The sequence below is a fragment of the Hymenobacter properus genome (genome assembly GCF_015694735.1).
Taxonomy (GTDB): Bacteria; Bacteroidota; Bacteroidia; order Cytophagales; family Hymenobacteraceae; genus Hymenobacter; species Hymenobacter properus.
Genome location: NZ_JADQDP010000005.1, coordinates 114,220 through 171,890, shown reverse-complemented (window position 1 = coordinate 171,890; position 57,671 = coordinate 114,220). Strand labels below are relative to the sequence as shown.

General features: G+C 60.6%; 45 protein-coding genes and 3 tRNA genes (2 of these 48 only partly in view). 25 read left to right on the top strand and 23 right to left on the bottom strand.

The window, feature by feature from the left end:
- Positions 1 to 195, top strand: partial view of a ribosome small subunit-dependent GTPase A gene (rsgA, locus tag I2I01_RS20420; protein ID WP_196288369.1) — the end only. It extends 765 nt beyond the left edge of the window; the window shows 195 of its 960 coding nt (coding positions 766–960); its start codon lies off the left edge, out of view; its stop codon occupies positions 193 to 195.
- Between the two features lie 221 nt (positions 196 to 416).
- Here rsgA and I2I01_RS20415 read toward each other — a convergent pair whose 3' ends face one another.
- The gene (locus I2I01_RS20415; RefSeq protein ID WP_196288368.1) at positions 417 to 1,052 is read right to left on the bottom strand and encodes a fasciclin domain-containing protein; all 636 of its coding nucleotides are present in this window, start codon (positions 1,050 to 1,052) and stop codon (positions 417 to 419) included.
- A gap of 172 nt (positions 1,053 to 1,224) precedes the next feature.
- Here I2I01_RS20415 and I2I01_RS20410 point away from each other — a divergent pair, with 172 nt between their 5' ends.
- Positions 1,225 to 1,683 carry a peptidylprolyl isomerase gene (locus tag I2I01_RS20410; RefSeq protein ID WP_196288367.1) on the top strand — a complete coding sequence of 153 codons (459 nt, stop codon included), beginning with the start codon at positions 1,225 to 1,227 and terminating at the stop codon, positions 1,681 to 1,683.
- Positions 1,684 to 1,814: 131 nt separating this feature from the next.
- Here the strand turns inward: I2I01_RS20410 and I2I01_RS20405 are convergent, their stop codons facing one another.
- Together I2I01_RS20405 and I2I01_RS20400 are read right to left on the bottom strand one after the other, a co-directional pair.
- On the bottom strand, positions 1,815 to 2,396 hold the full coding sequence (locus I2I01_RS20405) for a DUF3109 family protein (RefSeq protein ID WP_196288366.1): 582 nt from the start codon (positions 2,394 to 2,396) through the stop codon (positions 1,815 to 1,817).
- Between the two features lie 57 nt (positions 2,397 to 2,453).
- Positions 2,454 to 2,753 carry a hypothetical protein gene (locus I2I01_RS20400; protein ID WP_196288365.1) on the bottom strand — a complete coding sequence of 100 codons (300 nt, stop codon included), beginning with the start codon at positions 2,751 to 2,753 and terminating at the stop codon, positions 2,454 to 2,456.
- A gap of 126 nt (positions 2,754 to 2,879) precedes the next feature.
- On the opposite strand from I2I01_RS20400, the gene I2I01_RS20395 reads away from it, so the two are divergent.
- The 5 genes from I2I01_RS20395 (at position 2,880) to I2I01_RS20375 (ending at position 9,563) form a co-directional block, all read left to right on the top strand.
- Positions 2,880 to 5,129 carry an ATP-dependent helicase gene (locus tag I2I01_RS20395; protein ID WP_196288364.1) on the top strand — a complete coding sequence of 750 codons (2,250 nt, stop codon included), beginning with the start codon at positions 2,880 to 2,882 and terminating at the stop codon, positions 5,127 to 5,129.
- A gap of 242 nt (positions 5,130 to 5,371) precedes the next feature.
- Complete coding sequence (locus I2I01_RS20390; RefSeq protein ID WP_196288363.1) at positions 5,372 to 6,079, top strand: DUF4290 domain-containing protein; 708 nt, start codon at positions 5,372 to 5,374, stop codon at positions 6,077 to 6,079.
- 145 nt (positions 6,080 to 6,224) lie between these two features.
- A complete protein-coding gene (gene murA, locus I2I01_RS20385; protein WP_196288362.1) occupies positions 6,225 to 7,529 on the top strand; it encodes a UDP-N-acetylglucosamine 1-carboxyvinyltransferase in 1,305 nt (434 codons plus the stop codon).
- Positions 7,530 to 7,680: 151 nt separating this feature from the next.
- Complete coding sequence (locus tag I2I01_RS20380) at positions 7,681 to 8,553, top strand: DUF4349 domain-containing protein (protein ID WP_196288361.1); 873 nt, start codon at positions 7,681 to 7,683, stop codon at positions 8,551 to 8,553.
- A 233-nt stretch (positions 8,554 to 8,786) separates the two neighbouring features.
- Complete coding sequence (locus I2I01_RS20375; RefSeq protein WP_196288360.1) at positions 8,787 to 9,563, top strand: DUF4349 domain-containing protein; 777 nt, start codon at positions 8,787 to 8,789, stop codon at positions 9,561 to 9,563.
- Positions 9,564 to 9,654: 91 nt separating this feature from the next.
- Here the strand turns inward: I2I01_RS20375 and I2I01_RS20370 are convergent, their stop codons facing one another.
- From I2I01_RS20370 to I2I01_RS20340, 7 genes are all read right to left on the bottom strand, one after another.
- Positions 9,655 to 9,993 (bottom strand): phage holin family protein, encoded by a 339-nt coding sequence (locus I2I01_RS20370; RefSeq protein WP_196288359.1) that lies wholly within the window; start codon positions 9,991 to 9,993, stop codon positions 9,655 to 9,657.
- Between the two features lie 29 nt (positions 9,994 to 10,022).
- The gene (locus I2I01_RS20365) at positions 10,023 to 11,120 is read right to left on the bottom strand and encodes an agmatinase family protein (protein ID WP_196288358.1); all 1,098 of its coding nucleotides are present in this window, start codon (positions 11,118 to 11,120) and stop codon (positions 10,023 to 10,025) included.
- Positions 11,121 to 11,275: 155 nt separating this feature from the next.
- On the bottom strand, positions 11,276 to 11,908 hold the full coding sequence (locus I2I01_RS20360; protein WP_211538070.1) for a chemotaxis protein CheC: 633 nt from the start codon (positions 11,906 to 11,908) through the stop codon (positions 11,276 to 11,278).
- Between the two features lie 55 nt (positions 11,909 to 11,963).
- On the bottom strand, positions 11,964 to 13,604 hold the full coding sequence (locus I2I01_RS20355) for a chemotaxis protein CheA (RefSeq protein WP_196288357.1): 1,641 nt from the start codon (positions 13,602 to 13,604) through the stop codon (positions 11,964 to 11,966).
- A 105-nt stretch (positions 13,605 to 13,709) separates the two neighbouring features.
- Positions 13,710 to 14,111 (bottom strand): response regulator, encoded by a 402-nt coding sequence (locus I2I01_RS20350; protein WP_211538069.1) that lies wholly within the window; start codon positions 14,109 to 14,111, stop codon positions 13,710 to 13,712.
- A 62-nt stretch (positions 14,112 to 14,173) separates the two neighbouring features.
- On the bottom strand, positions 14,174 to 14,701 hold the full coding sequence (locus I2I01_RS20345) for a chemotaxis protein CheW (protein WP_196288356.1): 528 nt from the start codon (positions 14,699 to 14,701) through the stop codon (positions 14,174 to 14,176).
- Positions 14,702 to 14,739: 38 nt separating this feature from the next.
- Positions 14,740 to 19,161, bottom strand: coding sequence for a methyl-accepting chemotaxis protein (locus I2I01_RS20340; protein WP_211538068.1), 4,422 nt, complete (start codon positions 19,159 to 19,161; stop codon positions 14,740 to 14,742).
- Between the two features lie 279 nt (positions 19,162 to 19,440).
- Between I2I01_RS20340 and topA the strand changes: the two genes are divergently transcribed.
- Both topA and I2I01_RS20330 read left to right on the top strand, forming a co-directional pair.
- Positions 19,441 to 21,948 (top strand): type I DNA topoisomerase, encoded by a 2,508-nt coding sequence (gene topA, locus I2I01_RS20335; protein ID WP_196288355.1) that lies wholly within the window; start codon positions 19,441 to 19,443, stop codon positions 21,946 to 21,948.
- A gap of 61 nt (positions 21,949 to 22,009) precedes the next feature.
- Positions 22,010 to 22,873, top strand: coding sequence for a DUF4846 domain-containing protein (locus I2I01_RS20330; RefSeq protein ID WP_196288354.1), 864 nt, complete (start codon positions 22,010 to 22,012; stop codon positions 22,871 to 22,873).
- A gap of 44 nt (positions 22,874 to 22,917) precedes the next feature.
- On the opposite strand, the gene I2I01_RS20325 is transcribed toward I2I01_RS20330, so the two are convergent.
- Positions 22,918 to 23,574, bottom strand: a complete 657-nt coding sequence (locus I2I01_RS20325; protein WP_196288353.1) for an HAD family hydrolase — start codon at positions 23,572 to 23,574, stop codon at positions 22,918 to 22,920.
- A gap of 166 nt (positions 23,575 to 23,740) precedes the next feature.
- Between I2I01_RS20325 and I2I01_RS20320 the strand changes: the two genes are divergently transcribed.
- The 6 genes from I2I01_RS20320 to I2I01_RS20295 all read left to right on the top strand — a co-directional run bounded on the left by I2I01_RS20320 (position 23,741) and on the right by I2I01_RS20295 (position 28,482).
- A complete protein-coding gene (locus tag I2I01_RS20320; RefSeq protein WP_196288352.1) occupies positions 23,741 to 24,457 on the top strand; it encodes a pirin family protein in 717 nt (238 codons plus the stop codon).
- Between the two features lie 180 nt (positions 24,458 to 24,637).
- On the top strand, positions 24,638 to 25,222 hold the full coding sequence (locus I2I01_RS20315; protein WP_196288351.1) for a nitroreductase family protein: 585 nt from the start codon (positions 24,638 to 24,640) through the stop codon (positions 25,220 to 25,222).
- Positions 25,219 to 25,929 carry a pirin family protein gene (locus I2I01_RS20310; protein ID WP_196288350.1) on the top strand — a complete coding sequence of 237 codons (711 nt, stop codon included), beginning with the start codon at positions 25,219 to 25,221 and terminating at the stop codon, positions 25,927 to 25,929. Before I2I01_RS20315 ends, I2I01_RS20310 begins: the two co-directional genes overlap by 4 nt.
- 206 nt (positions 25,930 to 26,135) lie before the next feature.
- Complete coding sequence (locus I2I01_RS20305) at positions 26,136 to 26,552, top strand: pyridoxamine 5'-phosphate oxidase family protein (RefSeq protein ID WP_196288349.1); 417 nt, start codon at positions 26,136 to 26,138, stop codon at positions 26,550 to 26,552.
- A gap of 182 nt (positions 26,553 to 26,734) precedes the next feature.
- Positions 26,735 to 27,634 carry an oxidoreductase gene (locus tag I2I01_RS20300; RefSeq protein ID WP_196288348.1) on the top strand — a complete coding sequence of 300 codons (900 nt, stop codon included), beginning with the start codon at positions 26,735 to 26,737 and terminating at the stop codon, positions 27,632 to 27,634.
- Positions 27,635 to 27,657: 23 nt separating this feature from the next.
- Entirely contained in the window at positions 27,658 to 28,482 is an 825-nt protein-coding gene (locus I2I01_RS20295; protein WP_211538067.1) for a helix-turn-helix domain-containing protein, read from the top strand.
- 110 nt (positions 28,483 to 28,592) lie between these two features.
- Here I2I01_RS20295 and I2I01_RS20290 read toward each other — a convergent pair whose 3' ends face one another.
- The gene (locus tag I2I01_RS20290; protein ID WP_196288347.1) at positions 28,593 to 28,973 is read right to left on the bottom strand and encodes an SPW repeat domain-containing protein; all 381 of its coding nucleotides are present in this window, start codon (positions 28,971 to 28,973) and stop codon (positions 28,593 to 28,595) included.
- A gap of 244 nt (positions 28,974 to 29,217) precedes the next feature.
- On the opposite strand from I2I01_RS20290, the gene I2I01_RS20285 reads away from it, so the two are divergent.
- The 4 genes from I2I01_RS20285 (at position 29,218) to I2I01_RS20270 (ending at position 35,618) form a co-directional block, all read left to right on the top strand.
- The gene (locus I2I01_RS20285; RefSeq protein WP_196288346.1) at positions 29,218 to 29,907 is read left to right on the top strand and encodes an SIR2 family NAD-dependent protein deacylase; all 690 of its coding nucleotides are present in this window, start codon (positions 29,218 to 29,220) and stop codon (positions 29,905 to 29,907) included.
- Positions 29,908 to 30,178: 271 nt separating this feature from the next.
- Positions 30,179 to 30,733 carry a metal-dependent hydrolase gene (locus tag I2I01_RS20280; RefSeq protein ID WP_196288345.1) on the top strand — a complete coding sequence of 185 codons (555 nt, stop codon included), beginning with the start codon at positions 30,179 to 30,181 and terminating at the stop codon, positions 30,731 to 30,733.
- Positions 30,734 to 30,798: 65 nt separating this feature from the next.
- Complete coding sequence (locus tag I2I01_RS20275) at positions 30,799 to 34,524, top strand: ShlB/FhaC/HecB family protein (protein ID WP_196288344.1); 3,726 nt, start codon at positions 30,799 to 30,801, stop codon at positions 34,522 to 34,524.
- A gap of 104 nt (positions 34,525 to 34,628) precedes the next feature.
- On the top strand, positions 34,629 to 35,618 hold the full coding sequence (locus I2I01_RS20270; protein ID WP_196288343.1) for a Ppx/GppA phosphatase family protein: 990 nt from the start codon (positions 34,629 to 34,631) through the stop codon (positions 35,616 to 35,618).
- Positions 35,619 to 35,749: 131 nt separating this feature from the next.
- Here I2I01_RS20270 and ppk1 read toward each other — a convergent pair whose 3' ends face one another.
- The 11 genes from ppk1 to I2I01_RS20215 all read right to left on the bottom strand — a co-directional run bounded on the left by ppk1 (position 35,750) and on the right by I2I01_RS20215 (position 47,680).
- Entirely contained in the window at positions 35,750 to 38,104 is a 2,355-nt protein-coding gene (gene ppk1 / locus I2I01_RS20265) for a polyphosphate kinase 1 (protein ID WP_211538066.1), read from the bottom strand.
- 126 nt (positions 38,105 to 38,230) lie between these two features.
- Positions 38,231 to 39,451: a sensor histidine kinase gene (locus I2I01_RS20260; RefSeq protein ID WP_196288342.1), complete on the bottom strand. Its 1,221-nt coding sequence runs from the start codon at positions 39,449 to 39,451 to the stop codon at positions 38,231 to 38,233.
- 11 nt (positions 39,452 to 39,462) lie between these two features.
- Complete coding sequence (locus I2I01_RS20255) at positions 39,463 to 39,909, bottom strand: response regulator (RefSeq protein ID WP_211538065.1); 447 nt, start codon at positions 39,907 to 39,909, stop codon at positions 39,463 to 39,465.
- A gap of 2 nt (positions 39,910 to 39,911) precedes the next feature.
- The gene (locus I2I01_RS20250) at positions 39,912 to 42,227 is read right to left on the bottom strand and encodes an ATP-binding protein (protein WP_196288341.1); all 2,316 of its coding nucleotides are present in this window, start codon (positions 42,225 to 42,227) and stop codon (positions 39,912 to 39,914) included.
- Positions 42,209 to 42,805 carry a biliverdin-producing heme oxygenase gene (locus I2I01_RS20245; RefSeq protein WP_196288340.1) on the bottom strand — a complete coding sequence of 199 codons (597 nt, stop codon included), beginning with the start codon at positions 42,803 to 42,805 and terminating at the stop codon, positions 42,209 to 42,211. Before I2I01_RS20245 ends, I2I01_RS20250 begins: the two co-directional genes overlap by 19 nt.
- Before the next feature lie 84 nt (positions 42,806 to 42,889).
- Positions 42,890 to 43,300, bottom strand: a complete 411-nt coding sequence (locus tag I2I01_RS20240; RefSeq protein WP_196288339.1) for a RidA family protein — start codon at positions 43,298 to 43,300, stop codon at positions 42,890 to 42,892.
- A gap of 104 nt (positions 43,301 to 43,404) precedes the next feature.
- Entirely contained in the window at positions 43,405 to 45,399 is a 1,995-nt protein-coding gene (gene gyrB, locus I2I01_RS20235) for a DNA topoisomerase (ATP-hydrolyzing) subunit B (protein ID WP_196288338.1), read from the bottom strand.
- Between the two features lie 228 nt (positions 45,400 to 45,627).
- Complete coding sequence (locus tag I2I01_RS20230) at positions 45,628 to 47,061, bottom strand: T9SS type A sorting domain-containing protein (RefSeq protein WP_196288337.1); 1,434 nt, start codon at positions 47,059 to 47,061, stop codon at positions 45,628 to 45,630.
- A 282-nt stretch (positions 47,062 to 47,343) separates the two neighbouring features.
- Positions 47,344 to 47,417: transfer RNA gene (locus I2I01_RS20225), tRNA-Arg, on the bottom strand.
- A 22-nt stretch (positions 47,418 to 47,439) separates the two neighbouring features.
- A tRNA-Pro gene (locus I2I01_RS20220) sits at positions 47,440 to 47,513 on the bottom strand.
- A gap of 76 nt (positions 47,514 to 47,589) precedes the next feature.
- Positions 47,590 to 47,680 (bottom strand) — tRNA-Ser (locus I2I01_RS20215).
- A gap of 158 nt (positions 47,681 to 47,838) precedes the next feature.
- On the opposite strand from I2I01_RS20215, the gene I2I01_RS20210 reads away from it, so the two are divergent.
- The 6 genes from I2I01_RS20210 to I2I01_RS20185 form a co-directional block, all read left to right on the top strand.
- Positions 47,839 to 48,810: a VWA domain-containing protein gene (locus tag I2I01_RS20210; RefSeq protein WP_196288336.1), complete on the top strand. Its 972-nt coding sequence runs from the start codon at positions 47,839 to 47,841 to the stop codon at positions 48,808 to 48,810.
- Positions 48,807 to 49,817 carry a hypothetical protein gene (locus I2I01_RS20205; protein ID WP_196288335.1) on the top strand — a complete coding sequence of 337 codons (1,011 nt, stop codon included), beginning with the start codon at positions 48,807 to 48,809 and terminating at the stop codon, positions 49,815 to 49,817. Before I2I01_RS20210 ends, I2I01_RS20205 begins: the two co-directional genes overlap by 4 nt.
- Positions 49,818 to 49,956: 139 nt before the next feature.
- Positions 49,957 to 51,138 (top strand): acetyl-CoA C-acyltransferase, encoded by a 1,182-nt coding sequence (locus I2I01_RS20200; protein ID WP_196288334.1) that lies wholly within the window; start codon positions 49,957 to 49,959, stop codon positions 51,136 to 51,138.
- A 245-nt stretch (positions 51,139 to 51,383) separates the two neighbouring features.
- Positions 51,384 to 52,832: a toxin-antitoxin system YwqK family antitoxin gene (locus tag I2I01_RS20195; protein ID WP_196288333.1), complete on the top strand. Its 1,449-nt coding sequence runs from the start codon at positions 51,384 to 51,386 to the stop codon at positions 52,830 to 52,832.
- 459 nt (positions 52,833 to 53,291) lie between these two features.
- Positions 53,292 to 55,820, top strand: a complete 2,529-nt coding sequence (locus I2I01_RS20190) for a TonB-dependent receptor domain-containing protein (RefSeq protein ID WP_196288332.1) — start codon at positions 53,292 to 53,294, stop codon at positions 55,818 to 55,820.
- A 450-nt stretch (positions 55,821 to 56,270) separates the two neighbouring features.
- Positions 56,271 to 57,671, top strand: the 5' portion of a protein-coding gene (locus I2I01_RS20185; protein WP_196288331.1) for a M28 family peptidase. 540 nt of this gene lie beyond the right edge of the window; 1,401 of the gene's 1,941 nt are visible here — the first part of the coding sequence; its start codon is at positions 56,271 to 56,273; its stop codon lies beyond the right edge, outside the window.

Genomic DNA, 57,671 nt, shown 5'->3' with positions numbered 1-57,671 from the left:
GACCTGCCACCCGCCGAGCTAGCTGGCTACTTCCCTGAGTTCCGCGCCCTGCTGGGCCAGTGCCGCTACCACAACTGCCAGCACACCCGCGAACCCGGCTGCGCCGTGCGCGAAGCCGTGGACCAAGGCCGTATTGCTCTCCCGCGCTACGACAGCTACCTCAGCATGCTCGCCGGCGAAGACAACCGGCACTAGCGCCTATGCTCCGTCTGTCATGGCGAGCGTAGCGCGGCAAACGAAGTTCAGCGAAGCTAATCCCTCCTCTCATCAGCGACCAGCCCTGGGTCGTGATAACGCCTTTTTTGTAAACAGAAAGCCCCGGCACCATTGTGGTACCGGGGCTTTGTCACAGTAGAAGGTTAGTCGCTGAGAAAAGCACGGATTGCTTCGGCTGCGGCTTCGCAATGACAAACGCCTTACTTCGCCAGGGGCAGCACCACGCCGTCGATGACATGCGTCACGCCGTTGCTGGAAATCACGTCGGCAATTTGCACGGTGGCGGGCGCGTCCTTGCCGTTGCTCACCATCACCTTGCCGTCTTTCACGGCAATGTGCAGCTTCTCGCCGTTCACGGTGGTCAGTTCCTGGCCGTCGCGCAGGTCGGCGGCCACCAGGCGGCCGGGGATGACGTGGTAAGTGAGCACCCCTTTCAGGTTAGCCTTGCTGGCTTCGTCCATCAGGCCAGCCAGAGCGCCCTTGGGCAGTTTGTCGAAGGCGGCATTGGTGGGCGCGAAGACGGTGAAGGGGCCGGCGCCGCTCAGGGTTTCGACCAGGCCGGCCTGCTTCACGGCTGCCACGAGCGTACTCACGCTTTTGGCGGCCGAGGCGTTTTCTACGATGTTCTTATCGGCCGTCATGGCTACACCGTCCACCATCACACCACCGGGCTTGGCCATTCGGGCCGAATCGCCGGCCGCGGCCGCAATAGAGTCGGCCGGGTTTACCGTGCTGGTGGTTTCGGTTTCGGTGGTGGCGGGCTTGTCGTTGCCGCAGCTAGCCATCAGAAACGAAGTAGTCAGCGCGGCCAGAAGCGGAGCGAAATGTCTTTTCATTGAAAAACGATTGTGTGAAAGAGGTAAGAAGAGTATGTGCTAATGTAGCGCCTGGCGTTACGCAGGAATGCCCCCGCAAGGTTATTCCGAAGCTGGCCGGCTTGCTTACCTTCGCGCCCTCTAATGTCCGGCACTTGCCGTATTGGTGGTTAAATCAATTAAGTTTTAAGACATGAAAACCGCAGAAATCCACACCAAGAAAGGCGTGATGAAGGTTGAGTTCTACGAGCAGGACGCTCCTAACACCGTGAAAAACTTCACCGACCTGGCCCAGAAAGGCTTCTACGACGGCCTGAAATTCCACCGCGTCATCCCGAATTTCGTAATTCAGGGCGGCTGCCCCAACACCCGCGAAGGCGCCAAAGGTATGCCCGGCACCGGCGGCCCCGGCTACAAAATCGACTGCGAAACCAGCGGCGGCCACCAGTACCACGAGCGCGGCGCCCTGAGCATGGCCCACGCCGGCAAAAACACCGGCGGCTCGCAGTTCTTCATCGTGCACGACCGCCAAAACACCGCCCACCTCGACCGCGTGCACACCGTGTTCGGCAAAGTGGTAGAAGGCTTGGACGTGGTTGATAAGATTCAAGCCAACGACGAGATTGAGAAGATTGTGGTGAAAGAGGAATAGTCTTCTTGCCACAAAAACGGTCATGCCGAGCGCAGCCGAGGCATCTCGCGTACTATAGTAAACCTGTCGATTGGGCTACTATGGCACGCGAGATGCCTCGGCTACGCTCGGCATGACGTTTTAATTGCTGCCTATTTCTTCCCCTGCGGCGCTGGGTTTTCAATTTCCTGCACCAGCTGGCCATACCAGTCCTCGCCGTACTTGCGAATCAGCGGCTCCTTCAGAAACTGATAGATGCGCACGCCCAACGAGCTGCCGAACGAGCAGGCTGGGTTGCAGATATTCCACCGGTCGTAGTTCAGCGCATCGAAGCCTTCGTACTTGGTGATGCGGATGGGATATAAGTGGCAGCTGATGGGCTTTTTGAACGTAGTGGCGCCCGCCAGGTAGGCCTGCTCGATGCCGCATTTCAGAATCCCGCGCTCATCGTAGAGCGCATAGGCGCACTCTTTGTCATCGATGGTAGTTGTGCTGTAGTCGCCTTCCCAATCTTTGATGTACAGGCCCTGCGCCTCGATGGCGGCTTGGCCGGCCTCGGTAAGGAAGGGCTTGATGTTGGCGTATTCCTGCTCCAGAATCTTCAATTCCGGTTCTTCGAGAGGCGCGCCGAGGTCGCCCTCCACGCAGCAGGCGCCTTTGCAGGCCTCAAGGTTGCAGACAAAAAAATGGTCGGCGATGTCGTCGGAGATGACCGTTTCCTGGATAATTATCATAATAATGCCCTGCTAAGAACTGCAAAGATACTTCTTTGCTAGCCAGGGCGCCGGGCGTCAAGCCAAAACCAGCACGGCCGGCCCAACTAAAACCAAAATGTGGGCGGCGATAACTCCTTTCACAAACCGCGTTCTATAACCAAGCAGAAATGCCAGCAAACCGGCGGCTAGGCAAATGCTGCCGAGCACCAGCGTCAGGAGTCCCACATAAAAGGGCAGCCCGGGGTTGCACATGTCCGCAACCGGCATGAACTGAGCCAGTACCAGCGCAGCCGCGAATCCCAACGCATAGAACAGCATGGAACTGAAGAAACCAAGTTTCCAGCGGCTCACCGAACCGAGAGAGGGGAAGGCCATGTTGCAATTTACTAAAGCGCTTGCCTTTGCCTAAGTCTTTTAGTAGCAATGGGCACGCTGTTTCCAGGCTCTTTGCCAAAAGTAGTACCTTTGCAGATATAGCTACGGCCTCGTTTTACCTGAATAATGGCATTAGATTATCTTTCCCTCCTGAACGGCTCGCAGGCCGCCGCGGTGCTGCAAACCGAAGGCCCCTGCATGATTATCGCGGGCGCCGGCTCGGGCAAAACCCGGGTGCTTACCTATCGCATTGCCCACCTGCTCGAACAGGGCGTCGACCCGTTCAATATCCTCGCCCTTACCTTCACCAACAAGGCCGCTAAGGAGATGCGCGCCCGCGTGGAGAAGGTGGTAGGCCCAGCCGCCCGCAACCTCTGGATGGGCACCTTCCACTCGGTATTCGCCAAAATCCTGCGCTCCGAGGCCGACAAGATTGGTTTCCCGCGCAGCTTCACCATCTACGACACGCAGGACTCCAAAACCCTGGTGGGCCAGATTGTGAAAGAGCTGGAGCTCGACGACAAGCTCTACAAGCCGAGCTTGGTGCTGGGCCGTATTTCGGCAGCCAAGAACAAGCTGATTTCGCACCACCAATACCTGAGCGACCCGGCCATCAAGGCTGATGACGAAGCGGCCCTGCGGCCCAAGATTGGCGTCATCTACCAGCAGTACCAGCAGCGCTGCTTCAAGGCCGGCGCCATGGATTTTGACGACCTGCTGTTCAACACCAACGTGCTGTTCCGGGACCACGCCGACGTTCTGAATAAATATCAGAATATGTTCCGGTTTGTAATGGTAGACGAGTATCAGGACACCAACTATTCGCAGTATTTAATTACCCGCAAGCTGGCGGCTAAAGAGCGGAATATTTGCGTGGTAGGCGACGACGCGCAGAGTATTTACGCCTTCCGTGGTGCTGATATTTCCAATATTCTCAATTTTGAGAAAGATTACCCGGAGCTGAAGGTATTTAAGCTGGAGCAGAATTACCGTTCCACAAAAAATATTGTGTGGGCGGCCAATTCGGTGATTAAAAACAACCAGGCGCAATTGCGTAAGGATGTATTTTCCGAAAACGAAGATGGTAATCTGATTGAAGTCATCAAAGCCGCTTCCGATAACGAAGAAGGCAAACTGGTGGCCAATTCTATCTTCGAGGACAAGATGAACGGGCATTTGTCGTACGACGATTTTGCCATTCTCTACCGCACCAACGCGCAAAGCCGCGCAATGGAAGAATCCTTGCGGAAATTAAATATTAAATACAAGATTGTTGGTGGCCTGAGCTTTTACCAGCGTAAGGAAATCAAGGACTTGGTGGCCTATTTGCGCCTGACTGTCAATCAGAACGACGAGCAGGCCATTCGCCGGGTAATTAATTACCCCAAGCGCGGCATTGGCGACACCACGATTAGCAAATTAATTACCACGGCCGACGAAGCCAACCACACGCTGTGGGAGGTAGTGGCCAACGCCGACCAGTTTATGCCGGCGCGGGTGAGCAACCCGGTGGTGGGTTTTGCTGAAAAAATCAAGAGCTACATTGTAGTGGCGGCGAAGGAAGATGCCTTTGAGGCGGCCAAGTTCATTGCCAAAAACTCCGGCATGCTGGAAGAATTGTATGCCGATAAAAGCATTGAGGGCTTGTCGCGCTACGAGAACATTCAGGAATTGCTGAACGGCATCAAGGAATATGTAGACGACCCCGAGCGCGAAGACAAAAGCCTCGCCGCTTTCCTACAGGACATTGCCCTCGTGACGGACTCCGACCTGAAGGATGCCGCGCAGGATGGTGAGGCCGTGACGCTGATGACCATTCACTCGGCCAAAGGCCTGGAATTCCGCAACGTGTACATCGTGGGCCTGGAGGAAAACCTGTTTCCAAGCCAGATGATGATTACCTCGCGGGCCGATTTGGAAGAGGAGCGCCGGCTGTTTTACGTGGCCATCACGCGGGCTGAGAAAAAGCTCACGCTCAGCTACGCCACTTCGCGCTACCAGTGGGGCAACCTGCGCAGCTGCGAGAAAAGCCGTTTCCTGGACGAAATCGACCCGCAGTACCTCAACGTGAAATTCTCGGCCGGGCCCGGTGCGGGCGAAGGCTCGCCGTTTCAGCACGTTTTTGAGCGCCGCTCGAACCTCATTCCCACCCCGCCCCGTAAAGTACAGGCTACGAAATACGTGGCCCCGGCCGATTTTACGCCTTCCGATACTTCCAAGCTGCAAACCGGCCAACGTGTGGAGCACGCCAAGTTCGGCTTCGGTGTGGTGAACGCGCTGGAAAACCAGCAGGGCACCACCAAAGCCACCATCCTCTTCGAGGAAGTGGGCGAGAAAGTGCTCCTGCTGAGCTTTGCCAAGCTGCGGGTGCATTAGGCCATTTATTTGTCATCCTGAGCGTCGCGAAGGACCTTCTCACGCCAACCGCAGTAATTGTGGCTAACTATTCAGGCTTGAGAAGCTCCTTCGCGACGCTCAGGATGACGAACGACTTGTTTCAGCACACAAAAATGCTTGGCAGCATTGAGCCTAACGCGTTAGAACGTTACGTCCTGCCTCAACCCTAGGCCGTATCTTTGGCCGGAGCGCTGCCCCGGCGGCCTCCCCTATTGTTTCTTATGACTGATATTACCAACCTGCCCTTCCACCTGCAACTGCTGGTGCGCGAATATGGGCAAAGCACCTACCAGCTCATCCAGAGCCTGAAGGATGTGGAAGATTTGGCCGAGCGCACCAAGCGCGCCAGCCAGATTGTGCAGCTCATGCTGCGCCTGCAGCCCGCGCTGCGCGACTTGCCCGAGGTGCAAACCCGCCTCTGGAACCACCTGCACGCCATGGCCGGCGAAGAAGTGGCCCTCGACGCACCTGTGCCGCTGCGCAGCCTCACTGTGCGCACCGAAAAGCCCGCCCGAGTACCCTACCCGCGCACCGCGCCCCGGCTGCGGGCCTACGGCGCGGGCATCGAGGCCCTGATTGCCAAAGCCCTGACGCTGGAAGACGCCGCCGAGCGCGAGCAGGCCACGGTGCAGATTGGCCGCACCATGAAATTTCTGTACCGCCAGCATAACAAGGAAAACGCCAAGGACGTGACCATCTTGCGGCACCTGAGCGAGCTGTCGGGCGGGCAGCTGCGGCTCGACCCGGCCGTGGTGGATGCCGAAAACCTGTTTGAGATGGCGCCCGGCCGCACGCCGGCCTTCATTGTGCCGCAGCCCTCGCAGCCGCGCGACCGGCGCGATGGCCGGGGCGGTAACAACTTCGGGGGCAAAAACGGCAAGAAGCGCAAGAAGGGCCGTAGCCAGGAGCCGCAACAGCCGCCCCAGTAACTTACTTTTTTAGAACGTCATGCTGAGCGCAGCCGAAGCATCTCTACCGCAGCAGTAATTATTTACTTCAGCAGTAGAGTTGCTTCGGCTGCGCTCAGCATGACGTTCTGATTATCTGAACACCTGACTTTTAAACACCTCCTACATGGCAGCATTTGAAGTACGCGGCGGCAAGCAATTGCGCGGCGAAATCACGCCCCAGGGCGCTAAAAACGAAGCTCTCCAGATTCTTTGCGCGGTATTGCTCACGTCCGAGCCCGTTACCATCAGCAACATCCCCGACATCCGCGACGTCAACAAGCTTATTGAGCTGCTGCGCGACATGGGCGTGAAAGTGGGTAAGCTGGCCACCGACACCTATATTTTCCAGGCTGAAAACGTCAACCTCGACTACCTCGACACGCCCGAGTTCGTGGCCCAGGCCGGTGCTTTGCGCGGCTCGGTGATGATACTCGGGCCCATGCTGGGGCGCTATGGCCGCTGCCAGCTGCCCAAGCCGGGCGGCGACAAAATCGGCCGACGGCCCATGGACACGCACTTTCTGGGCCTCGAAAAGCTGGGCGGCAAGCTCACGCTCGAAGGCACCGATTTCTACCGCATCAAGGTAGACGGCAAGCTGACCGGCACCCACATGCTATTGGACGAAGCTTCCGTGACGGGCACGGCCAACATCCTGATGGCTGCCGTGCTGGCCGAGGGCACCACCACCATCTACAACGCAGCCTGCGAGCCCTACTTGCAGCAGCTGTGCCGCATGCTGGTGCGTATGGGCGCCAATATTCAGGGCATCGGCTCCAACCTGCTCACCATTCAAGGCGTGGAGCGCCTTGGCGGCACTGAGCACCGCATGCTGCCCGACATGATTGAAATCGGCTCCTTTATTGGCCTGGCGGCCATGACAGGCTCCGAAATCACCATTAAGGACTGCCAGATTCTGGAATTGGGCCTCATCCCGGACACCTTCCGCAAGCTGGGCATCCAGATGGAATTCCGCGGCGATGACATCCACATACCGGCCCAGAAGCACTACGAAATTGCCACCTACCTCGACGGCTCCATCCTCACCGTGTCAGACCATACTTGGCCGGGCTTCACGCCTGATTTGCTGAGCATTGTGTTGGTAGTAGCTTGCCAGGCCAAGGGCACGGTGCTCATTCACCAGAAGATGTTCGAGTCGCGCCTGTTCTTCGTGGACAAGCTCATCGACATGGGCGCGCAAATTATTCTCTGCGACCCGCACCGCGCCACCGTTATCGGGCTCGACCAGCAGAAGCAGTTGCATGGCATCACCATGACGTCGCCCGACATCCGGGCCGGCGTGGCCCTGCTCATCGCTGCGCTGAGTGCCGAAGGCAAGAGCACCATCCTCAATGTGGAGCAAATTGACCGCGGCTACCAGTTTATTGACCAACGTTTGAACGCACTGGGGGCTGACATTAAGCGCCTGTAATTCAAAAGCTCCATCAAACTTGAGTGTAACAGCCCGGCCCGCACAGGTCGGGCTGTTTTTTTATCGATGGGTTACCCCGATGCGAAAGCTGGATAAAGAGTCAGCCGCGCAGCTGTTCGTTTTCACTTTCAGCTTTCCCCTAAATCTTCCGATGAAAAATCTGATTTTTCCGGTCCTTCTTGGACTCGGCTTGGTAGGTTGCGCCCAATCGGCAAAAGATGAGCAGGTGGAAACCGGCCCGCAAACCGTCGCCTCTCAACAACAAAATGAGCCGGCAGCAGGCCCGGCCACGACGCAGGGAACTAACGTCTTAGCTGCTGCTTCCTCCGGCGCCGCGGCTTTGCCCAGCCCGGCAGCACCGGCCCGCACGGTAGTGTATGAGGGCAAAATGGAACTAGCCGTCAACAATTTCGAGCGCGCCAGCACTGGCATCGACAGCCTGCTCAACGCACACGGCGCCTACCTGAATGATGCCCACGAGACGCGGCACGACGGCCGCCCGCACCAGCAAATGACCATCAAGGTGCCGCCCGCGCACTTTGCGCCTTTAGTGGCAGCCCTGGGCAAGCTGGGCCGCGTCGAGAACAAAGACGTGGCGTCGGCCGATGTCACGGCCGATATCTTGGCTGCCAGCACCACCCTGGCTGACCAACAAACGGCCCAGGCCAAATACCAGCAGCTACTCACAAAAACTACCGACGCCAAACAGGTGCAGCACCTACTGGAGCAAGCCCGTCAGGCCCAAGCCAATGCGACTGCAGCACAGGCTCGGCTGCAGGCATTCGGCGCGCAACGGGCGTGGGCCACGCTGGCACTGCACTACTACCAGCTCCTGCCATCGCCCGAGCCGAGTGAGCCCTTGCCAGCGTTTGCACCGCAGTTTTTGGAGTCGTTCAATCGGGGCTGGTCGGTGGTGCTTAGCGTGCTGGTTTGGCTCACCAACCTATGGCCGCTGGTGCTGCTGGCAGGCGCTGCCGTGGCCGGGCTGCGCTGGTGGCACCGCCGTTCGCAGTTGCCGGCTTAGGCCGGGACCGCAAGCGCGGTCTTCCGTGGCCAATTCTTTACACTGGATATATCAGCTTACGCTAATGACGCGTTAGCCGCAAACCTGCGCCGGTCTCATTCCCAACTTCACCTTCAAATTCAGCCATTATGAAGCGTTATTTCGGAATCATTCTTGGGCTCACGGTTCTGCTGGGCAGTTGCAGCCAAGCGCACAAGGAGCCCGCCGCATTGGTGATTCAACCCGATGCGCTTATGGCGCCTCCGCCCCCGGTGGGTTCACCGGATGCAAACGCCGAAGCAGGTCCAACGGCCGATTTAACGCCGGTCGCCGGTACCAAGGCGACGCCACAACCTGCGCTTAGCACCGCAGCGCCGGCCCGGCTGCTCATTTACCATGCTGACCTGCGCCTGAAAGTGGCCAACGTCCGGCGTGCCAGCGCCAGCCTCGACAGCTTGGTGCGCCGCAACGGCGGCTACCTAAGCGCCGCCACCGAAGTGCGGGAGGAAGGCGAATGGCGTCAGGCCATGACTATCCGGGTAGTGCCCAGCCGCTTCCAGCCCCTGCTGGCTGCTCTTAGCGGCCTGGGCACCGTGGAGGAAAAGAAGCTGACCACCGACGACGTGACGGCCCAGCACGCCGACGTAGCCGCCCGCCTCGCCACCAAACGCACCGTTGAAAAGCGTTATGTTGACCTGCTGGCCCGGGCTCGCAAAATCAGCGAAATCCTGGAAATTGAAGAGAAGATTGGCGAGGTGCGCGAGGAGATTGAAAGCACCGAGAGTCGTCTCAAAACCCTGAACGATGAGGTAGCTTACTCCACCGTTTCGCTCGTTTGCTACCAGCCCATTGCCCAGCCCGTGCACGATGCGCCGGTGGTGTCGTTTGCCAGCCGGCTGGTCGATTCATTTTACGGAGGCTGGACGCTGCTGACCGGCTTGCTCATTGGGCTGGTTAGCATCTGGCCATTGCTCTTGCTGGGGGCCGCTGCCTGGGTGGGCGTGCGGCGGTGGCGACGCAGAATGGCCTAGTACCCTTCATAAACAACCGGCCCCGTTGGCAACCCCGACCGCATTTAGTCAGGGCCGCCAACGGGGCCGGTTGTTTGTGAAACGCAGTTGGTTAGTCAACCACCAAGTCAACAATGGCATTCACCACCGAAAGTGCCAGACTAAACAGCAGGGCGTTGATAAAACCGTCGACGCTGAAGCTGCTCATGAGGAAATCGGCCAGCTTCACGATGATGACGTTGATGACCAGCAAAAACAGGCCCAGCGTGAGCACCGTGATGGGAAAGCCCAGAATTTTAAGAATGGGCTTCACCACGGCATTGAGCAGGCCCAGCACCAGCACCAGAATCAGTGCGCTGCTGAAGCCGCCCAGCGCCACGCCCGGCATCACCATGCTCAGGCCGTAGACCAGGCCCGCCGTGAGAACGAATTTGAGAATAAAACCAAGCATGGAAACAAGGAGGTTGAAGTGAGAAAAGCTTACTCAGCTGCGACGCCGCGCGCCGTCAGCCGTCCTTGCGATACGGCCATCCAGTTGCAAAGTTGGTAGAGCAGGCGCGCGCCCACAATGGCGTTCCACTCGGTGTCGCCGGGTGCCACTTCGTTCAGGTCGCAGCCGATGATTTCGATGCCTTCGCGCACGATGGCACGCAGCAGGTACGTGGCTTCTTCATACTCCAGACCGCCGGGCACGGGCGTGCCGGTGCCGGGGCACAGCTTGGGGTCGAGGCCGTCGATGTCGAAGCTGATGTACACCTTCTTGGGTAGCTGGGCGATGATTTTGCCGCAAATCTTCTTCCACGACTTCTTGGCATACTTCTCGTCGCTGATGAACCGCTGCCCAAACAGCGCCACCCGTCCGTGCGAAGTATCGATAAACTCTGCTTCCTGCTGGCAGTAATCACGAATGCCAACCTGCACCAGTTTCTTCACCTGTGGCAGTTCCAGCGCATTGTACATGATGCTGGCGTGCGAGTACTTGAAGCCCTCATAAGCCGGGCGCAGGTCGCAGTGGGCGTCGAATTGCAGAATGGCGAACTCCTCGTGGCGCTCGGCCAGGGCGTGTAGGTAGCCCAGCGGCGTGCTGTGGTCGCCGCCCAACACCACCACGCCCTTGCCCTCATCGAGCAGGGCGCCGGTTTTTTCCTTCAGCCACTGCAGCATCTTGTCCCCTTCGGCCGTAACCTGGGCGGGCACGCCGCTCATCTTCGGCTGGTCGGCTTCGGGCTCGCCGTCTTCCAGCCAACCGATGTAGTCGGCAGCTTGCGGGCGTAGCTGGCGGCTGGTTTCGGCGATGGTTTCGTCGGCTTCCTCCATAGCTAGGCCCAGCTTCCAGGCGTCGGGCAAGTCCGGGTCGTAGAGGTCGACTTGCAGCGAGGCCTCGTGGATGGCGGCCGGGCCTTCGGCAGTGCCGGCCCGGTAGCTCACCGTCACTTCCCACGGCACGGGCACCACCACCACCTGGGCTTCTTCGGGCGTGAAGGGCAGGCCAAACAGGCCGCCGGCCGAATCGCCTGGCGCGTTGGGGTCGAAGGAAGCTATTTTCTTGGCTAAGGCCGCATCAGAAGATTTAGACATGGAATGGGTAATTGGAGTAAAATTGAAATGACAAAAAGAACGTCATGCTGAGCGAAGTCGAAGCATCTCTACCGCTATAGCAAATGAATTACTGTCGCGGTAGAGATGCTTCGACTTCGCTCAGCATGACGTTCTACAAAGCTTGAATAGCGTTTTTACGCCGACATCTGGCTACCCAGGAAATCGTAGCTGCGGATGATTTCCAGAATCTTCGCAAACGTGACCCGGTCGAAGAACAGCATGAGCGGCAATTCCACCATGTTGTCTTTGTCGGAGAACTGTGTAATCACCGAGAAAATCAGCGGCTGCAGTTGCTGCTGAGGCAGCAAGGTCTGCATGGCAGCGGCAATGTCACCTTTGGGAGCCATGGGCGGTGCGCCGTAGATGTTGGCTTTCAGAATGTTCGCTAGCTGCGTGACTAAAGCACCGGTGATGATGTTGCTGATTTCCAGCAGCAGCGACTCCTGCAGCTCGTTCACTTCCAACGACTCGGGGATTTGCATGCGCAGGCACACCCGCGACAGACGCTGGATGTGCTGCCCAGAGAAGAACATCAGGGTGGTGCCGTTGAAATCGCCGCGGATGTCGGACTGAATGGCTACGTGCTTCGCCTGGTACTCCCGCACCTTGCGCATGATGTCGTCGCTCATCAGCAGGTCGATGTTCGGCACCTCCAACAGCACGCGCTCCTGGGCAATGACGGCGAACGAATCGGCCGCCCGGGCAAGGCCGATGTTCAAAATCTCGCGGATTATATCTCGCTCTAAATCTGTCATCGATAAATCCATAGCGGTGAAGAAAGGGGGAAGTGCAGCTGCGAGGACTGGGTGAGTAAAAGAAAAATTAGGGGCGTTTGTTCAAGAACAAGCGGGTCAGGGCGGGCACGTCGAGCACGAGGCACACTTGCCCACTGCCCAACAGGGTCACGCCCCCAAACAGGTCAATGGTATCCAGAGGTTTGCTAAGAGGCTTGATGACAATGTTTTGCTGCCGGATAAACCGGTCGACCACCAAGCCCAGGCGGCGGTTGTTGTAGTTCACCACCAGCACCTGTTGGGGGCCGGAGATGTCGTCGCGGGTGGCCAGGGGCAGGGGCCCGTCGCCTTCGTCGTACAAAAGCAGGCGCAAGGGCACGAGCGGCACCGTCTGCTCCTGGAAATAAGTTACCAGCACCCCGCCCACGACCGAAATCTGGCCTGGGTGCAGCGAAAGCACCGTGTCGGTGTGCAGCAGGGGCACGGCGTAGGGCCGCTCCTCCACTTCCACCAGCAAAGCGCCTTTCACGGCAATGGAAGTGGGCAGCACCAACGTAAACGTGGTGCCCACGCCTAATTCGGATTCAACTCGCAGTTGCCCGCCCAACGAATCGAGGGCTAGCTTCACCACGTCGAGGCCCACGCCGCGGCCCGAAATATCGGTCACCTGCTGGGCCATCGAGAAGCCGGGCTCGAAAAGGAAGGCCCACACGGCCTTTTCATTCAGAGTAGCGGCAGTGCTGGCGCTCACCAGACCCCGGTCGATAGCTTTGCGGCGCACGGCTTCGGTGTCGATGCCCCGGCCGTCGTCGCGCACCTGAATGAGCACGTCGTCGCGCTCGGTCAGGGCCGAAAGGGTGAGCTGCCCCACAGCCGGCTTGCCGGCTTTCAGGCGTTGCTCAGTGGTTTCGAGGCCGTGGCTGACGGCGTTACGCACCAAGTGCAGCAGGGCGTCGGTGATGATTTGCAGAATGTTACGGTCAATCTGCACGTCCTGCCCGCTCAGCGTCAGTTCCACTTCCTTGTGCTCGGCCGAGGCCACGTCGCGCACCACGCGCGGGAACTTGTTCAGCAGCACGCCCACGCCTACGAGGCGGGCGTCCATCACGCTGTACTGCAAGTCGTCGGAAATGCGGAACAGGTGCTGGGCGGTAGCCAGCAAAGCGGGATTGTCCAGCTCCTGGGCCAGGGTCATTATCCGGTCGCGGTCGATGACCAATTCGCCCACCAGGTTCAGTAGGTTGTCGAGCTTCTTCACCTGGATGTACACCAGGTCCGACAGCTCCATCTTCTTATTGGCCTCCTCTTCAGATTCAGGAGCTTCTTCGGCTTCCAACACGGGCTCCTCGCCCCGCACCAGGCGGTCGAGGTTGTCGAGCAGCGCGGTGGCATCGGGCAAGGGTTGCCCCGCTCCTACTGCCCGAATCATGTTGCCCAGCGCATCCACGCCGGCAAACACCACTTTGGTGAGCGGGCCGCTGAACGTGCGCTGCTGGTCCCGAATCAGGCCAAACAACGTTTCGAGGTGGTGCGCCACCTCGCCCAGGTCATTAAAGCCCATGGCGCGAGCGTTGGCCTTGAGGTTGTGCATGAGCCGGAACAGCTCATTGAGGGCCGGGACAGCGTCGGGATTGCGTTCCAACTCGCTCAGGTGCCGGCTCATGGAGTCGTAATACTCCAGCGCTTCGGCCATAAACAGCTCCCGGTACTCCTGGTCGCGCGTTTTCATTGGCCGGGTAGAATAAAGGGTGAAGGGCTACACGCTCCGGCGCGCGCGCACCACCCGCCGTTTCGGGCAGGCTGGCAAGGAACGACGAAGCAGCGTGACAACACCTTAGGCAGATTGTTCAGAATCGTTGTTTTGCAACGCCGACCCTACGATTTCCAATACTTTCTCTTCGGAGAAGGGCTTCACGATATAAGCCAGGGCGCCGTTTTCGATGGCTTCGTTTACAATTACTTCCTGCCCTACGGCGCTGCACATCACCACTTTGGCAGCGGGTTGAATCTGACGCAGGTTTTTGAGCACGTCCAGGCCGGTGTTGTCGGGCAGAATCACGTCGAGAGTGATGAGGTCGGGCGTGGTTGAGGCAGCCATTTCCAAGGCCTGTGCCCCGTTAGCAGCTTCGCCAACCACCTCATAACCGGCGTCGGTGAGCATGTTTTTGAGCATCGTGCGCATGTAGAAGGAGTCGTCGACGATGAGAATGCGCTTGTTCATGGAATTGGGAGACATGAGAATAATACGGGAGAACCGCCGAGCTGGCGTAGCCCGGCAGGCTTAGTACGGGCTAGGGCTTATGAAGATGCCCCTTTGCCCGGCAAACGCAGCACTTCGCTCGGCGTGAGCAGCTTGCGCATGTCGAGCACAATGATGATGCCGCCCTCCGGCAGCTTGGCAATGCCTTCGAGGTACTTGTCGCGGGTGCCGGCGTCCTGCACGAACTCCGGCGCCGGCTCAATCTGGCTCAGCGGCAGCGTGAAGGGCCGGGGCACTTCGCGGACCATCAGGCCCAGGGTGTAATCGGCCGCTTCCACGGCCACCGTGTAGCTGCGCTCGGGAATGGGCCGGCCGGCCGGCCGCAGCCGGAACCGCTCCTCCAAATCCAGAATGGCGATGATGTCGCCGCGCAGGTTGGCGATGCCTTTAATAAAGGGCGGCGTTTTGGGCATGCGCGCCACCTCGGGCGTCACGGTCACCTCCTTCACCTGCTCGATGCGGATGCCATAATCCTCATCGCCGAGGCGAAACACGATAAGCTGGACCAGCTCAGCGGGTTTGGCGCGCTCGGTTTTGGGGGTGGCGGCTAGTTCAATCTCGGCCATGCGATAGAAACAAAGAAGCTATGCGGGTGGATTGAAAACTATTTCTTGGCTTTCGCCTTCGGAGCGTTGGCCTTAGCGGCCTGGCCGTTGCCATTAGTCTGGCTGGCTTTCGACTCATCGGCCGCGGGCTTGGCGCTGGCGCGGGCTTGGCGCCGGGGTGCCGGCGCCGGGCTGGGTGCCGGGGCATCGGCCGCCCGCGTGGGGCGCGGAGCCCGGCGGCCCGGCGTTTCTTCCGTCACCGTTTCCGCTTCCGGACGGGTAGCCCGCCGGGCCGCGCCATTTTGCCGGCCATTGGTTTCAGCCGAAGCTGCTGCGGCAGGTTGGCTGCGCCGTGCAGCCGCACCGTTTTGCGGAGCCGCGTAGGCGGGGCTGCGGTAGGCGTCGCGGGCCACCGGACGGCGTACAGGCAGCGGCTCGGGCTCCGGCTCGTAGCTGTAGGAGCTGAGCTGGAATGTTTCGAGGCCGGCCTGCAGGTCGTCGGCAATGTCGGTGAGGCGCTGCGAACTGGTGGTGAGCTCTTGCATGGCCGTGGAGAGCTGCTTGGCGGTGCCGGCTACCTGCTGCGTGCCGGTAGCCGTCTGCTCGGCAATGGCTACCACTTCTTCCACATATTTCACCACGTCGCCAATCGAAGTTTTCTGTACCTCGGTGGCCGTGAGGATGTCGCGCGAGGTGCGGAGGGTTTCGCCGGAGCTGGTGGCAATGTTTTTAAAGGCCGAGCTGGCTTCGAACGTGGCGTTCTTGCCCTTGAGTACTCGGTTTTCCATGGTCGAAATAGCGGCAGCGGCCGACGACGTATCTTTTTTCACGTCTTCCACCAGCGTGGCAATTTCGTTGGCCGACTTGCGGGAGCCTTCGGCCAGCTTGCGGATTTCTTCGGCTACCACGGCGAAACCACGGCCGGCTTCCCCGGCGCGGGCGGCTTCGATGGCGGCGTTCAGAGCCAGCAGGTTGGTTTGCGAGGCGATGTCGGTAATTACGCCCAGCGACTTGCTGATTTCACCCGAACGGGTGCTCAGTACTTCGATGGTGCGCGAAGTCTGCGAAGCGGCGCTGGATATTTCTTCCATGTTTTTCACCACTTCGGCCACCGTTTTCAGACCAAGCTGCGAGGTTTGCTCACCCAGGATAGCCGATTTGTTCACCACGTCGGCTTTGTTGGCCGTTTCCTTGGTGGCCTGCATGATTTCTTCAATCAGCTTAAAGGCCTGGTCGGTTTTCAAAGCCTGGTTCTGAGCGCCTTCAGCCATCTGCTGCATGGCCAGGGCCACGTCGACGGTTACCCGGCTCATTTCCTGGCCTTTGCCGGCCATTTCTTCCGAGGAAGTTCCTACTACCTGCGACGAATCGTTGATTTCGCCAAGCAGCTCGTTCAGGTTGTCTACTGCTAGGTTAAGCGCGTTAGCCATGGCGAGGATGTCGCCGGTGGTAGGCACTTCCACGCGCTGAGTCAGGTCGCCTTCCGAGATGGCACGCACCACGCGGCTCACTTCGAGCACCGGCGAGGCGATGCTTTCGATGAGTTGGTTGAGCGTGTCTACCAGTTCTTTCCACGAGCCTGACACGCCACCTACTGTCGCGCGCTCGGTAAGCTTGCCCTCTACCCCGGCCACTTTGGCCACGCGGCTAACTTCCGAGGCAAGGCGGTTAAGGTCGTCCACCATGCTGTTGATGGTGTCGGCCAGGTCGGCCACTTCGCCTTTGGCTTGCAGCGTCAGCTTCTGGGTCAAGTCACCTTTCGATACGGCGGTTACTACCTTCACCAGGCCCCGCACCTGCGTGGTGAGGTTGGAAGCCATGTAGTTTACGTTGTCGGTCAGGTCCTTCCACACGCCGGCTACGCCGGGCACGGAAGCCTGGCCGCCGAGCTTACCCTCGGTGCCCACTTCCTGGGCCACGCGGGTAACCTCGCCGGCGAAGATGTTGAGCGAGTCTACCATTCGGTTCAGGTTGTCCTTCAGGTCGAGCAGCTCGCCGTTGACGTTTACCGATACTTTCTGGGACAAGTCGCCGCGCGATACGGCTGTTGCTACGTTGGCAATGTCCCGCACCTGCGAGGTGAGGTTGCTGGCCATCGTGTTTACGTTGTCCGTCAGGTCTTTCCAGGTGCCGCGCACGTTAGGCACTTTGGCTTGGCCGCCGAGCTTTCCTTCGGTACCTACTTCGCGGGCCACGCGGGTTACTTCGTCACCGAAGGTGTTCAGCGAGTCCACCATTTCGTTGAGGTTTTCCTTCAACTGGAGCAGCTCACCACGCACATTTACAGTAATTTTCTGGCTCAAGTCGCCTTTTGCTACGGCCGTTGCCACGTTGGCAATGTCGCGCATCTGCGAGGTCAGGTTCGAGGCCATCGTGTTCACGTTGTCGGTCAGGTCTTTCCAAGTACCCGATACCTTCGGCACATTGGCTTGGCCGCCCAGAATCCCTTCGGTGCCCACTTCACGCGCCACGCGGGTTACCTCGCCGGCGAAGATGTTGAGCGAGTCCACCATCTGGTTCAGGTTGTCCTTCAGGTCGAGCAGTTCGCCTTTTACGTCTACCGTAATCTTCTGCGAAAGGTCACCTTTCGATACGGCCGTTGCCACGTTGGCAATGTCCCGCACCTGCGAGGTGAGGTTGCTGGCCATCGTGTTTACGTTGTCCGTCAGCTCTTTCCAGGTGCCACCTACGCGGGGCACAACGGCTTGGCCGCCGAGTTTGCCTTCCGTACCCACTTCGCGGGCCACGCGGGTTACTTCGTCGCCGAAGATGTTGAGCGAGTCCACCATCTGGTTAAGGATGTTCTTCAGCTCCAGGATTTCGCCCTTCACGTTCACCGTCATCTTCTGGCTCAAGTCGCCGCGGGCTACGGCGGTTGCCACGTTGGCAATGTCGCGCACCTGCGAGGTGAGTGCCGCGGCCATGTCATTTACGTTGTCGGTGAGGGCTTTCCACACACCGGCCACATTCGGTACAGAGGCCTGGCCGCCGAGTTTACCCTCCGTTCCTACTTCTTGGGCCACGCGGGTTACTTCGCCAGCAAACAGGTTCAGCGAGGCCACCATCTGGTTCAGGTTCTGCTTCAGCTGCAGGAACTCCCCTTTTACATCAACGGTCACCGTCTGGGTCAGGTCACCTTTTGCTACGGCGGTTGCCACGTTGGCAATGTCACGTACCTGGCTGGTAAGGTTACTAGCCATGTAGTTTACGTTGTCGGTCAAATCCTTCCACACGCCGGCCACATTCGGTACCACGGCCTGACCACCGAGGCGGCCTTCCGTGCCCACTTCCTGGGCCACGCGGGTTACTTCGCCAGCAAACAGGTTCAGCGAGTCCACCATTTGGTTCAGGTTCTGCTTCAGTTGGAGCAGCTCGCCTTTCACGTCTACCGTTACCTTTTGGCTCAAGTCGCCTTTAGCTACGGCCGTGGCCACGTTGGCAATGTCCCGCACCTGAGAAGTCAGGTTGCTGGCCATGTTGTTCACGTTGTCGGTCAGGTCCTTCCACACACCGGCCACGTTCGGCACGCTGGCTTGGCCGCCGAGTTTACCCTCCGTGCCTACTTCCTGGGCCACGCGGGTTACCTCGCCAGCGAATAGGTTCAGTGAGTCCACCATCTGGTTCAGGTTCTGCTTCAGCTGCAGGAACTCACCCTTAACGTCTACCGTGATTTTCTGCGAAAGGTCACCTTTTGCTACGGCCGTGGCTACGTTGGCAATGTCTCGAACCTGCACGGTGAGGTTCGAGGCCATGTTGTTCACGTTGTCGGTCAGGTCTTTCCAGATACCGCCTACGTTCGGCACACTGGCCTGGCCGCCGAGTTTGCCCTCGGTGCCCACTTCCTGGGCCACGCGGGTTACCTCGCCGGCGAAGATGTTCAGGTTGTCAATCGTCTTGTTGATGGTTTCAGCCATCAACTTGAAGTCGCCCGACACCGGAATCTGGAAGCTTTCGTCGAGGTTGCCGCGGCTGATGTTTTTCAACACCTTGCCCACTTCGAGTACCGGTACGGCAATGCTGTCGACGAGGCCGTTGATGTTGTTCACCATGTCGCGCCAGAAGCCGGCGGCACCTTCAGATGAGGCGCGGGCTTTCAGGTTGCCCTCCACACCGGCCACTTTCGAGATGCGCGACACCTCGCCGCCCACGCCGGCAATCATGTCCACCATCGAGTTGTAGGCCTCGGCGATTTCGGCGAAGATGTCGTCGTTCTGCTTGGTGAGGCGCACCGACACGTCGCCCTTCTTGAAGGCGTCGAGGGCGTAGAGCACCCGGTTCAGCTGGTCGTTGACGTAGCCGGGGTCCTGGGTATCGACGGAGCCACGCGAGCCGCCTTTTTTGCGCGTCAGGTCGTTAGGGGTGCGCACCACGTCGAGAGCCGACACGGCGCCGGCGTCCGGCTTGCCACCGGTGTCAGCGTCCGGAGCCTCCACTTCGGGGTTGCGGCGTGGCTTAGATTGCGAGGACTTGGGGGAAGCCATATAGTATAGGTATCAGTCGAAGGGGGAAGGAGGACAAACGGGAGGCGAAGGTACGTGCGGGCGGCGGCAATAAACAAAGACAGATTTTGGCCTTTCGGGCAATGAACTCAGCCGTTGGGTGGCGATGTTAAATCGACCCAGATGCGGCCGGATTATTGCTCGCTGCGCATTGGCTGGGAATATTCCGACATCTTTGCGGCCAATTTAACATTTCGCTGCTGCCGGCCGTTACATTCCCAACTCACCCACTCCGGCCCCTCGCCCCCTTCCTCCGCCCACATGGTCAAGAATTTAGTAATCGTCGAGTCGCCCGCCAAAGCCAAAACCATCGAGGGCTACCTCGGCCAGGATTTTGTGGTGCGCTCGAGCTATGGGCACGTCCGCGACCTGCCCAAAGACAACAACGCCATCGACATTGCCAATGGTTTCAAGCCTACCTACGTAGTTTCGGCCGATAAGCGCGAGCTCATCGCGCAGCTGAAAAAACTCGCCAAGGAAGCCGAAATGGTGTGGTTGGCGAGTGACGATGACCGCGAGGGCGAAGCCATTTCGTGGCACCTGGCCGAAACGCTGAACCTACCCGGCGCCAAAACCAAGCGCATCGTGTTTCGCGAAATCACCAAGCCGGCCATCCTAGGCGCCATCGCCAACCCGCGCGAGGTGAACCAGGACTTGGTGAACGCCCAGCAGGCCCGCCGCGTGCTCGACCGCCTCGTGGGCTTCGAGCTGAGCCCCGTGCTCTGGAAAAAAGTAAAGCCGGGCCTTAGCGCCGGCCGCGTGCAAAGCGTGGCCGTGCGGCTGGTGGTGGAGCGGGAGCGCGAAATCAGCCAGTTTTTGAGCGCCAGCGCCTACCGCGTGGTGGCCCGATTCGACGCCGGCCGGGGCGCCGTGCTGGAGGCTGAACTGCCCACTCGCTTCAAGACGCGCGAGGATGCCGAGGCGTTTCTGGGCCGTTGCGTGGGCGCGACGTATAGCATTGAAAGCCTTGATAAAAAGCCCGGCAAGCGCAGCCCCGCCGCGCCCTTCACCACCTCTACTTTGCAGCAGGAAGCTTCGCGCAAGCTGGGCTACTCGGTGGCTCAGACCATGAGCGTTGCCCAGAAGCTGTACGAGGCCGGTAAAATCAGCTACATGCGGACGGACTCGGTGAACCTCTCGCAGGAAGCCCAGGCGGGCGCGCAGGCGGCCATCACGGCGGCTTACGGGGCCGAATACCATCAGCAGCGCAATTTTAAAACCAAATCGGCTTCGGCCCAGGAAGCCCACGAAGCCATACGGCCCACCGATTTTGGGGCGGTGAAAGCAGGCTCGGATGCGTCGGAGCAGCGGCTGTACGACCTTATTCGCAAGCGGGCCATGGCCTCACAGATGGCGGAGGCCGTGATTGAACGCACCACAGCCGTTATTGGCATCAGCACGCAGCCGGGCACCACGTTCACGGCTACCGGCGAAGTCATCACCTTCGAGGGCTTCCTGAAAGTTTATGCTGAAAGCAAGGACGACGAGGACGAGGAAGAAAGCAAAGATGGCGAATCGAGCTTCTCGCGCGGGCTGCCGCCGTTGAGCGTGGGACAGGTGCTGCCCTTGCAGCGCCTGAGCGCCACCGAGCGGTTTTCGTCGCCGCCGCCGCGCTACACCGAGGCGTCGCTGGTGAAAAAGCTGGAGGAAATGGGCATTGGCCGGCCTTCGACCTACGCGCCCACCATCAGCACGGTGCAGAAGCGCGGCTACGTGGAGAAGGACACCCGCGAGGGTAAGGAGCGCAAGTTCAACGTGCTGACGCTGGACGGCGACCAGGTGAAAACTGAGGTAAAGACCGAGAACTACGGCGCCGAAAAAGCCAAGCTGTTCCCGACGGATACGGCCATGGTGGTGAATGACTTTCTGGTGGCCCACTTCCCCACGGTGATTGACTACCAGTTCACGGCCAAGGTGGAAGACGAGTTCGACCAGATTGCCAACGGCCACGAGAACTGGACGCAGATGCTGACCGGCTTCTACGACAAGTTCCACGCAACGGTGGAGGCCGGGCAGGACATCGAGCGCAGCACCGTGAGCGGCGCGCGCGAGCTAGGCGTGCACCCCGAAACGGGCGAGAAAATCACAGCCCGCCTGGGTAAATACGGCCCCTATGTGGCTCTGGGCGATACCACGGACCCCAACGTGAAGCCCGCCTACGCCAACCTGCGCAAGGGTCAGTTCATTGAGAGCATCACGCTGGAAGATGCGCTGGACTTGTTCAAGCTGCCGCGCATCGTGGGCCAGTTCGAGGACAAAGACATGACGGCCAACCTCGGCCGCTTTGGGCCTTACATCCGCCACGACAGCAAATTTTACTCCCTCACCAAAGAACAGGACCCGCACACCATCACCGCCGAAGAAGCGGTGGCCTTAATTGAGGGCAAACGCAAAGCCGATGCCGAACGCCTCATCAAGTCGTTCCCCGAAAACCCCGACATTCAGGTGCTGAACGGCCGCTTCGGGCCTTACATCGTGGCGGGCAAGAAGAACGTGAAGATTCCCAAGGGCGAAGTGCCCACGGAGCTGACCCTGGAGCGCTGCATCGAATTGGCCGACGCCACGCCCGATAAGCCCGCCAAAGGAGGCCGCTTCGGCAAGAAAGCCGCGCCGACCGCTGAGGAAAAGGACGCTGACGCGCCTACCAAAAAGGCCGCCAAAGCCGCCACGGCTAAGAAGCCCGCTGCGAAAAAAGCCACAACCAAAGCTGCGGCTAAGAAGCCGGCTGCAAAAACCGCCGCGAAAAAGCCTGCGGCGAAAGCAAAATAAAAAGCTTCATATAACGTTATGAAAAGCCCGCCCCTCGCGGGCTTTTCTTTTGCCCAATACCATGCGCCGCCTTTCTTTTTTATGGCTGAGTGCCACCTTTTGCAGCTTCAATAATCCGAGCCCAGTGCCGCAACGGCCGGCCGGCTTAGTCTATGCCTGGCAAGCGCAGCCTGGCCCCGCCAGCCAGACCCTGGCGGCGCGGTTTGCAACACCGGCCGGCTGCCAGCGGTTGCCGGTGGCAGCGGGAAGTTGGGGAGAGTGGCTGCGCTACTTGCCTCTTAAACCTGCGGGGACAAAAGCCCGGCTTTACAATGGTGGCCTGAAAAACCGGCAGGATGTGGTGGCCGCCGTGGCCGACATCGACGTGGGAACTCAGGACTTGCAGCAGTGCGCCGACGCTGTGATTCGCCTGCGGGCCGAATACGTGTTCAGCCGCGACCCCAACAAGGTACATTTCCACCTCACCACGGGCTACGATTTCTGGTTTTCGGATTTTGTGGCGGGCCGCACGTTTCGGGTGGTAAATGAGGAAGTGCTGCCCGCTACCCGGCCTGCTGAGGCCCCCACGCATGCAGCGCTGGGCCGCTACCTGCTGCCCACTTTTGGCTATGCGGGCACCAAGTCACTGAGCCGCGAGCTGCGCGCGGTGCCGCTGCCGCAGGTGCAACCGGGCGATGTGCTCGTCCACGGTGGTGCGCCCGGGCACGCGGTGCTGGTGGTGGATGTGGCTGAAAATCCCACTACGCACCAGCGATACCTGCTGCTGGCCCAAAGCTATATGCCGGCCCAGAACATTCACGTGTTGCGCAACGTGGACGCGCCGGCTTTGGGCGCGTGGTTTGCCGTGCCGGGGCCAGCTGAGACGCAAGTCGATACGCCGGAATGGGTGTTTGGCCGCGATGAGCTGAAGCGGTTTGAGCTGTAACAACGGAGCCGCGCCCAACTGAGCCTGCCCCGCCCCTACCTCGTTCAGCCGATGGACTGAATACTCGCCGCGTTCAGCTCTGCAAAATCCTGAATCACGCGGTCGGCCTGGTGCAGGTCCTGGCTCTGCGAATGGGGACTAGCGTAGGCGATGCAATAGATGCCGGCCGCCTTGGCCGCCGCAATGCCGTTGGCGGCGTCCTCAATGACGATGCACTCGGCTACGGGGGTTTCGGCCAGTTCGGCGGCTCGCAGGAAGATGGCGGGGTGGGGCTTGGATTCGGCAAAGTCCTCGCCGCTGACAATGTGGGCGAAGTAAGGCCGCAGTTGGAAGCGGTCGAACACCCGGGCGATGGTGGCCTTCGAGGCCGAGGAGGCCACCACCAACAGCACGTTGTGACGGCGGAGGTCTTCGATGAGGGTGCGCACGCCGGGCAGCAGGTCGAGGCCAGCGTCTTCGTCGAATGACTTGTTGAATAGCTCGCGCTTGCGGTTCACCATGGCTTCTACGTCTTGAGCCAGGTGGTATTTCTCCTTCAGGTGCTGAAATACGTTGCGCGTCGACTTGCCCAGGAAGGTGGCGTACTCGGCCTCCGTGACCGGGATGCCCAGTTCGGCAAACTCAGTAAAAAAGGCATGGTGGTGAATGGGCTCGGTGTCGATAATGACACCATCCATGTCGAAGATGACCGTACGAATCATGCAGACAAAGCGGGAAATAGAGTCGGGCAAAGGTACCGGCTGGCCGATGGCTGCCATACGCCTGCAGCGAAAAATGAAAGTGATAAAACTTTTTTTCAACAAATGATGTATCAACATTAAATGTACATACATTTGTACCGTTAACACCCTAAACAAACGCCCCATCATGGCCCGCACCATTCTGCACCCCGCCAACACCCGCGGCCACGCCAATCACGGCTGGCTCAATTCTTACCACACCTTTAGCTTCGCCGGCTACCAAAACCAGAGCCGCGTGCACTTCGGCGCCCTGCGCGTGCTCAACGACGACACCGTGGCCGGTGGCATGGGCTTCGGCCGCCACCCGCACGACAACATGGAAATCATTTCCATCCCGCTCTCGGGCGACTTGGAGCACCAGGACTCGATGGGTAATAAAACGGTCATCCGCCAGCACGACGTGCAGGTGATGAGCGCCGGCACCGGCGTGGCCCACTCCGAGAAAAACCACAATGCCAATCAGGAAGTGAAATTCCTGCAAATCTGGGTGTTCCCGAAGTCGCGCGGCATCAAGCCCAACTATGGCCAGGAAACCTTCGCCCCGGAGGCCCGCCACAACCAGCTGCTGCAAGTGGTGTCGCCCGAAGGCGACGGTACTAACCCCCACATTCATCAGGACGCCTGGTTCCACATCGGCAACCTCGATAAGGGCTTCCGCACTGACTACGACCTGAAAAAAGCTGGCAACGGGGTTTACGCTTTCGTGTTGGAAGGCGATGTAACCATCAACGGCCAGGCCCTGCACCGTCGCGACGGCTTCGGCATCTGGGAAACCGATAAGCTGGAAATCAGCGCCGACAGCAACGCCGAGTTGTTGCTGATGGAAGTACCCATGGAGTTTTAACTTTTATGACAGTAGTCGGTATTGGGTAGTCAGTAATCAGATGTAACGTCTGTCATCCTGAGCGCAGCGAAGGACCTTCGCACGTTAGCCTGACGTGAGGAGGTCCTTCGCTGCGCTCAGGATGACAGACGCCCCCAACCAAATCCGACTACTGACTACCCAATACCAAATACCCAAAGAATGAAACCCGCCACCACCACCTACCCCGTTCACGAGCTCATCCGCAACCGTTGGAGCCCACGCTCCTTCTCGGCCCAGCCCGTGGAGCCGGACAAGCTGAACCACGTGTTTGAGGCCGCCTCCTGGGCCTTCAGCGCCATGAACCTGCAGCCCTGGCAGTACATCTACGCGCATAAGGCGGACACCGAAGCTTTCCAGAAGATTGTGGATTGCCTCGTGCCCGGCAACCAGCCCTGGGCCAAAAATGCCCCCGTACTCATCATTGCCCTGGCCCGGACCACCAACCCCGACGGCACCCCCAACGGCGCGGCCCTGCACGACCTGGGCGCCGCCAACGCCAACCTCATGCTCGAAGCCACAGCGCTGGGCCTCTACGGCCACCTCATGGGCGGCTTCGACCGCGAGAAGACCCGCCGCGAATTCAACCTGCCCGATTCTCTCACACCGGTGGTGGTGATGGCGCTGGGCTACCTCGGCGAGGCTGAGCAACTGGAAGAGCCTTTCCTGAGCCGCGAGAAAGCCGCCCGCAGCCGCAAGCCGCTGGCCGAGTTTGTGTTCCAGAACGAGCTGCCCGCTGCGCAATGAAAACCCGCCTCACCCGCGCCGCCGACCGTGGCCTCAAGGACATCGGTTGGCTGAAAAGCAACCTCTCGCTCAGCTTCGGCCCGTATGCCGACCCGGAGCGCAGCGGCTTCGGCCTGCTCCGCACCTTTAATGACGACGTGGTGCAGCCCGGCGGCGGCTTCGGCATTCACGGGCACGCCAACATGGAAATCATCTCAGTGATGCTGGCCGGCAGCATGAACCACAAAGACACCCTGGGCTACACCGAAGTGGTGCACCAGGACTGGGTGCAAATCATGAGCGCCGGCAGCGGCCTGCGCCACGAGGAGCACAACGTGGGCGACACCGACGTGAACTTCCTGCAAATCTGGATTGAGCCCAAGCTTCAGAACATCGGCCCGCGCTACCAGCGCCGCTACTTCCCCGAAGCCCAGCGCGCCAACCAACTCACCACCATCGTGAGCAACGAGGAAGGCACTGCGCACTGCTGGATTAACCAGAATGCCAAGCTCTCGCTCGGCTACTACCCCGACGCCCAAACCGTGGATTACACCTTCAAGCCGCTGAACAAGTTGCTGTTTCTGTTCGTCATCAGCGGCTCGGTGACGGTGGCTGGGCAGGCAGTGCAAGAGCGCGACAGCCTCGGCATCTGGGACACGGACAGCGTGAGCATCGAAGCCGCTGTCGGTTCACGGTTTTTGTTGATTGAGTGCCCCATTAACCATTAGCATGTAGCGCGGACTTTGTAATCCGCGCTACATGCCGTCAATCCAACGTTCCGTGGCGCGGACTAAAATGTTCGCGCTACATTTTACCAACCCAAACGCGCCGCTGCTCCGGTAACAGGAGCAGCGGCGCGTTTTGCATTTCCCTCTTCTGATAAACTACTACCGCCCACCACACGTACGCCAAGCTCATCCTTTCCTTCCTTATCATGGCCGAAACCACACTCAAAGCCGTCGCCGCCAAGATGGCGAAGCTCGACATCACCCTGCTCTCCACACACACCAGCCGGGGCCAGCTCAGCACCCGCCCCATGAGCAACAACGGCGACGTGGAATACGACGGCAACTCCTACTACTTCACCTACGAGGGCTCGCGCACCGTGCGCGACATCGCCGAGAACCCGCACGTCAGCTTGGGCTTTCACGGCCCCGACTACCTCTTCGTATCCGTGGTGGGCAACGCCACCCTTATCCGCCAGCGCGCTACCCTCGAAAAGCACTGGCTGCCCGAGCTGAAACGCTGGTTCAAGGACGGCATCGACACGCCCGGTATCGTGCTGGTGCGGGTGCAGGCCAAGCGCATCAAGTTCTGGCACGGCGATGAAGAGGGCGAGCTGGTGCTCTAGCTGCCCCCGTCCGCGTGGTTTCGCCCGCCATTTATCCTAGGCCCGCTGCTCCGGCAGTGGGCTTTTTTGTTGTTGCCTTGGCCAGGGCTTGAGCTTTTCAACAAACCAAACATGAGCTTTTCAACAAAGCGCCTGCTCTTTGTGAGCAGGACCTTTGTCATGAACTTTAATCATAAGAACTCATGAACAACGTTTGGTTTATCACCGGTAGCTCCCGCGGCCTGGGCCGCAGCCTCACCGAAGCCGTGCTGGCCCAGGGTGGCCGCGTGGCCGCTACTGCCCGCCGCCCCGAGCAGCTGGCCGACCTCGTGGCCCAATACGGCAGCCAAGTGCTACCCCTGGCCCTCGACGTAACCGACCACGCTCAGATTGCGGCGGCCGTGGCCGCCGCCGTGGCTCATTTCGGCCGCCTCGACGTGGTGGTGAACAACGCCGGCTTCGGCATCACCGGCGCGGCTGAGGCCTACACCGAGGAGCAGGTACGCAGCCAGCTCGAAACCAATCTATACGCCCCCATTGCCGTCACGCGCGCCGTGCTGCCTTATTTGCGCCGGCAGGGCAGTGGCCACATCCTGCAAATCAGCTCCATTGGCGGGCGTGTGGGCAACGCCGGCGTGAGCATCTACCAGGCTGCCAAGTTTGGGCTGAGCGGCTTCAGCGAGGCCCTGGCCAAGGAAGTGGCTTCGCTGGGCATCCGCGTGACGGCGGTGGAGCCCGGCGGCTTCCGCACCGACTGGGCCGGCGCCTCCATGGCTTACGCCCCCACCATCGACGGCTACGAACTCGTGAATCAGCGCGCCGAGTATTTCGCCAGCGGCAACTTCGTGCCCCTGGGCGACCCGGCCAAAGCCGCGCAGGCAATGATTGACCTCGTGCAGCACCCCCACCCGCCGGTGCACCTGGTGCTGGGCAGCGAGGCCGCCGCCTTCCTCCGCCAAGCCGATGCCGACCGCCGGGCCGAGTTTGAGCAGTGGCTGCCCGTCACCCTCTCCACCGACCACGACGAGGCCGAAAACTTCTTCGCTACCGAAGTGGGTAAGCTCTACCAGGTGAAGCCCCAAAACCAGCAAGCCGCGGAGTAGCGCGGCGCGGGACCTTATATTCCGTGTTTCGCTCGAAAGTGCCCATGCCCAACATCTCGCCCCGCCCGCCCATCCTCTACTCCTGCTACCACAGCCGGAGCCGGGAAGGTGAGCAGTTCATCCCCGAGCATGTGCTCAGCTACCAGCTGGCCGGCACGCTCACCACCTACGACGGGACCCGGGAGCAGGTGTTTCGGCCCGGCGACCTGCGCCTGACCAAGCGCAACCATTTGCTGAAGTTCAACAAGCAGCCACCCGAAAACGGCGAGTTCAAAACCCTTTCCATTGCCCTCGACCAGGACACGCTGCGCAGCTTCAGTATCGAACACGGCTACCAGGCTCCGCCGCATCCCCCGGCCGCTGGCCCCGCCATCGTGGAGCTGCCAACTACGCCCCTTTTCCAAAGCTATTTCGATTCTCTGCAGCCCTACGAGCAGCTGGCTGAGCCCGGCAATGAAGCCCTGATAACCCTCAAAGTGCGCGAAGCCCTCCTGCTCCTACTCAAAACCCGGCCCGAATTGCAGGATGTGCTGTTCGACTTTGCCGCCCCTGGCAAAATCGACCTCGAAGCCTTCATGCACCGCAACTTTCATTTCAATGTGCAGCTGCCCCGCTTCGCCTACCTCACCGGCCGCAGCCTCGCCACCTTCAAGCGGGATTTCGAGAAGATATTTCAGCTTTCGCCCAGCCGCTGGCTGCAGCAGCGCCGCTTGCAGGAAGCGCATTTTCTAATCAAGGAAAAAGGCAAAGCCCCCTCTGAGGCCTACCTCGAAGTGGGCTTCGAAGACCTGTCGCACTTTTCCTTCGCCTTCAAAAAAATGTACGGCGTGGCGCCGTCCCGCATCTGACTGCCCCTCTCAGGCAGCTACCGACTTACGCTGGTGCAATCGGTTTGTTGCTCAACAAAAAAGGCCTTTCCGCTGCGGTGGAAAGGCCTTTTTTTATTTTTTTAAATAAATTACTCGCCCAGTTCGCGGTATTTGGGCATTTCTTCTGGCTCCGAAAGCAGGCCGGTGGTCAGCAGCGTGGCCCCAATGGCCAGGAAGGTATTGCGAGCCTTTTTGTTCTTCGAGAAGCCAAACAGCCACGGCGCGCTCAGGCTGGTGAGGGCCGTCACTACATCGAGGGCGAGGTGGGTTTTGAAGGGCACCGATTTCACCAGGCCCCACTCGGCGCGGGTGCAGGCCGTGAGGGCCAGAATGCCGCTGCCCAGCACATAGCTCAGCACGCTGGCTTTTTTGTTGTCGGCAAAGCCAATGAGGGCGGGCGCAGCGGCCACCAAAGGGGCGGCTGAATAGTCGAGGACGCCATGCATCTGGCGGGAAATAGGCTTGCTCATTATAAGAAAACAATAGAAAAGTGGAAAGGAAAAGGAACGTGAATCAGTGAGAGGCTAACGGCAGCCCGATGGCAAAGGATATGGCCCAGCTTAGTCAGCAGCGGCTTTTTTAAGCCGTTTCAATGGCTGAAGCTATTCCTGAAAAACGGCTGAATAGTGCTGATATTCCACGGCCTTTCCCGTTGCTTGAATATATTTGGCAACGGCCATGAGGCCTTTTTTTACCCTTTCCTCCCCTTTTCTTATGGCCGACAAACACCTCGTGGTGCTCACCGGCGCCGGAGTCTCGGCCGAGTCCGGCATCCGCACCTTCCGCGACACCAACGGGCTTTGGGAAGAGCACCGCGTCGAGGACGTGGCCTCGCCCGAAGGCTTTGCCTGCAACCCGGCTTTGGTGCTCGAATTCTACAACCAGCGCCGCGCGCAGGCCCGCACCGTGCAGCCCAACGCCGCCCACCTGGCCCTGGCCGGTTTCGAGGAAGCCCCCGGCTGGCGCGTGAGCATCATCACCCAGAACGTGGACGACCTGCACGAGCGGGCCGGCTCCAGCCACGTGCTGCACCTGCACGGCATGCTGAACGAGATGCGCTCCGTGGCCGACGAAGCCACCGTGTACTACTGCGACGGCGACATCCACGTGGGCGACCTGGCTCCCGACGGCACCCAGCTGCGCCCGCACATTGTGTGGTTTGGCGAGATGGTGCCCGCCATTGAGGAAGCCGCCGAAATTGTGAGCACCGCCGACGCCCTGCTCATTGTGGGCACCTCGCTGCAAGTGTACCCCGCCGCTGGCCTGCTGCACTACGCCCCCGCCACCTGCCCCGTCACGGTCATCGACCCGCACCAGCCCGAAGCCGGCCGCCGCGGCGTGCGCTACGTGGCCGAGCCCGCCAGCACCGGCGTGCCTAAGGTGCTGCGGGAGTTGGCTGGGTAGAGGAACAAACCCTGTCATCCTGAGCGCAGCGAAGGACCTTCTCACCGAAGAACTATTGTAAGTTATTACTGCTACTGACGTGATAAGGTCCTTCGCTGCGCTCAGGATGACAGACAATTAGTTACGTATCACTCTCCCCCGCATGAACCCTCCCCCCGGCCGTAGCTTCTGGCGCGAATTCTGGCCCAAAGCCCTCATCCTCGCGGCCATCGTCGCGGGCCTGTGGCTGCTGGAGCATTTTGGCTACATTCGCCGCTGGTAAACTGCTCCTATGGCCTCAGCCTTTGCCCACGCCGCCTTGGGTGCAACCCTCGGCAAGCTTATTCTGCCCCAACGCCAATACTGGCCCTATTGGGTGGCCGCCGGCATCTGCGCCGCTCTGCCCGACGTGGACTCCATTGGCTACCGCTTGGGCGTGCCCTACGACAGCCTCTGGGGCCACCGGGGCCTCACCCACTCGCTGCTGGCCGCCGTGGTGGTAGCAGCCGTGGGCGTGCTGCTCAGCCGGTTGGCTCGCCCTGGCCAGCGTCCCAGCGCCGGGCGGCTGGCGCTTCTGCTCTTTCTGGCCACCGCCTCGCATGGTTTCCTAGATGCCATGACCACCGGAGGGCTGGGCGTGGCCTTTTTCAGCCCATGGCACCTGGAGCGGTATTTCTTTCCCTTGCGGCCCATCAAGGTGTCGCCGCTGAGCATCCGGGCTTTCTTCGGGGCAAAGGGGCTAAGGGTGCTGGCCAGCGAGGTCATCTGGGTGGGCCTGCCGTGCCTGTTGCTGCTGGGCGCACAGCGCTGGGGCAGTCCTAAATCGCTGGCTTCGGCCGAAAAATAGCGGCGAGCTTAAGTTACGCATACTTTACCCCGCGTTCTGCGTACTCCGGTGCATATCCATACCTTATGCGCCTACAATTCCTCTCCGCGCTGGCCGCGCTCGGGCTTTCTGCCGGTACGCTTGCGGCTCAAACCACTTCGCCAGCCCACACCGTTTTCCTACTCGGCAACACCGCCCAAGCCGATATTCCGCCCGCCCGCCTGCAGCAGCTGCGCCGGGTGCTGGAGCAGCAAACCGGCCCCTTCACGGTGGTGCACCTCGGCGATATTGTGGGCAATACGGGCCTGGTTTCGAAAAGCGATACCGCCCTGGCCCAGGCCCAGCGCGACCGCGCCGACCAACTCATTGCGCTGGTGAAAGGCCTGCCGCAGGGCAAAATCTACTTCCTGCCCGGCGACAAGGACTGGGCCAACTCCGGCCCCGACGGCCTGAAAACCGTGCGCCGCCTCGAAAAGTACATCGAGAAGCAGCTACCCGGCCAGAACGCCTTCATCCCCACCAACGGCTGCCCCGGCCCCGAAGTGGTGGACGTGGCCCCGCAAGTGCGCCTCGTGGCCCTAAATACCCCGTGGTTCACTCACCCCTTCGACCGCCCCGAAGCCCCCGATACCGACTGCAAAACGCTAACGAAAGAGGAGTTCCGCGAGCAGCTGCAGGACCTGATTGACGACTCCAAGAACAAGAACGTGCTGCTGCTAGGCCACCACCCCGTGGTGAGCAACGGCGTGTACGCCGGCCACGAGCCGCTGTCGCGCCACTTGAGCCCGCCGGTGTTCGGCACCATCTACGCCGCCTACCGCCAGAACGTGGGCACCCCGCGCGACCTGGCCAGCCCCGGCTACCAGGAGCTGAAAAAGGAACTGCTGAATACCCTGCAAAGCAACCCCGGCGTGATTTACGCCGCGGCCCATGACTATAGCCTGCAGCTTACCCCCTTCCAGGGCAACTACCATGTGGTAAGCGGCAGTTTTCTCAAAGATGAGCACGTGGGCGCCAAAGGCCAGTCGCTCTACAGCAAGAGCGAGGAAGGCTATACCACCCTCGAATACTTCGCCGATGGCACTGTGAAGACGCACATCTTCACCTTTGGAAGCGGCGACCAGGCCGTGAAGGACGCCTACACTGGCACACTGTTCCGCTCCGCCTGCGCCGGGGCAGCCGATTCCAAGGCCCCGCAAAACCCCTTCATCACCACCTGCCCCGGTGCCACGCAAGCCGCGGCCGAGGCTAAGCCCGATACCCCCTTCCAAGCCACGACCACCGTGGTGCCCGGTCCGGAGTACAAGCCTACGGTTAGCAAGAACTTCTTCATTGGTAAAATCTACCGCTCCTCGTGGCTTCAACCCGTTACGGTGAAGACGCTGGACTTGGGCACTGAGAAGGGTGGCCTGCGCCCCACTGGCAAGGGCGGCGGACGCCAGACCACCTCGCTCAAACTCATTGCGGCCGACAGCTCGGAGTACGTTTTCCGCTCCGTGGACAAGGACGTGACCAAGATTCTGCCGCCCGAGCTGCGCAATTCCATTGCGGCCGATGTGCTGCGCGACGTGACGGCCACGGCCAACCCGTACAGCAACCTGCCCATCAGCTACATGCTCGACCAGACGGACATCTTGCATGCCCGCCCGCGCCTGTTCCGCCTGCCCGATAACCAGCAGCTTGGTGCCTACCGCGCCGAGTACGCCGGCCTGCTCGGCACCCTCGAAGACTCGCCCAAAGACCCCAAAGCCAATCTGCCCGGCTTCGGCAACTCCGATGAGGTGACGCGTAGCTTCGGCCTGTTCCGCAAGCTGTACAAGGACCACGACAACCACGTGGATGCGCCCGCCTTGGCCCGCGCCCGCGCTTTCGACATGCTGGTGGCCGACTTCGGCAAGCACGAAGACAACTGGAAGTGGGCCGGCTACAAGCAGGCCAACGGCGGCACGCTCTACCGCCCCATCCCGCGCGACCGGGACCAGAGCTTTACCCTTTGGAACGGCTTCCTCACCTACCTGGCCAACCGCGAGTGGGCCGTGCCCAGCATCGAGGGCTTCAACACCGAGTTCCAGGACATGAAAAGCCTGAACTGGCCCGCCCGTCACCTGGACCGTTTCCTGCTCCAAGGCCTCACCCGGGAGCAGTGGCAAGAGGCTGCCAAGTACCTGCAAGGCAAAATCACGCCCACCATTATCGACGGTGCCACCGCTCAACTACCCGCTGAAATTCAGGACAAATCGGGCAACGACATTAACCGTAAGTTGAAAGCCCGCATTCAGGAGTTGCCCAAGGCCATCGACGAGTATTACCTGCTGCTGGCCCGGCGCGTGGATGTGGTGGGCTCCAACAAAGGCGAGGTATTCCAGGTGAACCGGCTGCCCGACGGGCAGGTGCGCGTGCAGATGTTTGACCGCGCCGGCGACACCGACAACCCCAAGGGTTCGGCCCTGTTTGACCGCACTTTCAAGCCCAACGAAACCAGGGAAGTGTGCCTCTACGGCCTCGGCGGCAAGGACGTATTCACGGTGACGGGCGACGGCGGCAGCCACAGCATTCTGGTACGCGTCATCGGCGGCGACGGCAAGGACAAGATTACCGACAGCTCCAGCGCCGCCGGCCTGCGCACCCTCACCAAAGTTTACGACCTGCCCGATACCGAAATGCAACTCGGCAAGGAGGCGGACAACCGTACCAGCACCCGCCCCGGCGTGAATGCCTACGACCGGGAACAATTCGAATTCAACTCCTACAAGCCAAGCATCGGCTCGGGTTACAACCGCAACGACGGCTTCACGGCCAGCGCGGGCATCACCTTCCTTACCCAGGGCTTCCGCAAGCCAGGCTTCAAAAACCAGTATTCCGTGCTGGGCGAAGTGAGCACCGGCGGGCAGCGCCAGCTCACCCTCAGCACCCGGCACCGCTACGCCATCGGCAAGATTGATGTGGGTGCGGCGGCCAGCTACGGCAACTACTTCCCCTTCTACAACTTCTTCGGCCTGGGCAATGACACGCCGCTCGACCAGAACAAGTACGACGTGAAATTTTACCGCGCCCGCTACCGCGGCGTCACGCTCAACGGCTTCCTGGAGCGGGTGTTTCTGCAGCGCAGCGTGCTGCGTGTGGGCCCCACTTTCGAGTACTACGTCACCGATTTTGCTCCCGACAGCTACCTGGGTCAGCTTCAAAATGCTGACGTCGAATTATTTAATGTCCCCAATGCCAGCACGCAGCGCTTGCTCGGCCTCAACGGCGTGTTCGACCTCGACCTGCGCGACCGCCAGGCTTTTGCCCGCCGCGGCGTGCGCCTGCGCGCCCAGCACGACACCTACCGCCAGCTCTCGGGTCCGCAACGCACCTTCGGCCTCACCCAGGGCTTTGCCGAATACTACGGCACGGCCAAAATTGGCATCCCCATCACACTGGTGGTGAAAGGCGGCGGCGCTAAAAACTACGGCCCCGACGCCGACATTCCCTTCTACAAATTCGCCTCACTAGGCTTGCGCGAGGGCCTGCGCGGCTACTACCGCAACCGCTTCAGCGGCGACGCCAGCCTCTACTACAACACCGAGCTGCGCCTCGCCCTGGGCCAGGTGAAAAACGGCTTCCTGCCCTTCTACTACGGCGTGTTCGGCTTCTACGACCAGGGCCGCGTGTACTACCAAGGCTCCTCGCCCACCGGCTGGCACAGCGGCTACGGCGGGGGCGTATACATCGCGCCGGTTGTCGAGACGTTGGCCTTCGCCATCTCCTACCAGAAGTCGGTCGAAAGCACCCTAATACAGTTCGGTCTGGGCTTCCGCATCGACAAGTAGCCCGGTATGCTGGCGCGCGTCTCGGACGCGTGCCGGCATACCCAGTACCCAAACGCAATGCTTAGGCTTACCTTTGGGCTTTTATTTAATCCGTAGTTTCCTGCATGAATTTTCCCCTCCGTAAGCTCGCCGCCATTGACATTGGGTCCAACGCCGTGCGGTGCCAGATTTCGGCGGTTTTGTATTACGAAGGCCGCTACCGCCTCAAGCGCGTAGAGTACGTGCGCTTTCCCATGCGTCTGGGCGAAGACGTGTTTGCCACCGGCGAAATTTCGGCTGCCAAAGCCGACCAATTCGTCAAGTTTCTACACTCGCTTAAGCTGCTGATGGAAGTGCACAGCGTGGCCCACTATCTGGTGTGTGCCACCTCGGCCATGCGCTCGGCGGCCAATGGCGCTGCCATCGTGGCCCGCGTGCGCGAGGAGCTGGGCATGGAAATCAAGGTGATTGACGGCCAGGATGAGGCCTTCTACATCAACCGCGTCATCGAGCACGTGCTGGAAGACAAGCGCCACTACCTGCACATCGACGTGGGTGGCGGCAGCACCGAGTTCAACATCTACCACGACCGCCGCAAGGTGGCCGCGCAGTCGTTTGAAATTGGCTCCATTCGCCGCATGCAACAAGAAGAGAGCGGCAACGTCGGTACCGAAGCGCAGAACGAGCTTTGGGCCCGCATGGAAGCTTGGGTGCGCCACAACGCCCGCCAATACCACGTGACCCGCGCCATCGGCACGGGCGGCAACATCAACAAGCTCTACAGCCTCACCTCCGCCGCGCCTGACAAGCCCGTAACGCGCCGCAGCCTCGTTACCACCCTCGACCGCCTCGCCGGCCTGAGCATGAACGAGCGCGTGAACGTGGCCATGCTCAACCCCGACCGGGCCGACGTCATCGTGCCGGCCGGCCACATCTACCTCTCGGCCATGCAGTGGGCCAACGTCAACAACATGGTGGTACCCGACATCGGCCTGAAGGACGGCATGCTCCAGGCCCTATTCGAAGACTACTTCGATGAGCTCAGCCCCGACGGCCGCCACCCCGCCCGCCTGCCCGTGCCCGACGTGCAGAACAGCCCGGCGGAGATGGAATAGCGAGCCGCGAAACGGAACTGTCATCCTGAGCGCAGCGAAGGACCTTATCACGTTGGAACGAATTGTTCTTGGTTGATAAGGTTCTTCGCTGCGCTCAGGATGACAGTTCTGTTTTTAGTTCTGTATAGCTCCTATGCCCGTGCCACCGTCGGCGCCACGGCACCTTCGTCTACGTGCCCAACCGGGGTGGTGATGTCTTCGCAGGCATCGTCCGGCTCGCCTTCGCCAAAGGCTTCATCCGCTTCGGCTTCCTGGGCTTCAGCTAGGGTCTGCGCCGCTGCTTCGGCTTCAGCCTGCTGGGTGGCTTCCATCTCCCGCCGGCGCTCCGCTTGCACGCCTAATAAGGCCAGCATGCCGTCGGGCGTGGCAGTCGCTAGTTGGGCTTCGTCGCGCTTGAAGAAGTCCTTGTGCACGTTCACCACGGGCTCGCCGGGGGCCGGGCGCTGCCGGATGTAAGCGCCATCTTCGCGCATGAGGTAGCTATTTTGATTGTCCATCATATTCATCATCAGAATATTGATGGCCTCGCGCTTAAGCTGCGGATTAACAATCAAAAACAAGGCTTCGATGCGACGGTCGAACGAACGTACCATGATGTCGGCCGAGCCGGCGTACACCCGGGCGTCGCCGCCGTTGTGGAAATAGAACAGGCGGGTGTGCTCCAGGTACTCGCCCACGATGCTGCGCACCTCAATGTTTTCGCTCAGCCCTGGCCGGCCCGGCCGCAGACAGCAGATGCCCCGCACGATGAAGCGGATGGGCACGCCCGCCTTGGCAGCCTTGTAAAACTCGTCAATCAGCTCCTTATCCTCGAGCGAATTCATCTTCATCACGATGCCGCTGGGCAGGCCCTTTTTGGCGTGCTTCACCTCCTCACGCACCAGGTGGATGAGCTGCTGCCGCATGTCCTTCGGCGCCGTGATGAGGTATTCGTAGTCGTCGGGCTGCGAGTGGCCGGTGATAACGTTGAAGAATTCCGACACGTCGTGGCCGTACACGTCGTTGGTCGTGAGCAGGCTCACGTCGGTGTAGAGGCGCGAGGTCTGCTCGTTGTAGTTGCCCGAGCCGATGTGCACGTAGCGCGTCACCTTCTCGCCTTCCTTGCGGATAATCATGAGCAGTTTGGTGTGCGTCTTGTACTTGCTCACGCCGTATATCACGAAGCAGCCGGCTTTTTCCAGCTTGGCACCCTCGCGGATGTTCTTCTCCTCATCGAAGCGCGCCTTCACCTCAAACAGCACTGATACGTGCTTGCCGTTCTCGGCCGCCTTCAGCAGCGCGGCGCTCACGCGGGAGTCGTCGGCCAGGCGGTAGATGGTTTGCTTGATGCCCAGCACGTGCGGGTCGACAGCGGCCTGCTCCAGCAGGCGCACCATGGGCTCGATGCTGTTGTATGGGTGGTGCAGCAGCACGTCGTGGTGCTTGAGGTACTCGAAGAGGTTTTCCTCGGCGCCCTCGGGCAAGCTCAGCGGCTGCACCGACGACGGCATTTTAGCCGTTTTGCCCCGGAAGTTGGGGTGGCGCACTATCTGCCACAAGCCCTTCAGGTCAATCAGCGAGTTGATGACAAAAACGTTGCCGTTGTCGATGTTCCACCGCTCGCGCAGCACCTGCATCAGCGTGGGCGAGGCGTTGGGCTCTACTTCCACGCGCACCACGCGGCCACGCTTGCGGGTTTTGAGGCCCACCTGAATTTCCTTTATGAAGTCGTTGTCGATGTCATCGGATTCTTCCAGCGTGAAGTCGCCGTTGCGCGTAATGCGGAACAGGTCGGCCGACACGATTTCTACGTTGCGAAACAGCCGGGGCAGAAACTCGCGCACCACTTCCTCGATGGGCACAAAGATGACCTTGTCCTTGCGCGTAAGCTCGAAAAACCGGGTCAGGTTCTGCGGAATCTGCACGAAGGTGAGGCGCTCCTGCCCTTTCTCAGCCTCGCCGTCGAGCCCCACTGCAATGCCGCTGCCAATGCGCGTCACCACGCCAAAGATGAGCATCTGGTTCATCATTAGCGGGAAGCCGTGGTAGGAGTCGTACACCATCGGCGTGAGCAGCGGGAACACCGTATTCTTGAAATACCCGTCGGCCTTCTTGATTTCGAGCTCCGTCAGGTCGCTCATCTTCAGAATATTAAAGCCGTTCTTCTCAAAGTTAGGCTTTAACTCGTTCAGATAAGTCAGGCTCTGGTCATTTACGAAGCGGTGCGCGAAATCCAGCAGCTTGCGCCGGAACGGCAGCTCGCGCAGGCCCGAGTAATCAATTCGCTCCTTGCCGTAGTCGAGGTAGTTGTACAGCGAGCCCACGCGAATCATGAAAAACTCGTCGAGGTTCGAACTCGTGATGGCCAGAAACTTCAGCTTGTCAAACAAGCCCCGGCCGGCGTCCTGCGCCTGGTCGAGCACACGGTAGTTGAAGCGCAGCCAGCTCAGGTCGCGGCTGATGTACTTGCTTTTGCGGATAAGGTCGGCGGACTTAAATAGCTTCATGAACCACGGATTTTCGGATGTAAACGGATTTTGCGGCCTTGGGGGTGCCGCATACTCGCTCGTCTGCCGACAAATTAACGGCAGACCATCCCTCAAAACCGCGCTATTAAGGCATTATTAATGCAGCTACCTCGCCTGCGGCCCCAGATACAGCCGGAACGTGGTGCCCTGCCCCTCCTGGCTGGTCACCTCAATGCGGCCGCCCCGGGCCTGCACCAGCCGATTGACCAGAAACAAACCCACGCCCGTGCCCGAAGAGGCCTGCGGATGGAAGCGCCGAAACAGTTGGAAAATCTCACCCCCGTGCCGCTCTAGGTCAATGCCCAGGCCGTTGTCGCGCACTTCGAGCACCGGCTGGCCGGCGTCATAATAGCTACGCACTTCCACCTGGGCCGGCCGTTCGGGGTGGCGGTACTTCAGAGCATTGCCCAGCAGGTTGAGCAAGATGGTGCGCAGGCTGATGCGCTCAAATTGCAGCGCCGGCAGCGCCGTAAAATCGGTCTGTACGCGGCCTTCGGCTGCCGCTATCTGAGGCTGTAGAAGGGTCAGTATTTCGTTGGTCAGGTCGGCCAGCACCACTTTTTCGGTGGGCTGGCCGCCGGTCATGCGCTCGGCCTGCACCACGGCCGAAAGGTCGTGAATGGTTTTGCTCAAGTCCTGCAACGACGTATCAACCAGTCGCAGCACCGTACCGGCTTCCGCGTCGTGAAACGTGGCAGAGTTGCGCAGTTCCTCAAACAAGCCGCGCAGGTTGTCGACAGGCTGCTTGAGGTCGTGCGAGGCCGCGTACACGAAGTTGTCGAGGTCAAGGTTGGCGCGGGCCAAGTCGGTGTTGGCGGCCGTAAGCTGAGCGTTTTTAAGGCCGATTTCGTGGCGGGTTTCGGTCAGGGCATCCAGGGAGTCGCGCAGCTGCTGGTTCACGGCCCGCAGCTCGTCGTGGTAGCGCGACACGTATTGCCGCCACTCGTTTTTCTCAATGGCGTGCAGCACCGTCTTGGCCAGCAGTTCCTGGTCAAACTGCTGCTTCACCAGGTAGTCGAGGGCGCCGTTGTTGAGGGCGCGCACGGCCAGTTCCTCGCTGCCGCCACCGGTCACCATTACCACGCAGAGGCTATCGGGCGGGGTGAGGCTTTTCAGGTCGGCCAGGATGTCGAGCCCGTCCGCGTCGGGCAGGTTGTAGTCGAGCAGCACGCAGTCGGGCCGATGGTCTAGGAACTGAGCCCGCGCCTCAGCGGCCGTGGCCGCTTCTTCAAAGCTGATGCTCTCGAAGCCCAGGTGGCGCCCCAAAAAACGCCGGTACAAGGCGCGGTCTTGCTCGTTGTCATCAACGAGTAGTATTTTCTTCATGTGCCCTGCTCCTACAATGCCTTCGGCAGTTCCGAGGTTTCCAGCCAGTACTGAATGGCGTGGCGGACTTTCTCCTCCAGCGCTGCGTACTCGATGGGTTTGGCAAGGTAGCTATTGGCGCCCATTTGGTAGCAGTCGGCAATGTCGCCGGCGCTGGTCGAGGTGCTGAACACGACGACAGGAATGGACTGCAGCTTGGGGTCCCGCTTCATGATTTCGAGCACGGCGCGCCCGTCGGTGCCGGGCATGTTCAGGTCAAGCAGCACGAAGGCCGGCAGCGTTTGGGGCCAGCCGGAAGCTTTGCCGTAGCCCTGCAGGTAAGCCAGGGCCTGGTCGCCGTCTTCGCAGCGCAGCACCGGGTTTTGCAGGGCGTGCTTCCGAAACACACGGCTCAGGGCCATGAAGTCTTCGGCGCTGTCCTCTACGACAAGAATGGGTTTAAGAGGCGATAAAAGCACGATTACCGGCTGATTTTAGGAATAGTGAAGTAAAACGTTGCCCCCTGGCCGGGTTGTGAATCAACCCACAAGAGGCCGCCATGTTTTTCAACCATCTTTTTAACGATGGCCAGGCCTGCTCCGGTACCTCCCCCGTATTTGTCGGGGGTGTGCAGGCGCTTAAATAGCTTGAAGATGTTCGTCTGGTGGCGCGGGTCAATCCCGATGCCGTTATCTTGTACGTAAAATACGTACAATTCGTCGCGATTTATCGCGGGAAAAAGCTCAATGGCTGCTTCCCCCACCCGAATGACCTTTTCCGGCCGGTCGTTGTACTTCATGGCGTTCGACAACAGGTTGCTGAATACCTCCTGCATCCGAATGCGGTCGGCCATGATGGTGGGCAGCTTGTGCCGCACAATGAGCTGCGTCTGGGTTTCTTCGAAGCGCAGTTGCAGCAGCTCGCTCACTTCTTCCAGCACTTCGTTCAGGTTCACTTCTTCGAGCTCCAACTCGGCCCGGCCCACGCGCGAGAGCTGCAGCAACGACTCAATCAGGCTTTCCATGCGCTGGCTCAGGCGCACCAGGGTTTGCAGCCGGTGCACGCCTTCTTCGTCGAGCTTGTCGGCGTAGTCTTCGAGCAGGAAAAGCGAATAGTTGTGAATGCCGCGCAGGGGCTCCTTGAGGTCGTGCGAGGCCACGTAGGCAAACGAGTCGAGGTCGTCGTTGCTGCGGGCCAGCTCGGCGTTGAGACGGGTCAGGCTTCGGGCCCGCGACTGCAGCTCGTTGAACACCTTGAGGCGGATATCGGAGATGCGCAATCGGATTTCCTTGGCCGCTTCCAGCTCCACGGGCCGCCACGGGGCCGCGGTGTTTTCCACCAGCTGCTTCCAGGCCTCAAACGACTGCCGGGGCGATAGAAAAACCTGCCCGTCGACCAGGGTCTGGTTTTTTTCGTGCTGGCCGGCCCAGGTCACCGTCCGCACCTGCTCGGGCCGGAACCACAGCAGGTAGTTGCCGGGCGCATCGGCCAGCGAAGCGGCAATGATGCCGCTGGCCGAGGCCCGTATGGCCAATCCAGCCGGGTTGAGCGCGGCGTAAGACGAAGTCGAAAATACTTCCTCCGGGACATGAACCTGCAGCCAAACCAGTAGGTCTCGAATTTGGTCGGGCGTGGGCGTGGTGCCCAGCGTCACGATTTCGTCGTTGAAGCACACGGCCGCCCCGCCGCAGTCGAACACGTCCTGGAGCGTGGGAGTATAGCGGCACAAGCCGTCCACAAAGTTATTCTGGCCCGACACCGTGACGTGCTCAAACAGCTCGCTCTGCCGCTCGGTGATGCGCAGCTGGTACTCCGTATTATCGAGCTGCTCCTTGCTGGCCAGCAGGGCCGAAAACGTCTTGCCAATAAACTGGCACAAGTCGCGCAGCTCGTAGCTCACCAGACGGGGCGAGAGGTGGTGGCAGGTCACCATGCCCCACAGCTTGCCGTTCTGAATAAGCGAGATGGTCATCGTCGCCGCCGAGCCCATGTTGCGCAAATACTCCAGGTGAATTGGCGACACGCTCCGCAGCACGGCGTAGGTCATGTCGGGCGGGCGGCTCGACACGGGGTTGCGCACCGGCACCAGCGGCACCGGGGCGTAGCCGGCGTCCGGTATGAAGCGCAGCCAGTTTTTGAGGTACATGGCCCGCGCCTGTTGCGGAATGTCGGTGGCCGGGTAATGGATGCCCAGCCAGGGGTCGAGGTCGTCGCGCTTGGCTTCGGCAATGACTTCGCCGCTTTCATCAGCCGCGAAGCGGTAGATGGCCACCCGGTCGAAGCCGGTAAGAGCCCGCACTTGGTCTACGGTATGCTGGCAAAACTCAAGCACCGAGCCCGCGGCCAGCATCTGGCCCAGGGCCGCATTCAGAAACGGCAGGTCGAGCGGCGCTCCTTCAAGATGGTCTACCGGTTCAAATTCCAGCCACAGTACCCCGTCGTAGCGGTGCATGATGATTTTGAAGTACGGCCGCCCGGCCACCGGGTCGAGGCGCACGCCCAGCAGTTGCGGGGCCGTGCCAAGCGAGCCGAGCAGCGCTTCTACTTTGGCTTGCTGGTCGGGAGCCAGCACCCGGTCGAGGCCACCACCTATCAGGCTTTCGGCCGGCTGGCCGAGGTATGTTTCGGTGTTGGCGCTGGCCTGCACGATGCGCTGCGTGTACTCATCGAGGCACAGCAGAAAACCGTAGGGCTGGATAGCGCCCGGGATATGAATGGGCTCCCGGTCGCAGTTGTTGAGGGTGATGGTTTTGCCCAGCAGGCTTTCGTCGGTATAGCTCAAGGTTTGTTTATCCACGCAGCAAGGCATTGAAAAGTACGGGCGGCCGAAGCCACGATTTCATCGGCCGTAGCCGGAGTGGCGGTTTCGGTCAGCAGCTGGCCGAACGCTTTCCACATCGGTCCGGTTCGCTCGCCGTAGCCTGCAAAATAGCGCCGCTGTGGAATACCTGCCTTTTCCAGCTGCTTGGTGATGACTTGCCCACCCAGTGTCGAGCCTTCCAGCACGTACATGGCCCCCAGCAACTGCGGCAAGGTGTGTAGCAGCGGCATGGCCGGGCATAGCGGTAGGCCAGGGTCCGCGGCCGGCCGCTGCAAGTCCTCCAGAATCAGGTGCGCCCGGTAGCGCTTCGGCAATTCCCAGGCCGGGCCAAATTCCGCTTCGTGCTGGCGCAGGGCCGTTTCATACGGCTCCAAAAAACCAAACATTCGCTCCAGAAACTGCACCGTGCCAGCCGTAGTGGGGGCGCCTGCCCGCAGCGCTTCATTGAAAGGCCCAGCCTCGAGGGCATCGTGGTACGGGCGGGTTTCGGCGCGCAGCCGAGCCAGGATAGTGGGCGCTGCCGGCGCTTCGGGCGGGTGAGGAACTGTGGGCATCAGGAAGGAACGGGCGCCGAATAACCAGACGCGTGGAACTACCAAAATTAGGGCAGACCAACGATTTCCGCATTTCAGCGAATGCTAATTTCCGGTGGAAGGAGCATTACCCACTCCGGTGATGATAGCAGTCGCCTCAATCTCAACCAATAACCGTGAGTCAATCAGCGCCTTTACTTCCAGCATGGAAGCTGCCGGCCGAATTGCTCCGAACACTTCGCCATGCGCCCGCCCCACGGCTTCCCACTGCGAAATATCGGTGACGAAGATGCGCGTCCGCACCACGTCAGCAAATGAGGCCCCGGCCGCTGCCAGGGCCTCCCCTATTTTTTCCAGCGCCCGTTTGGTTTGAGCGTATACGTCGCCTTCGCCCGTTATCACGTCACCGTCCTGCGCCGTGGTGCCGGCTACTTCCACTACGTTGCCCACGCGCACGGCACGGGAGTAGCCTACAATCGGCTCCCAAGGGGCGCCGGAGGAAATCAGTTGTCGCATAAGAATCAAGTTAACCAACCACAAAAAAAGAGGCAGCCGAAATCGACTGCCTCTTCCCATTCACGAAATCTGCGAAATCCGTTAAATCCGCATAATCTGCGGTTTTAGACGTCCAGCTTGGCGTACTTGGCGTTGCGCTCGATGAAGTCGCGGCGCGGGGCCACCTCGTCGCCCATCAGCATCGAGAACAGGTGGTCAGCTTCGGCAGCCGATTCTACCGTCACTTGCTTGAGCGAGCGGGTAGCGGGCTGCATGGTGGTTTCCCACAGCTGCTCGGCGTTCATCTCGCCCAAGCCTTTGTAGCGCTGCACGTTCACCGTTTCCGGCTTGCCGCGGCCGAGGTCCTCCTGCGCCTGCGAACGTTCTTCCTCGGTCCAGCAGTAGCGCTCCTCCTTGCCGCGCTTCACGAGGTAGAGCGGCGGCAGGGCGATGTAGATATAGCCGCGGTCGACCAACTCGCGCATGTAGCGGAAGAAGAAGGTCAGAATCAGCGTGCGAATGTGCGAGCCGTCGATGTCGGCGTCGGTCATGATGATGACCTTGTGGTAGCGCAGCTTGTCGAAGTTCAGCGGGCCGGTTTCGGTGCCTTCCTCGTCGGTGGTAAACGCCAAGGACTTACGCTCGTTGAACGTGACGCCCAACGCGGTAATCATGTTCTTGATTTCCTCGTTTTCCAGGATTTTGTGCTCCTGGGCCTTCTCCACGTTCAGGATTTTGCCGCGCAACGGCAGAATAGCTTGGAACGCGCGGTTGCGGCCCTGCTTGGCGGTGCCGCCGGCCGAGTCACCTTCTACCAGGTACAGCTCGCAGATTTCCGGGTCCGAGTCGGAGCAGTCGGCCAGCTTGCCGGGCAGCGAGTTCGAACCCAGCACGTTCTTACGCTGCACCATGTCCTTGGCCTTGCGGGCGGCGATGCGGGCCTTGGCGGCCAGAATCACCTTCTCCATGATTTTGTTGGCCTGGTTGGGGTTCTCGTCCAGGTACTCGGTCAGGATTTCGCCCACCACCGAGTTCACGGCGCCGCTCACTTCGGAGTTGCCCAGCTTGGTTTTGGTCTGGCCTTCAAACTGCGGCTCGGCCACTTTCACTGAGATAACGGCCGTGAGGCCCTCGCGGAAGTCGTCACCGGTAATTTCCACCTTGGCCTTCTCGAAGTGCTTGTTCTTGTCGCCGTAGCCTTTCAGCACGCGCGTCACGGCCGAGCGGAAGCCCGCCACGTGGGTGCCGCCCTCGTGCGTGTTGATGTTGTTGACGTAGGAATAGACGTTTTCCTGGTACGAGGTGTTGTACTGCAGGGCCACCTCCACGGGCGTGCCGCCTTTCTCGCTTTCCACGTAAATGGGCTCGGCCAGCAGCGAGGGCCGCTCCTTGCCGTCGAGGTACTGCACGAAGTCGCGCAGGCCGCCTTCGGAGTAAAACTCCTCGTAGCGGAACTCGCCGCCTTCCACTTTCTCGCGGCGGTCGGTGAGGGTGATGCGGATGCCCTTGTTCAGGTAGCTCAGGTCGCGCAGGCGGCCGGCAATGGTGTCGTAGCGGTACTCGGTTTCGGCGAAAATGGTGGGGTCCGGCAGGAACTGCACCTCGGTGCCGTGCTCGTCGGTGTCGCCGATTTCCTTCACGTCGTACTGCGGGAAGCCAATCTTGTATTCCTGCTGGTACACGTGGCCTTTGCGGCGCACGGTCACCTTCAGGTCGGTGCTGAGTGCGTTCACGCAGCTCACGCCCACGCCGTGCAAGCCACCCGACACTTTGTAGGAGCCTTTGTCGAACTTGCCACCGGCGTGCAGCACGGTCAGCACCACCTCAAGGGCCGAGCGGCCTTCCTTGGCGTGGAAATCAACCGGGATGCCGCGACCGTTGTCGCGCACGGTGATGGAGTTGTTTTCGTTGATGGTGACGTTAATCAGGTCGCAGTGGCCAGCCAGGGCTTCGTCGATGGAGTTGTCGACCACCTCCCACACCAAGTGGTGCAGGCCTTTGAGACCAGTGTCGCCGATGTACATGCTGGGCCGCTTGCGCACGGCCTCCAGTCCTTCGAGTACTTGAATGCTGTCAGCGGTGTATTCCGGCTGCGGGGTTTTTGCGGTTGTTTCGCTCATGTGGGCGGGATTAAATCAGGTCGTAAAACAGCCGATTAAGCTGCCAGTTACTGAACACTCAAAAGTACATATTTAATCCCATTTTCGGGAATTTTTGCGGTTTTTGTCCCCGGATTTTTTCATTTCCCACGCCCTAAAAAAGAAGTGCAAAAGCCAGCGCTGGAATGCACAAAAAAAGGGCCTTTCCCGGTTGGGAAAGGCCCTTTTTAAGCAAACTAAAAAGCCGGATTAGTTAATCACCAGCTTTTGGGTAGCAATGCCGCCTTCACCGCGAAGCTGCAGGGTGTAGACGCCGGTTTTCTCACCGCTCAGGTCGATGGTAAAGTTCTTCGAGCCCACGGTCGTGGCGTTCAGCGTTTGCGACTTCACCACGCGGCCCATGGCGTCAACCACCGTGAGCTGAGCGCCAGCCTTCAGGGTCGAGCCCAGGTTCACGTTGAAGATGCCAGCGGCGCCGGGGTTGGGGAACACGCTCAGGGAGCCTTGCAGAACAGCGTCGCGCTGGGCAAGCAGCGTTGCGGCTTTGTAAATGCCGCCCACGCCGTTGGCATCGGTGGATGCGCCTGCGTAGCCAGTTGCGTTGCTAGTGCCGGAAGGAATTACGTCGATGGCAAAGAAACCCTGGCTGCTGTTCAGGTTGGTCCAGTTCACACCATCGGTGCTGTAGGAAGAACCAAAGTCAGCCGACGTTTGGGTGGAAGGGAAACGCTGGCCCACGCTGTAGTAACGGCCGTTGGCAGCGTCGATGTCGTACCAGAAGAAGCTACCGTTAGCGGTATTGTTCGGGGTGATGGGTTGCCAGGTGGCGCCGCCGTCGCTGGTGCGGATTACGTTGACGGCCGTGAGGGCACCGCCCGCCGCCTTGGTGTTGTAGGCAATGCCGTTCAGCGCGTCCTTGAAAGCGAGCTTGCTGATGGTTTCGGTGAGGGGCGTGGGCGCGCTTACGGTCCAGGTCACGCCGCGGTCCGTGGATTTATAAACCCGCTCCTGGTCGGTAGCTGCACCCGAGGCGCCGCCAAACCAAATGGTGTTGCCCAGCGCAAAGTACGAGCGCACCAGGGCTGCCTCGCCGGCAAACGGCGTGATGGAGGAAGTCTGGGGAATGCGCGTCCAGGTAACGCCGCCGTTGGTGGTGCGCAGAATCTCGAAGTAGCCATTGGTGGGGTCGCCCACGGCCACGCCTTCGTTGGCATCAAACATGTGCACGAAGTCGAGGAAGCCGCCGTTGGCCGCCACAAACTGGGTGGCGGTGTTGGTGGTTTTGGTCCAGCTCAGGCCCCCGTTGGTAGTGCGCAGGATGTCGCCCCCGCCGGTCGCGCCGTACTTTGCTACCACGGCCGTCGTGGCCGATACACCGGACACGTTTGCCGTTTCGTAGGCAGAGTTGGCACCCGTAGCCGAAATGGCATCGAAATAGAATTCGGTGCCAGCCGCGTTATTGGTTACAAAGAAATAGTTGGCTACGCCGTTGGTGAGGTCTTCGGCCACTTCCCACGCCACGTTCGGCGCAACAGTGCTCAAGTGAACGGCGCGGTAGCCGGGAGAAAACGAAGACGTGTTAGTCGTATTTACTTGTACCCACGGACCCAAGTTGACGGTGGTCTGGGCGTAAGTAGTGCCGGCAGCACCAAGCAAACCCAGGAAAAGTAAGAATTTTTTCATGGTTGAAAAAAGTTTTTAAGGGGTGGTTATTGAGGGGGAATGGTTAAAAAGAAGTTTGTTTAAGAGGCTAGGCGGGCAACTCTAACCATGGTTTGGGGGCCAAGATAAGGACCATGGCCGGTTTTTGTCACCAAAACGCTTCCAGCAAGCGACGACAGCGCGTCTTTTATCGACCAAACCAGCAATTCAGCATACCGCCGGGCGGCGCGAATAGTTACATGGGGTTGGCCTCAGGGCCCGGCATGCAAAAGCCCTCCCCTGAAGCAGGGAAGGGCTTTTATGTGGCCCCGTTTGGATTCGAACCAAAGACCGACTACTTAGAAGGTAGTTGCTCTATCCAGCTGAGCTACGGGGTCGAAAACGGGGCGGGAAAAAATGTCGGGGTGGCAGGATTCGAACCTACGACCTCCTGCTCCCAAAGCAGGCGCGATACCGGGCTACGCTACACCCCGAAAAAAATAATGTTGGGCTTAGAAAGCATTCTACTGGGTGGAGCCCCAAGCGGAAGCTTTCGCAACCCAACATTATTGGTGGAGAAGGGGGGATTCGAACCCCCGGTAACCTTTAGAGCTACGGCAGTTTAGCAAACTACTGGTTTCAGCCACTCACCCACTTCTCCGGCTGGTTGTCGCTTCCGTCCGAAGCGGGTGCAAATATACTAGCCGAACTGAAATGGCCATGCCGCCTGCGAAAAAAATTATCTTTGGGCCTGTTTCGTGCCCAAAGCCGGTTCGTGTTGTTGCTTTGGGCCGGCGCTGCCTTTCTGACATTTAACCCTTGTACTTGCTAACCTGGGCATATCCTGATTTTCTTGCCGTGGCGGTGGTCCTGACCCTGACCTTGTTGTTGCTGGGGCGGCACTGGGTGCGAGTGGGGCGGGCCGGGCGGGCGCTGGGCAGCCGCGCGCGGCACCGCGGCTGGAAGCTGGCGCTGCGCCTGGCGGCCGGCGTGGCCCTGCTGGTAGCGGCTATGGGCCCCTCGCTGGGCGTGAGCCAACGGCCGGTGCGCACGGCCGGCAAAGACGTGTGGCTGCTCGTGGACGTATCGCGCTCGATGGACGCGCCCGACGTGACGCCCTCGCGTCTGCTGCGGGCGCAAGATGAGTTGGAGGAGTTGGTGGCCCAATTTCCGGCCGACCGGCTGGGCTTAGTAGTGTTCGGGGCCGAGGCCACGGTGCAATGCCCGCTCACATACGACCAAGCGGCGGTGCAGGTGTTCATCCGCACGCTGCGTACCAGCTTGCTGCCCCCCGGCCCCACCACCCTGCGCGAGCCACTGGAGTTGGTGCTGAAGCGCCTGAGCACGCCGGCGGCCACGCCGCGGGCCACGGCCCTGGTGCTGGTAAGCGACGGCGAGGACTTCGGCGAAAACCTGGAACCGGTGCTGCGGGAGTTGGGCCGCACCGGCGCCCGCATTTATACCGTGGGCGTGGGCACGGCCAAAGGCGCCCGCATTCCGAAACCGGGCGGGGGATTTGTGCGCGATGGCAAGGGCCAGGTGGTGGAGAGCCGCTTGCGGGAAGCGACGCTGTTGCAACTCGCAGCCCAAACGGGCGGGCAATATGTGGAGCTGAACGACCAGCAGAACGGCTTTGACCCGCTGCTACGCCTGCTGCGCAACATGCCTGGCCTGGCCGAACAGGTGCGCACCGTGAGTGTGGCCGACAACCGCTACCGCTACTCGCTGGCGGCCGCCCTGCTGCTGCTGGCGCTGGACGTTGCTTTGACTGTAACCACCATTCGGCTATGAAGTATTTGGTGATGGTTGTGCTGCTGTTGAGTGGCCCCGGCTTGCAGCTGCTCACCCGGGTGCGCGACCGCAACGAAGCGGTGGCTACCGGCGCCGCTGCTTACCGGCGGGGCGAAGCGGGTCTGGCTGTGTATGCATTTGAAAACGCGCTGGCCGCCAAAACCCGCCACCCCGACCCGCGCCTGCTGCTGAACCTGGCCCACGCGCAAACCCGCGCGGGCCTGCTGGCACCCGCACAGGCCACGTATGGGCGCCTGCTCACGGGCTCACCGGCAGCCTTGAGCAGCGTGGCACGGCAGCAACTGGCGGTGCAGGCAGCCCGACAGGGCCAACTGGCGCAGGCAATTAGTCTGTTGCGCCAAGCATTGATACTGAACCCGCACAACGCCGGAGCGCGCTTTGATTACGAAGTGCTGAGCGAGTACCTGGCCAAACGGCCGAATGCGCCGAAGATTCCGACCCCGCCCACGCCCCAGGAAAAGAATGCAGCCGACGAAAAGACAGCGCCGGCAAAAGACGGGGCAGCCCAGAACCAACCCGCCGAGAAAGCCGGCACCGCCCGCCAAGGCGAAGTGAATGACCAGAAGCCCAGCCCGGTGCCGCCCGCCGGCCCACCCGACGCCCGGCCCGACCCGGCCGGCCAGCCCGACCCGCGCCAACCCAGCGCCGCCCCCGGTAGCACGGCCGCTGGCGGCCGTACGCTGGGCAACGGTGCCCAGCAACCACTGCCGTCGGGCGAGGAGCCCGGCCAACAGCGCGGCCTTGACCGCAGCGCCGGCGCCTCCTCCCCTTTGCCCAATGGCCGCAGCAACCGCCCCGGCACGGAAGCGGCCACGCCGGCCGACGTACAGCTCCAGACCCAGCGCGAACGCCTGCAAGCCATGAACCTGAGCCCTGCCCAGGCGCGCCAGCTGCTGGAAACGCTGCGCGCGCAGGAACAGCAATATCTGCAGCAGTTGGCGCGCCCAGCGGCGCAGAGGCCCGACCCGAATAAGCCGACTTGGTAATTCGGGGCTGGGAATAAGCCATTTATATCAGTAACTAAAACCGGCTAACGCCTGTTAGGCTGACTGCTCGCCGGGGGACGGTAAATCCGTACTTTTGCGGCCAGATTCAACCTCCCACCCCACTTCATTTAACATCGGTATGCAAACCAAAGAAGTTGTCATTATTTCCGCTGTCCGCACGCCCATTGGGTCGTTTGGCGGGGCGCTGGCGTCGTTGTCGGCCACCGAGTTGGGCGCCATTGCGCTGAAAGGTGCCCTGGACAAGGCCGGCGTGGCGCCATCGGAAGTTGAGCAGGTGATTATGGGCAACGTGATTTCGGCCAATTTGGGCCAGGCACCTGCCCGGCAGGCGGCCAAGAAAGCCGGCTTGCCCGACACCGTGGAGTGCACCACCGTGAACAAGGTGTGCGCTTCGGGCTCGAAGGCCATCATGTTTGCGGCCCAGGCCATCATGCTGGGGCAGGCCGATGTGATTCTGGCCGGCGGCATGGAGAGCATGAGCAACGTGCCTTATTACCTCGACAAAGCCCGTTTCGGCGCCAAGTACGGCCACGGGCAGATGATTGACGGCCTGATGAAGGACGGCCTGTGGGACCCCTATAACGACTACGCCATGGGCAACGCGGCCGAAAACACGGCCAAGGAAATGGGCATCACCCGCGAAGAGCAGGACGCCTTTGCCATTGAAAGCTACACCCGCAGCGCCGCCGCTGCCAAGGCCGGCAAGAAGAAGGATGAAATTGTGCCCGTCACCATCGAAAGCCGTGGCAAAACCACTGTTATCGAAGACGACGAGGAGTACCTGAAAGTAGACTTCGCGAAAGTGCCCGGCCTCAAGCCGGCCTTCATCAAAGAAGGCACCGTGACGGCCGCCAACGCCTCCACGCTGAACGACGGCGCGGCCGCTGTGCTGCTGATGAGCCGCGAAAAGGCCGAGGCCCTGGGCCTCACCCCTATTGGCCGCATCCTGGGCTTTGCCGATGCCGAACAGGCGCCGGAGTGGTTCACCACCTCGCCCTCCCTGGCCATTCCGAAAGCGCTGAAAAACGCCGGCAAGACGGCCTCCGATGTCGATTTCTACGAAATCAACGAGGCTTTCTCGGTGGTTAGCCTGGCCAACAACAAGCTGCTGAACCTGGAAGGCACCAAAGTGAACAAGTACGGCGGTGCCGTGAGCCTGGGCCACCCGCTGGGCGCTTCGGGCGCACGCATTGTGACCACGCTGATGAATGTGCTCAAAAACGAAGGCGGCAAAATTGGCGTGACCGGCATCTGCAACGGCGGTGGCGGGGCCAGCGCCATTGTGGTGGAGGCGCTGTAGAGCACTATGTCTTGTGACTATTAGAACGTCATGCTGAGCGCAGCCGAAGCATCTCGCGTGCAGTAGTAAATCAATCATTCAACGGTTTTGATTACTACCACATGCGAGATGCTTCGGCTGCGCTCAGCATGACGTTCTTTTATTTCAAGAAGCCTCGCCAAATTGGTGGGGCTTCTTTTTTGGCCCGAATTTTAAGTGCTAACCGGCTACTGCACGGAAAACGCTTTTCCTGCGTTCTTGCGCCTATGAAATACCTGGTTCCTTTTTTCTTTTTGTTGCTGGCACTGCCGTCGCACGGACAGCGGCTGCGCCGTTTTATCTCGTATTACGATTCGCTGAAAACAAACAAGCGGGAAGTGTACACGGCGCTGGTGGCGGCCGATACCGTGCCGCAGGGCACCTACAAACGATTCTACCGCAACGGCAAGCTGGAGCAGCAAACCAGCTTCAACGGCGGCAAGCGCGACTCGGCCTACGTGGAGTTTCACCCCACCGGCACGCGCCGGCTGGAGGCCACCTACCATGACGGCATTCGGCAGGGGCCCTTCAAAACCTATTATGACGACGGCCACGTGGCCCAGGCTGGCTTTTTCGAAAACGATGAGCCGAATGGCGAAATCACCTACTACCACCCCGACGGCTCGGTGAAGCTGCGCACCACGCTGGTGAAAGGCCAGCCCAACGGCGCCCTCAAGGCGCTGTATCCGGATGGCAAGACGCAGGCCGAAATCACTTACACCGACGGGCAGCCCAACGGCGCCGTAAAATTTTACTACCCCAATGGGGTGGTGCAGAGCGAGGGCAGTTTCACAAAAGGTTTGTTGTCGGGGCCGTACAAAACGTATTACCCTAACAGCCAGATTGAGGTAGAAGTGCTGGCCGACAAGAATGGCCGCGGCCGCTACCGCAGCTACTACCAAAGCGGTAAGCTGCAGACCGAGAGTACCTACGCCCCTGCCCCACTGGCCCAGCGCACGGTGAAAAACCCATTGGGCGACGACCTGACCAAGCGCGCCGCCCCGGTGAGCGGCACGGCCAACCTCGACGGGCCGGCCACCAGCTACTACGAGAGCGGGCAGGTGAAATCGAAGCTCACTTATAAGAATGGTGTGCCTACCGGCCACGGCCAGGAATACTTCGAAAACGGCCATCTGCGCGAGGAAACCGACTACGGCAACGGCGGCAAGGACCGCAAAATCACGCGCTATCACGACGTGGCCGGGCAAGTGAAGCAGGCCGAAGAGCAATACAAGAGCGGCCGCCCGGCCGGCACCTGGCGCGAGTTTTACCCCGACGGCAAGACGCCCCGCAAGGTGGAAACCTACGGCCCACAGGGCAAGCTGGTGGGTGAGCGCCTCACTTACTTTGAGAACGGCGTGGTGCAGAGCCGGCAGCCCTACCTGAGCGGTTTCATGGCCGGGGTGGCGCAGGAGTACTTTCCCTCGGGCAAGGTACGCAAGGAAACCACTTACGTGCGCAGCCAGATTCAAGGCCCCTTCAAGGAGTACCGGGAGGATGGCACGCTGGCCGTAAACGGACTCTACCGCAACAGCAAGCAGAGCGGCGTGTGGACCTACTATAAGGAAGATGGCAAAACTGTGGACCGCACCGTGACTTACCGCAATGGCGTGCTGGTGGCCGACCCGGTGCACCAGCCCAAGCCGAAACCCAAGGCGCCGGTGAAGCGACGGTAGCCCGCGAAACCTGTTCGATTTGCACAAGCCCCGGCCTATTGGTCGGGGCTTTTTTTATGGCAACCGGGAAAATTTTTGTCTTGGGGCAACCCCACTTACGGTGCTTGCATCTAATGAGCAAGCACTACGCTCAGCCACTCTTCTGCCCAAGAGAATACGCAGGCCTGTTCGGTCGTAAAAATTTCTTTCTGTCTATCAGTGGGTAGCAATTTCAAAAGCTTAGCTTAACACAAAATATTTGAAACAGTACCTTGCGTTACAAAGTACCTGCTTTACATTTGTTCCATACAACGCCAAGTAGCTGCCGTTAGCGTGTACCAAAGACGGCCCGCTACCGAACCGTAACCTCCCACTCACCGGGACTAACGGGTGTCTGAGCTTCTCTCCCCCGCAGCGGAACCGCGGCCGCTGCCTGACCTGAGCAAGCCCCTTCGCCTCCCCATTTCTCTTTTCTGCATCATGAAAACCTTTCTCACCCCCGCTTCGAATTCCCGCGTTGGCCGTGTGTTGCTCGGCCTGACTGTGGCTGCGCTAGCTCTGCCGCTGGCGGCGGCTGCCCAAACCGGTGGCCCCGGCGCCGTGAGCGGCAGTCTGGTGGAAGCGGCTTCTGGCCAGGCCGTGCCCTTTTCCGACGTGCTGCTGTTGCGCGCCGCCGACTCGACGTTTGTGGCCGTGGCCCAAACAACGGAGCAGGGCACTTTTAAGGCCAGCGCACTGCCGTTGGGAGCCTACTTGCTGCGGGTGCAGGACTTGAACTACCAAGTGTTGCGGCGCCGCTTCACGCTCACGGCAGCGGCCCCGGCCGTGCAGTTCCCGGGCTTGAAAATGGCGGCCGCTAAGGCAACTAAGCTGAATGAAGTGGTGGTGACCGGCCAGAAGGCCGCCGTGGTAGAAGAGCTGGGCAAACGCGTGATTAACGTGGAAAAAGACCTGAGCAGCGTAGGCGGCACAGCGGCCAACGTGCTGCAAAACGTGCCCTCGGTGAGCGTGGACGTGAACGGCACGGTTTCGATGCGCGGCACCTCCAACGTCACCATCCTCATCGACGGCAAGCCGGCCGGCGTGAGCAACGGCGGCTCGGGCGGCGGCCAGCGGCTCGACCAGATTCCGGCCTCGCGCATTGCTCAGGTGGAAGTTATTACCAACCCCTCGGCCAAGTACGACGCGGCCGGCGGCGGCGGGGTTATCAACCTGATTACGAAGAAAGAAACCCGCCCCGGCACCAACGGCACCGCGTCGGTTAACCTGGGTACCAACGACAAGTATAGCGGCAACATCAGCCTGAGCCGCAAAGTGGGCAAAGCCACTTGGAGCGGCGGTTACGACGGCCGCGACGTGACCTACGCCAGCAAAGGCCACTCGGAGCAGACGGCCCTGCTCGGCACCGAAACCGTGCGCACCACCCAGGTGGCCGGCGGCAGTGAAGGCCACCGCAACCACTCGCTGCGGGCCGGCGTGGAGCTGGAACTGCCCAAAAGCCAGACGCTGGGCCTGAACGCCAGCATTGGCACCGAGCGCAACCTGGAGAGCGAAGGCCAGGAGCTGACCCAGCAAACCAACAACGGCCCCGTGCAACGCGCCCGCGGCCAGCAGGACCTCGACGTGCAGGTGAAAGTGTATAACTACGGCGGCAACTACCGCCGCACCTGGGCCGAGCACAAGGGCCGCGAGCTGACGGCCAACTTCGGCGGCGTGGTGATTGACGCCACGGTGCCGGTAGTGCAGCGCCAATACGCCGAGGTGGGCACCATTGCCCAGCCCGGCACCCGCCAACAGCTTGACTTGATAGGCAACGTGCAGTTCGGGCAAGTGGACTACACCCGCCCGCTGGCCGACGGCAAGGGCCGCCTCGAAATGGGTGCCAAAATCGAACACCAGGGCAACCGCGGCAGCAACAGCTTTGGCTTCGCAGCCAACGAAAACCGCCCCAACGACTTCGAGAACGACCCCGCCCGTTCGCTCACCTACGCCTCCGACCAGCTGGTGCCGGCTGCCTACGTGACGGCGCAACACAGCCTCGGCAACAAGTGGAACGCCCAGGCCGGCCTGCGCACCGAATACACCTACCTGAGCGGCAGCATTGCAGGTGGCGTGGGCATTGCCCAGCGCGGCAGCCTGCAGCAGGACTACCTCAGCTTCTTCCCTTCGGCCCTCATCAGCCGCGACTTTGGCAAGGAGCCCGGCCAGAACCGCCTGCAGCTGAGCTACGCCCGCCGCCTCAATCGCCCCAACTTCATGCAGCAGCTCCCGCTGGCCATTTACCAGGACCCGCGCAGCTACCGGCTCGGCAACCCGCGCCTGCAGGCCGAGTTCAGCAACAACATTGAGCTGGGCCACCAACTGACCGTGGGCCAGGCCACCATCACGAGCACCGTGTTTGCCCGCATCACCACCAACAGCATCCAGCGCCTGCGCTTCGTGGACACCACGGCCACCCGCTTAGCCGGCAACTCGGGCCTGGTGATGGGTGAAACCTACGGCAACCTCGGCACCACCACCAACCTCGGCGCCGAGCTGAGCCTCAACCAGCCCCTGGCCAAGTGGTGGCGCCTGAACGCCAGCACCAGCCTCTACCGCGCCCAGATTGCCGGCAACGGCATCGCCAACAACCGCACGGCCCTGGTGGGCACCGCCCGCCTCACCAACAACTTCACCATCCGCCCCACCCTCGACCTGCAGCTGAGCGGCAACGTGCGCTCGGCCTCGCTCACCGCCCAGGGCCGGCAGCTGGCCTGGGGCCAGGTGGACCTGGCCCTGCGCCAGCGCCTGTTCTCGGACCGCGCCGCCCTCACCCTGCGTGTGTCGGACCTCTTCAACATGAACGCCTACCGCACCGAAATTGCCACTGCCGACCTCACCAGCACCCGCTACGCCAAAGACGAAACCCGCGTGGGCTGGCTGGGCTTCACCTGGTACATCGGCGCCAGCAAGGCCAAGCCGGGCCGCATCGAGGCCGCGCCTCAGGGCGGTGGCGGCTTCGGTGGCTGAGTAGCCTCCAAAGCCCGTCATGCCGAGCGGAGCCGAGGCATCTCGCTCGCTTCGTTTATCGGACTTGAATACTGCCGCACGCGAGATGCCTCGGCCGCGCTCGGCTGACGAACATAGAATACCACCCCCACTTTTCTCTCCTTTTTTCTGCAATGCAACCCCGTCGTCGGCCCGGTCCGGCGGCGGGGTTTGTGCTTTATCAAAATGACCTCGGAACGTCCTGCAGAGGCAGTGAAGCATAAAAGCCATTTTACGGGTGGGCCTGAAACGGGTGTTCTAAATAAGGACTGCCCGAATGCTTGTAATGCCAGCAGCCGTGCCGCGAATCATCCGTCGAATTTCAGCCCCCGGCCTGAGTGAAGCCGAAAGCGTAGCTTCGCCGCTGAACTCAAAATTCACCTGTTTCTTCCATCTTTTCTGCACACCTTTTTTCCATTCTTTCCGAATTCTATGTCAAAACAACTCCCCCTGGCGGTTGCGCTTCTACTGGCCGCAGGTACCGCTTCGGCCCAATCGGGCAAGGTGAAAATCAAGACCAAGCCCGGGCGCAACCCCGAAACCACCGCTGCCCCGGCGCCGGCCGCCGCACCCACCGATTGGTCGGTCACCTACGCCAACACCATCACGCCCGCCGGCCTCAAGGCCGACCTCGACGTGCTGGCCTCGGATGCCTACGAGGGCCGCGAAACCGGCAAGAAAGGCCAGAAAATGGCCGCCGACTATATCGCCAAGGCCTTTGCGGCCGATGGCCTGACCGGCCCCGTGACGGGTTCCGACAACCCCTATCTGCAGCACTTCACTATGAAGCGCACCACCCTCGACCTACCCGCCAGCACCGTGAAGGTGGGCGGCCAGACCTTCGAGGGCAAGCGCGACTTCTACGCGGCCCTGACGAAGGCATTTGCTACGCCCGCGCCGCTGCATCCGGTGTTTGTGGGCTACGGTATTAAGGACGATAAGTATTCCGATTTTGCGACGGCTGCCGACTACAAGGGCAAGGACCTGATTATGCTGGCCGGCGAGCCCCTGAATGCCCAAGGCAAGTCCTTGATTGGTCCCGACGGCAAGCCCAGCCAGTTTGCGCCGTCTTCGCTGGCGGGGTTGGGAGCACGGCGGTCCATTTTCGGGCTGGGCGCACGTTCCCTCATCATCGTAATGCCGACGGCCGCAGCTTATGCAGCTGCACCAAAGTCCTACGACCAGGTGATGGGCCACGAGGAGCTGGAGTTTGACGACGCCAAAAACAAGGAGTTTCAGTTCAACATCTTCGTGGTGTCGCCCGAGATGGGCGCCAAGCTGCTGGGCACCACCCCGGCCGGCCTCGACAAATACCGCCAGAGCGTGGGCAAAGCCGGCAAGCCGGTAGCCTCGCCCTTCAAGCCCGCCGCAGCCACGGTCCAGGCCAAGCTGAACTCCGAGCCCTTCACCACCGAAAACGTGCTGGGCTACCTCGAGGGCACAGACAAAAAGGACGAAGTTCTCGTGGTGTCGGCCCATTACGACCACCTCGGCGTGAAGGACGGTGTGGTGTTCAACGGGGCCGACGATGATGGCTCGGGCACGGTGAGCGTGCTGGCCATGGCCCGCACTTTTTCGCAGGCCAAAAAGGACGGCCACGGCCCGCGCCGCAGCATCCTGTTCCTGGCCAATACCGGCGAGGAAGAGGGGCTGCTGGGCTCGCAATACTACACCGACCACCCTGTGTTCCCGCTCGAAAAGACGGTGACCGACCTCAACATCGACATGGTGGGCCGCGTGGATAGCCTGCACATGGGCAAGGGCGACTACGTGTATTTGGTGGGTGCCGACCGCCTCAGCAGTGAGCTCAACACCCTGAGTGAGGCCACCAAC

What these genes read in the sequence shown, in the direction of transcription:
- I2I01_RS20415 (WP_196288368.1), bottom strand. Translation starts at nt 1,052, where the DNA reads ATGAAAAGACATTTCGCTCCGCTTCTGGCCGCGCTGACTACTTCGTTT.
- I2I01_RS20410 (WP_196288367.1), top strand. Translation starts at nt 1,225, where the DNA reads ATGAAAACCGCAGAAATCCACACCAAGAAAGGCGTGATGAAGGTTGAG.
- I2I01_RS20405 (WP_196288366.1), bottom strand. Translation starts at nt 2,396, where the DNA reads ATGATAATTATCCAGGAAACGGTCATCTCCGACGACATCGCCGACCAT.
- I2I01_RS20400 (WP_196288365.1), bottom strand. Translation starts at nt 2,753, where the DNA reads ATGGCCTTCCCCTCTCTCGGTTCGGTGAGCCGCTGGAAACTTGGTTTC.
- I2I01_RS20395 (WP_196288364.1), top strand. Translation starts at nt 2,880, where the DNA reads ATGGCATTAGATTATCTTTCCCTCCTGAACGGCTCGCAGGCCGCCGCG.
- I2I01_RS20390 (WP_196288363.1), top strand. Translation starts at nt 5,372, where the DNA reads ATGACTGATATTACCAACCTGCCCTTCCACCTGCAACTGCTGGTGCGC.
- murA (WP_196288362.1), top strand. Translation starts at nt 6,225, where the DNA reads ATGGCAGCATTTGAAGTACGCGGCGGCAAGCAATTGCGCGGCGAAATC.
- I2I01_RS20380 (WP_196288361.1), top strand. Translation starts at nt 7,681, where the DNA reads ATGAAAAATCTGATTTTTCCGGTCCTTCTTGGACTCGGCTTGGTAGGT.
- I2I01_RS20375 (WP_196288360.1), top strand. Translation starts at nt 8,787, where the DNA reads ATGGCGCCTCCGCCCCCGGTGGGTTCACCGGATGCAAACGCCGAAGCA.
- I2I01_RS20370 (WP_196288359.1), bottom strand. Translation starts at nt 9,993, where the DNA reads ATGCTTGGTTTTATTCTCAAATTCGTTCTCACGGCGGGCCTGGTCTAC.
- I2I01_RS20365 (WP_196288358.1), bottom strand. Translation starts at nt 11,120, where the DNA reads ATGTCTAAATCTTCTGATGCGGCCTTAGCCAAGAAAATAGCTTCCTTC.
- I2I01_RS20360 (WP_211538070.1), bottom strand. Translation starts at nt 11,908, where the DNA reads ATGGATTTATCGATGACAGATTTAGAGCGAGATATAATCCGCGAGATT.
- I2I01_RS20355 (WP_196288357.1), bottom strand. Translation starts at nt 13,604, where the DNA reads ATGAAAACGCGCGACCAGGAGTACCGGGAGCTGTTTATGGCCGAAGCG.
- I2I01_RS20350 (WP_211538069.1), bottom strand. Translation starts at nt 14,111, where the DNA reads ATGTCTCCCAATTCCATGAACAAGCGCATTCTCATCGTCGACGACTCC.
- I2I01_RS20345 (WP_196288356.1), bottom strand. Translation starts at nt 14,701, where the DNA reads ATGGCCGAGATTGAACTAGCCGCCACCCCCAAAACCGAGCGCGCCAAA.
- I2I01_RS20340 (WP_211538068.1), bottom strand. Translation starts at nt 19,161, where the DNA reads ATGGCTTCCCCCAAGTCCTCGCAATCTAAGCCACGCCGCAACCCCGAA.
- topA (WP_196288355.1), top strand. Translation starts at nt 19,441, where the DNA reads ATGGTCAAGAATTTAGTAATCGTCGAGTCGCCCGCCAAAGCCAAAACC.
- I2I01_RS20330 (WP_196288354.1), top strand. Translation starts at nt 22,010, where the DNA reads ATGCGCCGCCTTTCTTTTTTATGGCTGAGTGCCACCTTTTGCAGCTTC.
- I2I01_RS20325 (WP_196288353.1), bottom strand. Translation starts at nt 23,574, where the DNA reads ATGATTCGTACGGTCATCTTCGACATGGATGGTGTCATTATCGACACC.
- I2I01_RS20320 (WP_196288352.1), top strand. Translation starts at nt 23,741, where the DNA reads ATGGCCCGCACCATTCTGCACCCCGCCAACACCCGCGGCCACGCCAAT.
- I2I01_RS20315 (WP_196288351.1), top strand. Translation starts at nt 24,638, where the DNA reads ATGAAACCCGCCACCACCACCTACCCCGTTCACGAGCTCATCCGCAAC.
- I2I01_RS20310 (WP_196288350.1), top strand. Translation starts at nt 25,219, where the DNA reads ATGAAAACCCGCCTCACCCGCGCCGCCGACCGTGGCCTCAAGGACATC.
- I2I01_RS20305 (WP_196288349.1), top strand. Translation starts at nt 26,136, where the DNA reads ATGGCCGAAACCACACTCAAAGCCGTCGCCGCCAAGATGGCGAAGCTC.
- I2I01_RS20300 (WP_196288348.1), top strand. Translation starts at nt 26,735, where the DNA reads ATGAACAACGTTTGGTTTATCACCGGTAGCTCCCGCGGCCTGGGCCGC.
- I2I01_RS20290 (WP_196288347.1), bottom strand. Translation starts at nt 28,973, where the DNA reads ATGAGCAAGCCTATTTCCCGCCAGATGCATGGCGTCCTCGACTATTCA.
- I2I01_RS20285 (WP_196288346.1), top strand. Translation starts at nt 29,218, where the DNA reads ATGGCCGACAAACACCTCGTGGTGCTCACCGGCGCCGGAGTCTCGGCC.
- I2I01_RS20280 (WP_196288345.1), top strand. Translation starts at nt 30,179, where the DNA reads ATGGCCTCAGCCTTTGCCCACGCCGCCTTGGGTGCAACCCTCGGCAAG.
- I2I01_RS20275 (WP_196288344.1), top strand. Translation starts at nt 30,799, where the DNA reads ATGCGCCTACAATTCCTCTCCGCGCTGGCCGCGCTCGGGCTTTCTGCC.
- I2I01_RS20270 (WP_196288343.1), top strand. Translation starts at nt 34,629, where the DNA reads ATGAATTTTCCCCTCCGTAAGCTCGCCGCCATTGACATTGGGTCCAAC.
- ppk1 (WP_211538066.1), bottom strand. Translation starts at nt 38,104, where the DNA reads ATGAAGCTATTTAAGTCCGCCGACCTTATCCGCAAAAGCAAGTACATC.
- I2I01_RS20260 (WP_196288342.1), bottom strand. Translation starts at nt 39,451, where the DNA reads ATGAAGAAAATACTACTCGTTGATGACAACGAGCAAGACCGCGCCTTG.
- I2I01_RS20245 (WP_196288340.1), bottom strand. Translation starts at nt 42,805, where the DNA reads ATGCCCACAGTTCCTCACCCGCCCGAAGCGCCGGCAGCGCCCACTATC.
- I2I01_RS20240 (WP_196288339.1), bottom strand. Translation starts at nt 43,300, where the DNA reads ATGCGACAACTGATTTCCTCCGGCGCCCCTTGGGAGCCGATTGTAGGC.
- gyrB (WP_196288338.1), bottom strand. Translation starts at nt 45,399, where the DNA reads ATGAGCGAAACAACCGCAAAAACCCCGCAGCCGGAATACACCGCTGAC.
- I2I01_RS20230 (WP_196288337.1), bottom strand. Translation starts at nt 47,061, where the DNA reads ATGAAAAAATTCTTACTTTTCCTGGGTTTGCTTGGTGCTGCCGGCACT.
- I2I01_RS20205 (WP_196288335.1), top strand. Translation starts at nt 48,807, where the DNA reads ATGAAGTATTTGGTGATGGTTGTGCTGCTGTTGAGTGGCCCCGGCTTG.
- I2I01_RS20200 (WP_196288334.1), top strand. Translation starts at nt 49,957, where the DNA reads ATGCAAACCAAAGAAGTTGTCATTATTTCCGCTGTCCGCACGCCCATT.
- I2I01_RS20195 (WP_196288333.1), top strand. Translation starts at nt 51,384, where the DNA reads ATGAAATACCTGGTTCCTTTTTTCTTTTTGTTGCTGGCACTGCCGTCG.
- I2I01_RS20190 (WP_196288332.1), top strand. Translation starts at nt 53,292, where the DNA reads ATGAAAACCTTTCTCACCCCCGCTTCGAATTCCCGCGTTGGCCGTGTG.